63 protein-coding genes, 1 tRNA gene and 1 pseudogene (1 of these 65 running past the window's edge) are annotated in these 57671 nt (G+C 41.8%); 41 read left to right on the top strand and 24 right to left on the bottom strand.

What is annotated here, in order from left to right; genetic code table 11:
* Together glnD and nadB are read right to left on the bottom strand one after the other, a co-directional pair.
* Window positions 1–7, bottom strand: the 5' end (the start) of a protein-coding gene (gene glnD, locus DM09_RS09540) for a [protein-PII] uridylyltransferase (protein ID WP_051938371.1). 2612 nt of this gene lie to the left of the window's left edge; the window shows 7 of its 2619 coding nt (coding positions 1–7); its start codon is at window positions 5–7; its stop codon lies off the left edge, out of view.
* Window positions 4–1620, bottom strand: coding sequence for an L-aspartate oxidase (gene nadB / locus DM09_RS09535; RefSeq protein WP_051938370.1), 1617 nt, complete (start codon window positions 1618–1620; stop codon window positions 4–6). The genes glnD and nadB overlap by 4 nt, the downstream gene beginning before the upstream one ends.
* Before the next feature lie 224 nt (window positions 1621–1844).
* On the opposite strand from nadB, the gene DM09_RS09530 reads away from it, so the two are divergent.
* Window positions 1845–2435 (top strand): DUF2238 domain-containing protein, encoded by a 591-nt coding sequence (locus tag DM09_RS09530; protein ID WP_038250431.1) that lies wholly within the window; start codon window positions 1845–1847, stop codon window positions 2433–2435.
* Window positions 2436–2463: 28 nt separating this feature from the next.
* On the opposite strand, the gene DM09_RS09525 is transcribed toward DM09_RS09530, so the two are convergent.
* From DM09_RS09525 to DM09_RS09515, 3 genes are read right to left on the bottom strand one after another with little or no spacing between them, the layout of a single operon-like run.
* Complete coding sequence (locus tag DM09_RS09525; protein ID WP_038250627.1) at window positions 2464–3036, bottom strand: YdeI/OmpD-associated family protein; 573 nt, start codon at window positions 3034–3036, stop codon at window positions 2464–2466.
* 13 nt (window positions 3037–3049) lie between these two features.
* The gene (locus DM09_RS09520) at window positions 3050–4036 is read right to left on the bottom strand and encodes an HIT domain-containing protein (RefSeq protein WP_038250428.1); all 987 of its coding nucleotides are present in this window, start codon (window positions 4034–4036) and stop codon (window positions 3050–3052) included.
* Window positions 4037–4040: 4 nt separating this feature from the next.
* Window positions 4041–5012 (bottom strand): ABC transporter permease, encoded by a 972-nt coding sequence (locus tag DM09_RS09515; RefSeq protein ID WP_038250426.1) that lies wholly within the window; start codon window positions 5010–5012, stop codon window positions 4041–4043.
* Between the two features lie 511 nt (window positions 5013–5523).
* Here DM09_RS09515 and serB point away from each other — a divergent pair.
* From serB to ligA, 7 genes are all read left to right on the top strand, one after another.
* Window positions 5524–6456, top strand: a complete 933-nt coding sequence (serB, locus tag DM09_RS09510) for a phosphoserine phosphatase SerB (RefSeq protein WP_081881187.1) — start codon at window positions 5524–5526, stop codon at window positions 6454–6456.
* Window positions 6453–6974, top strand: a complete 522-nt coding sequence (gene def, locus DM09_RS09505; RefSeq protein ID WP_038250424.1) for a peptide deformylase — start codon at window positions 6453–6455, stop codon at window positions 6972–6974. Before serB ends, def begins: the two co-directional genes overlap by 4 nt.
* On the top strand, window positions 6971–7906 hold the full coding sequence (gene fmt, locus DM09_RS09500; protein ID WP_318024164.1) for a methionyl-tRNA formyltransferase: 936 nt from the start codon (window positions 6971–6973) through the stop codon (window positions 7904–7906). Before def ends, fmt begins: the two co-directional genes overlap by 4 nt.
* Window positions 7903–8346, top strand: a complete 444-nt coding sequence (locus DM09_RS09495) for a SoxR reducing system RseC family protein (RefSeq protein ID WP_051938368.1) — start codon at window positions 7903–7905, stop codon at window positions 8344–8346. The genes fmt and DM09_RS09495 overlap by 4 nt, the downstream gene beginning before the upstream one ends.
* An 80-nt stretch (window positions 8347–8426) precedes the next feature.
* Window positions 8427–9827 (top strand): DegQ family serine endoprotease, encoded by a 1401-nt coding sequence (locus DM09_RS09490; RefSeq protein ID WP_269764233.1) that lies wholly within the window; start codon window positions 8427–8429, stop codon window positions 9825–9827.
* Between the two features lie 242 nt (window positions 9828–10069).
* On the top strand, window positions 10070–10591 hold the full coding sequence (locus DM09_RS09485; protein ID WP_038250422.1) for a peroxiredoxin family protein: 522 nt from the start codon (window positions 10070–10072) through the stop codon (window positions 10589–10591).
* A 2-nt stretch (window positions 10592–10593) separates the two neighbouring features.
* Window positions 10594–12594 (top strand): NAD-dependent DNA ligase LigA, encoded by a 2001-nt coding sequence (ligA, locus tag DM09_RS09480; RefSeq protein ID WP_038250614.1) that lies wholly within the window; start codon window positions 10594–10596, stop codon window positions 12592–12594.
* A 68-nt stretch (window positions 12595–12662) separates the two neighbouring features.
* Here the strand turns inward: ligA and rpsT are convergent, their stop codons facing one another.
* Entirely contained in the window at window positions 12663–12929 is a 267-nt protein-coding gene (rpsT, locus tag DM09_RS09475; RefSeq protein ID WP_038250420.1) for a 30S ribosomal protein S20, read from the bottom strand.
* Between the two features lie 170 nt (window positions 12930–13099).
* Between rpsT and rpe the strand changes: the two genes are divergently transcribed.
* From rpe to DM09_RS09435, 8 genes are all read left to right on the top strand, one after another.
* Entirely contained in the window at window positions 13100–13765 is a 666-nt protein-coding gene (gene rpe / locus DM09_RS09470) for a ribulose-phosphate 3-epimerase (protein ID WP_038250418.1), read from the top strand.
* 235 nt (window positions 13766–14000) lie between these two features.
* Window positions 14001–14750: a cytochrome c3 family protein gene (locus DM09_RS09465; RefSeq protein ID WP_232507807.1), complete on the top strand. Its 750-nt coding sequence runs from the start codon at window positions 14001–14003 to the stop codon at window positions 14748–14750.
* A 27-nt stretch (window positions 14751–14777) separates the two neighbouring features.
* Window positions 14778–17048 carry a molybdopterin-dependent oxidoreductase gene (locus tag DM09_RS09460; RefSeq protein WP_038250416.1) on the top strand — a complete coding sequence of 757 codons (2271 nt, stop codon included), beginning with the start codon at window positions 14778–14780 and terminating at the stop codon, window positions 17046–17048.
* Window positions 17049–17051: 3 nt separating this feature from the next.
* The gene (locus DM09_RS09455; protein WP_038250413.1) at window positions 17052–17906 is read left to right on the top strand and encodes a 4Fe-4S dicluster domain-containing protein; all 855 of its coding nucleotides are present in this window, start codon (window positions 17052–17054) and stop codon (window positions 17904–17906) included.
* A 59-nt stretch (window positions 17907–17965) separates the two neighbouring features.
* Window positions 17966–19360: an NrfD/PsrC family molybdoenzyme membrane anchor subunit gene (nrfD, locus tag DM09_RS09450; RefSeq protein ID WP_232507806.1), complete on the top strand. Its 1395-nt coding sequence runs from the start codon at window positions 17966–17968 to the stop codon at window positions 19358–19360.
* Window positions 19357–19896 (top strand): DUF3341 domain-containing protein, encoded by a 540-nt coding sequence (locus DM09_RS09445; RefSeq protein ID WP_038250410.1) that lies wholly within the window; start codon window positions 19357–19359, stop codon window positions 19894–19896. Before nrfD ends, DM09_RS09445 begins: the two co-directional genes overlap by 4 nt.
* Complete coding sequence (locus DM09_RS09440) at window positions 19893–20453, top strand: c-type cytochrome (RefSeq protein ID WP_038250406.1); 561 nt, start codon at window positions 19893–19895, stop codon at window positions 20451–20453. The genes DM09_RS09445 and DM09_RS09440 overlap by 4 nt, the downstream gene beginning before the upstream one ends.
* A 3-nt stretch (window positions 20454–20456) precedes the next feature.
* Window positions 20457–21515, top strand: coding sequence for a polysulfide reductase, NrfD (locus DM09_RS09435; RefSeq protein ID WP_232507805.1), 1059 nt, complete (start codon window positions 20457–20459; stop codon window positions 21513–21515).
* Window positions 21516–21812: 297 nt separating this feature from the next.
* On the opposite strand, the gene DM09_RS09430 is transcribed toward DM09_RS09435, so the two are convergent.
* Window positions 21813–22190: a hypothetical protein gene (locus tag DM09_RS09430; protein WP_038250404.1), complete on the bottom strand. Its 378-nt coding sequence runs from the start codon at window positions 22188–22190 to the stop codon at window positions 21813–21815.
* 12 nt (window positions 22191–22202) lie between these two features.
* The gene (locus DM09_RS09425; RefSeq protein WP_051938367.1) at window positions 22203–23051 is read right to left on the bottom strand and encodes an ATP-binding protein; all 849 of its coding nucleotides are present in this window, start codon (window positions 23049–23051) and stop codon (window positions 22203–22205) included.
* Window positions 23052–23148: 97 nt separating this feature from the next.
* Between DM09_RS09425 and DM09_RS09420 the strand changes: the two genes are divergently transcribed.
* On the top strand, window positions 23149–23865 hold the full coding sequence (locus DM09_RS09420; protein WP_038250402.1) for a class I SAM-dependent methyltransferase: 717 nt from the start codon (window positions 23149–23151) through the stop codon (window positions 23863–23865).
* Between the two features lie 6 nt (window positions 23866–23871).
* A complete protein-coding gene (waaF, locus tag DM09_RS09415; protein ID WP_038250398.1) occupies window positions 23872–24858 on the top strand; it encodes a lipopolysaccharide heptosyltransferase II in 987 nt (328 codons plus the stop codon).
* On the opposite strand, the gene DM09_RS09410 is transcribed toward waaF, so the two are convergent.
* The 10 genes from DM09_RS09410 to rnd form a co-directional block, all read right to left on the bottom strand.
* Window positions 24855–25361 carry a hypothetical protein gene (locus DM09_RS09410; RefSeq protein WP_038250397.1) on the bottom strand — a complete coding sequence of 169 codons (507 nt, stop codon included), beginning with the start codon at window positions 25359–25361 and terminating at the stop codon, window positions 24855–24857. The two genes, waaF and DM09_RS09410, sit on opposite strands and share 4 nt — an antisense overlap.
* A complete protein-coding gene (locus DM09_RS11620; protein ID WP_157753690.1) occupies window positions 25351–25518 on the bottom strand; it encodes a hypothetical protein in 168 nt (55 codons plus the stop codon). The genes DM09_RS09410 and DM09_RS11620 overlap by 11 nt, the downstream gene beginning before the upstream one ends.
* A 61-nt stretch (window positions 25519–25579) precedes the next feature.
* Window positions 25580–27415, bottom strand: a complete 1836-nt coding sequence (gene uvrC, locus DM09_RS09405) for an excinuclease ABC subunit UvrC (RefSeq protein WP_038250395.1) — start codon at window positions 27413–27415, stop codon at window positions 25580–25582.
* Between the two features lie 111 nt (window positions 27416–27526).
* Window positions 27527–28348 carry a bifunctional DNA-formamidopyrimidine glycosylase/DNA-(apurinic or apyrimidinic site) lyase gene (mutM, locus tag DM09_RS09400; RefSeq protein ID WP_038250393.1) on the bottom strand — a complete coding sequence of 274 codons (822 nt, stop codon included), beginning with the start codon at window positions 28346–28348 and terminating at the stop codon, window positions 27527–27529.
* Window positions 28349–28350: 2 nt separating this feature from the next.
* On the bottom strand, window positions 28351–28662 hold the full coding sequence (locus tag DM09_RS09395) for a CcdB family protein (RefSeq protein ID WP_038250390.1): 312 nt from the start codon (window positions 28660–28662) through the stop codon (window positions 28351–28353).
* Entirely contained in the window at window positions 28662–28907 is a 246-nt protein-coding gene (locus DM09_RS09390) for a type II toxin-antitoxin system CcdA family antitoxin (RefSeq protein WP_038250389.1), read from the bottom strand. The genes DM09_RS09395 and DM09_RS09390 overlap by 1 nt, the downstream gene beginning before the upstream one ends.
* 56 nt (window positions 28908–28963) lie before the next feature.
* A complete protein-coding gene (locus DM09_RS09385) occupies window positions 28964–29764 on the bottom strand; it encodes an exodeoxyribonuclease III (protein WP_038250386.1) in 801 nt (266 codons plus the stop codon).
* A gap of 169 nt (window positions 29765–29933) precedes the next feature.
* Entirely contained in the window at window positions 29934–30194 is a 261-nt protein-coding gene (locus DM09_RS11205) for a hypothetical protein (protein ID WP_051938366.1), read from the bottom strand.
* A 302-nt stretch (window positions 30195–30496) separates the two neighbouring features.
* On the bottom strand, window positions 30497–31135 hold the full coding sequence (locus tag DM09_RS09375) for a hypothetical protein (protein ID WP_038250383.1): 639 nt from the start codon (window positions 31133–31135) through the stop codon (window positions 30497–30499).
* A 134-nt stretch (window positions 31136–31269) separates the two neighbouring features.
* Complete coding sequence (gene rnd, locus DM09_RS09370; RefSeq protein ID WP_038250378.1) at window positions 31270–32475, bottom strand: ribonuclease D; 1206 nt, start codon at window positions 32473–32475, stop codon at window positions 31270–31272.
* A gap of 276 nt (window positions 32476–32751) precedes the next feature.
* Here rnd and aspS point away from each other — a divergent pair, with 276 nt between their 5' ends.
* The 11 genes from aspS to rfaE2 all read left to right on the top strand — a co-directional run bounded on the left by aspS (window position 32752) and on the right by rfaE2 (window position 42839).
* Window positions 32752–34545: an aspartate--tRNA ligase gene (aspS, locus tag DM09_RS09360; RefSeq protein WP_038250374.1), complete on the top strand. Its 1794-nt coding sequence runs from the start codon at window positions 32752–32754 to the stop codon at window positions 34543–34545.
* A gap of 62 nt (window positions 34546–34607) precedes the next feature.
* Entirely contained in the window at window positions 34608–34877 is a 270-nt protein-coding gene (locus tag DM09_RS09355; RefSeq protein WP_051938381.1) for a DUF4398 domain-containing protein, read from the top strand.
* 39 nt (window positions 34878–34916) lie between these two features.
* Window positions 34917–35783, top strand: a complete 867-nt coding sequence (locus DM09_RS11615; protein ID WP_051938365.1) for a zinc ribbon-containing protein — start codon at window positions 34917–34919, stop codon at window positions 35781–35783.
* Between the two features lie 45 nt (window positions 35784–35828).
* Entirely contained in the window at window positions 35829–36971 is a 1143-nt protein-coding gene (dapE, locus tag DM09_RS09345; protein WP_051938364.1) for a succinyl-diaminopimelate desuccinylase, read from the top strand.
* A gap of 6 nt (window positions 36972–36977) precedes the next feature.
* On the top strand, window positions 36978–37373 hold the full coding sequence (gene queF, locus DM09_RS09340; RefSeq protein WP_038250371.1) for a preQ(1) synthase: 396 nt from the start codon (window positions 36978–36980) through the stop codon (window positions 37371–37373).
* A 7-nt stretch (window positions 37374–37380) separates the two neighbouring features.
* Window positions 37381–38085, top strand: a complete 705-nt coding sequence (gene dapF / locus DM09_RS09335) for a diaminopimelate epimerase (RefSeq protein WP_038250368.1) — start codon at window positions 37381–37383, stop codon at window positions 38083–38085.
* 32 nt (window positions 38086–38117) lie between these two features.
* The gene (locus tag DM09_RS09330; RefSeq protein ID WP_038250367.1) at window positions 38118–40793 is read left to right on the top strand and encodes a PAS domain-containing hybrid sensor histidine kinase/response regulator; all 2676 of its coding nucleotides are present in this window, start codon (window positions 38118–38120) and stop codon (window positions 40791–40793) included.
* 155 nt (window positions 40794–40948) lie between these two features.
* Complete coding sequence (locus tag DM09_RS09325; RefSeq protein ID WP_232507804.1) at window positions 40949–41623, top strand: radical SAM protein; 675 nt, start codon at window positions 40949–40951, stop codon at window positions 41621–41623.
* Window positions 41624–41650: 27 nt separating this feature from the next.
* A complete protein-coding gene (locus tag DM09_RS09320) occupies window positions 41651–42244 on the top strand; it encodes a D-sedoheptulose-7-phosphate isomerase (RefSeq protein ID WP_051938363.1) in 594 nt (197 codons plus the stop codon).
* Window positions 42241–42369, top strand: a complete 129-nt coding sequence (locus DM09_RS11805) for a hypothetical protein (RefSeq protein WP_269764232.1) — start codon at window positions 42241–42243, stop codon at window positions 42367–42369. The genes DM09_RS09320 and DM09_RS11805 overlap by 4 nt, the downstream gene beginning before the upstream one ends.
* On the top strand, window positions 42366–42839 hold the full coding sequence (gene rfaE2 / locus DM09_RS09315) for a D-glycero-beta-D-manno-heptose 1-phosphate adenylyltransferase (protein ID WP_038250360.1): 474 nt from the start codon (window positions 42366–42368) through the stop codon (window positions 42837–42839). Before DM09_RS11805 ends, rfaE2 begins: the two co-directional genes overlap by 4 nt.
* 13 nt (window positions 42840–42852) lie before the next feature.
* On the opposite strand, the gene lipB is transcribed toward rfaE2, so the two are convergent.
* On the bottom strand, window positions 42853–43494 hold the full coding sequence (gene lipB, locus DM09_RS09310) for a lipoyl(octanoyl) transferase LipB (protein ID WP_051938361.1): 642 nt from the start codon (window positions 43492–43494) through the stop codon (window positions 42853–42855).
* 79 nt (window positions 43495–43573) lie between these two features.
* Between lipB and hisA the strand changes: the two genes are divergently transcribed.
* Window positions 43574–44317, top strand: a complete 744-nt coding sequence (gene hisA / locus DM09_RS09305) for a 1-(5-phosphoribosyl)-5-[(5-phosphoribosylamino)methylideneamino]imidazole-4-carboxamide isomerase (RefSeq protein ID WP_038250357.1) — start codon at window positions 43574–43576, stop codon at window positions 44315–44317.
* Entirely contained in the window at window positions 44318–45088 is a 771-nt protein-coding gene (gene hisF / locus DM09_RS09300; RefSeq protein WP_038250354.1) for an imidazole glycerol phosphate synthase subunit HisF, read from the top strand.
* Window positions 45089–45139: 51 nt separating this feature from the next.
* Here hisF and DM09_RS09295 read toward each other — a convergent pair whose 3' ends face one another.
* Window positions 45140–45745: a glutathione S-transferase gene (locus tag DM09_RS09295; protein ID WP_038250352.1), complete on the bottom strand. Its 606-nt coding sequence runs from the start codon at window positions 45743–45745 to the stop codon at window positions 45140–45142.
* A 130-nt stretch (window positions 45746–45875) separates the two neighbouring features.
* Here DM09_RS09295 and DM09_RS09290 point away from each other — a divergent pair, with 130 nt between their 5' ends.
* The 8 genes from DM09_RS09290 (at window position 45876) to DM09_RS09255 (ending at window position 50598) form a co-directional block, all read left to right on the top strand.
* Window positions 45876–46400 (top strand): outer membrane beta-barrel protein, encoded by a 525-nt coding sequence (locus DM09_RS09290; RefSeq protein WP_038250349.1) that lies wholly within the window; start codon window positions 45876–45878, stop codon window positions 46398–46400.
* Window positions 46401–46674: 274 nt separating this feature from the next.
* A complete protein-coding gene (gene cmoA / locus DM09_RS09285; RefSeq protein WP_038250346.1) occupies window positions 46675–47406 on the top strand; it encodes a carboxy-S-adenosyl-L-methionine synthase CmoA in 732 nt (243 codons plus the stop codon).
* A gap of 19 nt (window positions 47407–47425) precedes the next feature.
* On the top strand, window positions 47426–48178 hold the full coding sequence (cysE, locus tag DM09_RS09280; RefSeq protein WP_038250344.1) for a serine O-acetyltransferase: 753 nt from the start codon (window positions 47426–47428) through the stop codon (window positions 48176–48178).
* Between the two features lie 89 nt (window positions 48179–48267).
* Entirely contained in the window at window positions 48268–48510 is a 243-nt protein-coding gene (rpsP, locus tag DM09_RS09275; RefSeq protein WP_038250342.1) for a 30S ribosomal protein S16, read from the top strand.
* 1 nt (window position 48511) lies between these two features.
* Window positions 48512–49042 carry a ribosome maturation factor RimM gene (rimM, locus tag DM09_RS09270; RefSeq protein ID WP_038250340.1) on the top strand — a complete coding sequence of 177 codons (531 nt, stop codon included), beginning with the start codon at window positions 48512–48514 and terminating at the stop codon, window positions 49040–49042.
* Window positions 49021–49692, top strand: coding sequence for a tRNA (guanosine(37)-N1)-methyltransferase TrmD (trmD, locus tag DM09_RS09265; protein ID WP_038250338.1), 672 nt, complete (start codon window positions 49021–49023; stop codon window positions 49690–49692). Before rimM ends, trmD begins: the two co-directional genes overlap by 22 nt.
* Before the next feature lie 15 nt (window positions 49693–49707).
* The gene (locus DM09_RS09260; RefSeq protein WP_038250336.1) at window positions 49708–50427 is read left to right on the top strand and encodes a pyridoxine 5'-phosphate synthase; all 720 of its coding nucleotides are present in this window, start codon (window positions 49708–49710) and stop codon (window positions 50425–50427) included.
* Window positions 50428–50521: 94 nt separating this feature from the next.
* Window positions 50522–50598 (top strand) — tRNA-Glu (locus tag DM09_RS09255).
* Window positions 50599–51054: 456 nt separating this feature from the next.
* On the opposite strand, the pseudogene DM09_RS11885 reads toward DM09_RS09255, so the two are convergent.
* Together DM09_RS11885 and DM09_RS09250 are read right to left on the bottom strand one after the other, a co-directional pair.
* A pseudogene (locus DM09_RS11885) lies at window positions 51055–52065 on the bottom strand (recombinase family protein); the annotation flags it as partial.
* 94 nt (window positions 52066–52159) lie between these two features.
* Complete coding sequence (locus tag DM09_RS09250; RefSeq protein WP_038250334.1) at window positions 52160–52408, bottom strand: hypothetical protein; 249 nt, start codon at window positions 52406–52408, stop codon at window positions 52160–52162.
* A 231-nt stretch (window positions 52409–52639) separates the two neighbouring features.
* Here DM09_RS09250 and DM09_RS11880 point away from each other — a divergent pair, with 231 nt between their 5' ends.
* On the top strand, window positions 52640–52840 hold the full coding sequence (locus DM09_RS11880; protein WP_038250331.1) for a helix-turn-helix domain-containing protein: 201 nt from the start codon (window positions 52640–52642) through the stop codon (window positions 52838–52840).
* A gap of 2 nt (window positions 52841–52842) precedes the next feature.
* Here DM09_RS11880 and DM09_RS09240 read toward each other — a convergent pair whose 3' ends face one another.
* Window positions 52843–55209 carry a site-specific integrase gene (locus DM09_RS09240; RefSeq protein WP_038250329.1) on the bottom strand — a complete coding sequence of 789 codons (2367 nt, stop codon included), beginning with the start codon at window positions 55207–55209 and terminating at the stop codon, window positions 52843–52845.
* Complete coding sequence (locus tag DM09_RS09235; protein WP_038250326.1) at window positions 55202–57274, bottom strand: hypothetical protein; 2073 nt, start codon at window positions 57272–57274, stop codon at window positions 55202–55204. Before DM09_RS09235 ends, DM09_RS09240 begins: the two co-directional genes overlap by 8 nt.
* A 190-nt stretch (window positions 57275–57464) precedes the next feature.
* Here DM09_RS09235 and DM09_RS09230 point away from each other — a divergent pair.
* On the top strand, window positions 57465–57671 hold a 207-nt coding region (locus tag DM09_RS09230; RefSeq protein ID WP_038250324.1), incomplete at its 3' end, for a transposase.

The raw sequence follows: 57671 nt of genomic DNA, 5'->3' as shown, positions 1-57671 counted from the left end.
AACTCATATATTGTCACCTTGCGGAAGCAAAATTGTATCTTTGGCCTCTTTGGCTTGGTTGGGGTAGTCGGTTGTGTAGTGCAGACCGCGCGATTCATGCCGTTGTTGGGCGCTGCGAATCATTAAATCGGCAAGCAAAGCAAGGTTTCTTAACTCAAGCAGGCTGCGACTTAATGGATGTTGCCAGTAATATTCTGCAATTTCTTCATGGATGAGGAATAAACGTCTTCTTGCGCGACGCAAACGTTCTGATGTGCGCACGATGCCAACATAATTGGACATAATAGCACGAATTTCATCCCAGTTTTGTTTGATTTGCACGCGTTCTTGCTCGGGTACAACGCCGCTGCTGTCCCAAGCTGGAATTACCACGGATTTGTGTGTACTGGGTTCTTGCACAATACGGGCTGCGCATTGGTCAGCCATCACCAAACATTCCAACAATGAGTTGCTGGCAAGGCGATTTGCCCCATGTAACCCCGTACATGCAGCTTCCCCAATCACAGATAGACCAGTAACTGCGGTAGCACCGCTGACATCGGTTTGCACGCCGCCACACATATAATGTGCCGCGGGAACAATAGGAATAGGCTGTTTGCTCATATCTAACCCCATGGCTAACAACCGACGTTGGATATTGGGGAATTGGCTGTTGATTTTGTCTGCGCCCAAGTGGGTGACATCCAAATACATGCAGTCTTCACCTGTTTTCTTGATTTCGCGGTCAATGGCGCGTGCCACAATATCGCGCGGGGCAAGTTCACCGCGTTCATCATCATCGAAAGCAAATCTGCGCCCATTTTTATCAATCAAATGTGCGCCTTCACCGCGTAATGCTTCAGTGAGCAGCATGGTCGAGCCGCTGGGATTATAGAGGCAAGTTGGATGAAATTGCATAAATTCCAAGTTCATCACAGGGCAACCTGCGCGCCATGCCATCGCAATGCCATCGCCCGTTGCAGCATGGGGGTTGGAGGTGTACATATACACTTTGCCTGCACCGCCCGTTGCCAAAACCACATGTTTGGCTGCAATGCTAAACACTTCGCCCAGCTCAGGCAGAATATATGCACCCAAACACTGGTTTTTCTGATTAAAAATACCCAGTTTATAGGTGGTAATCAAATCAACGACCATATGCCGCTGAAGGCAGGTAATGTTAGGGTTTTTCTGTACATACGATAGTAAGGTTTCACCAATGGCTTTGCCTGTGGAGTCTTGCACATGGGCAATGCGGCGGTGGGAATGCCCACCTTCGCGGGTGAGATGAAGCTCACCATTTTCAGTGTCAAAAGGTGTGCCCAATTGTAAGAGTTCTTCCACCATATCATGCCCATGGTTTACCACTTCACTAACCACGTCAGCATGACAAAGCCCTGCACCTGCCTTGATGGTATCTTCAATATGGCTTTCAATGCTGTCGTCTTTGGTGATAAAACCCGCAATGCCACCTTGGGCTTGGAAGGTATTGGAATCAGGGAAGTCTGATTTGTTTACTAGGATGACTTTGCCATGGTTCGCTAAGCGGTGCGCTGCCATCAACCCTGCAGCACCGCTGCCGATAATTAGGTAGTCGCAATGTTGGGCTGAGTTTGTTGGTGTGTTAGAATCCGAAGGCATGGGCAGAGCATAAACGTAGAAGACTGTGATTTCACCTGTTCTTTATTTGTTATTCCCGCGTCACTCCAGGGTGGTCTCTCTTATACCTATGGTATATATTTACCTTCAGACGGGAATCCACCATGTTTTTATTGTGATATGGTTAGTGTATGTTTACATTCACTGGTAACCTAAATTGAAGTATGGATTCCCACCTACGTGGGAATGACGATAGGGGAGATATAATGAGAAACTTGTGGTTATTTATATTTTTTGCCGTGCTGATTTGGTCGGTTATCAATCCTAAAGACTATTTCACATGGGTATTGGAAGTAATACCTGCATTGATTGCTTTTGTAGTGATGATGTTTACCTATAAATCATTCCCGCTTACACCCATGCTTTATATTTTAATCCTTACCCACAGCATCATTCTCATGGTGGGTGGGCACTACACTTATGCCGAAGTGCCATTGTTTGATTGGCTTGCCGAGATGATGGACTGGCAGCGCAATAACTACGATAAAGTAGGGCACTTCGCTCAAGGTTTTGTGCCTGTGATGGTGGCAAGAGAGATTGTGATTCGTAAAAATATTATCCCACGTCCTGCATGGCGAAACTTTTTTATTGTTTGTTTTTGTCTGGCATTCAGTGCATTTTATGAGTTGATTGAGTGGTGGGTCGCGTTGGTATCAGGTGAAGGCGCAGAAGCCTTTTTAGGCACCCAAGGTTACATCTGGGACACCCAATCAGATATGGCTTTTGCATTGCTTGGCGCAATCATGGGTTTGATACTATTAAGCCGCTGGCATGATAAGCAATTGAAAGAAATCTAGCTTTTTACCTGTACGCATTTGGTTGCGGCTAAGGCTTCTCGTTGCAGCTTAACTTATCCATGAAATTGTTAAACCTACGCTGTCTGGTTTCTGGTTTCTTTGCCGATTCTAAGCCGTAAGCAATGGTATAACGGTTGGACTTGGTGAGTGTTTCATAGAACTGTTTTGCACTAGGCTCGTTCTCTAGTGCTGCAAGGAAGTCTGCGGGTACTTTCATCGCACTGACATCATAGGCGCTCTCCCAACGCCCATCTTCTTTTGCGGTACGCACATGCACAAGCCCTTGCTCTTTCATTCGCCCTTCAATAATCAGGCGTTCAACATGTTTTGTATTTCGTTTTGACCAATTGCTTCGTGCTTTTCGCGGCGTAATCCGTTGAAGATAGGCTTGGTCGTCGAGTGACTTCTTAATACCGTCAATCCAACCCCAGCATAGACACTCAACCACGACTTCATTCCAGTTTACGCTAACAATACCAGAGCCTTTTTTGAATATTTTAATCCAAAGTTCGTTTTCAGTATCGTGGTTGCTTTCTAGCCATTTGCTTAGCTCATTTACTGACTTAAAGGTTCTTGTTTTAGTTGTATCAGGTTTGGGCATAAAATTAGGTTTCCTAGTATGAACCTTTACCAAGAATAACATGTCTAACTCCACCTCTTGGTTCTTTTACATCACCATTCCTTCTTGGGATTAAGTGAACATGACAGTGAAACACTGTTTGCCCTGCACTTTCACCTGAATTTATACCAATGTTAAATCCTGTAACAGATGTATCTTGCTTTTCTATAGATTCTTTTTCAGCGAATAGTAATTGGTTAATAGCATTGATTTCTGCTTGCCCTAGCTCAAAGTATGAAGCGACATGCCGTTTAGGTATAATTAAAGTGTGGTGTTTTGTAACAGGGAAACCATCACGTATTGAATACGCTAATTCATTGCTTGAGATAACCCTACTTGGCTCAATGTTACAAAAGAGGCAGCTTTTATCTCTGTGGTTATATGATTCCTTTAGTCCTCTAAAATCTGTATCATCTCTGTCACGCTTCATAGCGTTGCAGCTATAGCATAATGATTGAAAGTTACTTATATCGTCAGAACCACCGTGATTCCTTGGGAGTATATGGTCAACCTCTAATGCTTTTTTATCAGCAGAGATGCCACAAAGTTCACAGCGAAACTTGGCTCTTTTTAAAACTTCATATCTAATTGTACCACTAATATAGCCAAGAGATTTACGACGGTGTTTATATATTGATTCACCACGTTTTTCGATAAACTCTTGCAGGCGATCTTTACATAATTTAATTAGTTGCTGGCGCTCATCATTAGAGTAACTATCTATGTCCAATAATGTGTATTCTCTAGTAGACTTATCTCGCGTTACAATATTGTGATTCCGTAATACCTTGCCAACCATACTGTTTGTAATGGTTGTGTAATATTCAACTTGGCTTTTATCGTATGATAACAGCTCTTTTGCAATTATGCTTTCGTGACATGTTCCATTGTTTTCTAGGAGCGTCATTAATAGAACAGGCTGATAAATATGCGACATCCTCATCTTCTTTTCGATGAATAGTGCTAACTCTGCGTGTTTCATTTTTTTATTGCCTAATCCGTGGGTCAGCCCAAGCGTAAGCTAAATCCGCGATAAGGTTGCCGACAAGGGTTAGGACTGCGCCGATGACGGTGATGCCCATAACAAGGGGGTAATCCCTTGAAAGTACGGCTTCAAAGAATAATAAACCCATGCCGGGGATAGAGAATAGTTGCTCTACGATGACTGAGCCGCCGATAAGACCTGGTATGGATAAACCTAAAAGCGTAATCATGGGAAGTAGTGCGTTTTTTAGGGCTAAGCGGTAGTGAATGGCTGTTTCGGAGACACCCATGGCACGGGCGGTGGTAATGTATTCGCTGCGAATTACATCCAGCATGCCTGTGCGCATAAAGCGAGACATACCCGCAAGCCCGCCAATGGCAGAGACAAACACGGGAAGAATTAAATGTTTGAGTAGGTCGAGTTGTTGCTCTAGCCAGCCCATTTGTTGCCAGTCGTAGTCATGGATACCTGAGATGGGTAGCAGCTGCATGTTCACACCCAATGCCATCATCAGCAATAAACCCAACCAAAAGGAGGGGATGGCAAAGGCTAGGAAGACAAACACGGTTAAACTGCGGTCTAACCACGAATCTTTGCGCACCGCAGACACCACGCCTATAGGAATGGCAATGATGAGAATAAATGCCATGGCGAGTATATTTATCCAAAGGGTGACAGGAAGGCGCTCGGCAATCTTATCCAATACGGGGCGACCATCGGCAGAAAATGAGTTGCCAAAATCAAGGGTGGCAAGCCTGCCTAACCAATCAAAATATTGCACATACAAGGGTTTATCCAAGCCATAGAATGAACGAAGACGCTCAATGTCTTGGGCGGACACTTTAGGGTCGAAAGCTTGACCAACCACGGATGGTTCACCTGGGGCAAGGTGCATCATGCCAAAGGATATGATGGTAATCCCCAAGAGTAGGGGAATCATGGCGATAAGGCGCTTGAGTGCGTAAGCTTTCATGGCTGCAAGCGTAAGGGGCGATGTCAGCTTATGCAATGTACGCATTTAAGTTGGTTTAAAATAGGCAGGGTTTAGGTGTATTTTGCTGTGAATGAGATGGGTTGAACATTTGATCAAAGTGGGCTTAAAATACCAACCCAAACCTTTACAGTATAAGGGGAAAGAAGTGAAAATAATGCTTGACACAGTAAACTTATGCACTTTTTTAGACTGTGTCACAGTTTTGTCATGATGGGCTTGGGTTTTAGCTTTAAAGATGCGGTGTAAACGTGTAAGGGATTGTTAAATAAGGGAATAGTTCGGATGCCTAAAAAATATGCAAAAGGCTAAGTACATTGTATATTTAAGCGGATGCTAGTTACACACAGCGTTATCCACAAAGTTATCCACAGGATACGTGGACAACTTTTATTGTTGTGTATTGTTGGGTCTATAGCTTCAATGGTTCATGCGTTGATTGGGGGTAAAAGCAAAAGATGCAATCTTGGTGAATTTTTATAAGCTACGGCTTATGTTGAAATCCTATGTGTCTGAATGTTGTGAACACGCTGCAAATTTGCAGCTTTATCTTTCACAAACATTAAATAATGAGAGTTATGCCAAAGTGGCAGCAGCATTGGCTGATGCTGGGCTTGAAGTGATTGCTGCTGATGAAGTGGTGGGCGGTTGGAAGCTTGCGATATATGGTCAAGGTTCAAGTGGTAAGTTTTTAAGCAAACAGTTTCGTCAATTATCTGAAGAGATTGGTATTGATATTGCTTTTGTAGAAGCTAACCCCATACCAAGCTTGGAAGCACCTGGTATTTTATTTATGGATATGGATAGCACATTGATTCAGTGCGAATGTATTGATGAAATCGCAGATTTCTTGGGTATTAAAAAAGATATTGCCGCAATTACGCAACAAGCCATGGAAGGCAAGTTGGATTTTTCAGAATCATTGATTGCGCGGGTTAAGTTGTTGGCAGGTTTGGATGAATCGGTGTTGAAACGTGTATATGACGAGCGTATTCGTTTAACCAAGGGTGCTGAAAATTTGATTGAAAGCGTACACCTAGCAGGTTGGAAAGTGGGTTTGGTATCGGGTGGGTTCACATATTTCACAGGTTTATTGCAAGCGCGTTTAAATTTGGATTTTGTTGCAGCCAATACTTTGGAAATTGTGAATGGTAAACTTACAGGGCGTGTGCTTGGTTCTATTGTGGATGCCCAAATGAAAAAAGAACTTTTAAAGCAACAAAGTGAAGTTTGGGATATTGATTTGCAAGCATCAGTGGCTTTGGGTGATGGGGCGAATGATTTACCTATGTTAGAGACTGCAGGTGTAGGTATTGCGTTTCATGCCAAACCCAAAGTACGTGAACTTGCGCCGTATGCCTTAAGCGATGGTGGTTTAGACCAAGCTTTACATTTACTTACCCCTGTAGAGAGTGAAAAGATATGACGATTAGGCGAATACTGATTTATCCTGAAGATTGTTTGAAACAGGTGGCAAAACCTGTGAAAGTTTTTGATGACCCTGCTTTGCACCAGCTAGTACAGGATATGTTGGATACCATGTATGATGCACCGGGTGTGGGTCTTGCTGCGCCACAAGTTGGTGTATCGTTGCGTGTAGCTGTTACCGATGTAGGCTGGCGCAGTGAAGAAACCGAAGGTATGCGACAGCATAAAGTATGGATAAATCCTGAGTTTCTTTGGAAAAGTGAAGAAACAGATATCAATGAAGAAGGCTGTTTATCCTTACCCGATATTTACGGTGATGTGGAGCGGCCTAATGCTGTGCGCCTGCGTTGGTATGACTTGTACGGTAAGAAACACGAAGGAGATTTTACCGGTTTTCAAGCTGTGGCACTGCAACATGAGTTTGACCACTTGGATGGCAAAGTATTTATTGATTATTTCACACCGCTCAAGCGCCGTATGATTATTAAGAAATTGAAGAAAAAGTATCTGTCATGATTAAAGTCATATTTGCAGGTACACCTGCTTTTTCTGTGGGTTGTTTGCATGCCTTGTTGCAAGCTGATGATGTGGACGTGGTGGGGGTGGTGTCTCAACCTGACCGCAAATCAGGGCGTGGCATGAAGCTTACCCCTTCACCTGTTAAAAAAGCGGCCCTTGCCTCAGGCATTGATGTGATTACGCCTGAAAAACTGCGTGATAATGATGAGGCATTGGCGTGGCTTAAAGCCAAAGAATGTGATGTGTTGGTGGTGGTTGCGTTTGGTATGATTTTACCTTTGTCTTGGCTTGAAACACCTAAAGTTGCGCCAATTAATGTGCATGCTTCTTTGTTGCCCCGCTGGCGTGGGGCTGCACCTATCGAAAGAGCTTTATTGTCCGGTGATAAAGAGACGGGTGTTTGTATTATGCAGATGGAAGAAGGCTTGGATACGGGTGGAATATACCTTGAGAAACGTATTCCCATCACGGCTGAAAGCACTGGATATGCATTATGGGCTGCGTTGGAAGCTTTGGGTGCAGAGGCCTTGCTAGAAAGTTTACCTAAAATTGTTTCAGGCGAACTTCAGCCCGTGCCGCAAGATGAAAATGGTGTGACCTATGCAAAAAAAATCACCAATGAGGAACGTATTGTTGATTGGACTCTGGATGCGAGTTATATTGGAAGACTGGTTCGGTGTTTTGCGCCAAAACCAGGCGTGCGAACCATGTATCAAGGTAAGGCATTAAAGTTGATTGCAGGTGAAGTATTGGCAACAACGAGCCAACAAGATGCAGGTGTTGTGGTGGCGACCAAACATGGTTTGGATGTGGCTTGTGGTGATGGTATTTATCGGGTGACACAAATCCAACCCGAGGGTAAAAAAGCCATGCTTGCAGCAGATTACCTGCGTGGTGCGCAAATCAATATAGGAGATAAACTCGGTTGAAAAAAACAGGGATAGTGGTTGCTATTGAGCATGATGAAGTCGTGGTGCGTGCACAGCGAGAATCATCTTGTGGTTCGTGTGCTGGAAAATCCGCTTGTGGTACGCTTGGCTCTTGGGATATCAAAAAGAAAGATAAAAATGATTATGAAATTAGGTTGCCCAATACTTTGCATGCCAAACAAGGGGATATTGTTACGATAGAAGTACCCGATCAGTTGATTTTAACTGCAAGTATGATGTTTTATGGTTACCCCGTGTTGGCATTCCTTGTGGTAGGCGCTATTGCTTTTCAAGTGGCGCAAAGCTTGGGTTTATCGGGAGATTTATTTTCTGCTGTGGGTGGTTTGGCGGCCTCAGGACTGACATGGTTTTGGTTGATGCGTCGCCCCAATATGTTGCAAATGCCCAAGATGGTTGAAATAGGCCGGTTTGATGCTTAAAGAGTTGAAATAAGTATTCATAAATTGTTCATGTTTGATGCGCAATGTTTGGCGAAGAATGAAAACAAGGAGATAGAACTTTGAAAAGTATATTGAAAAAAGTATGTGTTGTTTCCACTTTACTGATACTGCCTCAGTTGTCTATTCAATGGGCATGGGCAATGCCAGACAGCTTCGCCGATTTGGCAGCAGAACAAAAACCCTCGGTGGTAAATATTAGTACCACACAATATGCTAAAGCACCACAGTTGCAAATGCCATTTGGTAATATGCCGGGTTCTCCATTTGATGATTTTTTTCGTGGTTTCTTGGATCAAATGCCCAAACAAGAGCGTCATGCTTTAGGTACAGGTTTTATCCTTTCTGAAAAGGGTTATATTGTTACCAATAACCATGTGGTTAAAGATGCGGATGAAATTGTTGTGACTTTAAGTGATGGTCAAGAACAACAAGCCAAGTTGATTGGCACCGACCCAAAATTAGACTTAGCTTTATTAAAAATTGATAGCAAAGGTTTGCGCGCCGTTACACTTGGTAACTCTGATAAGTTGCGTGTGGGTGACTGGGTGGTTGCGATTGGTAACCCTTTTGGTTTAGAGCAAACCGTGACAGCAGGTATTGTATCGGCAAAAGGTCGTGTGATTGGCTCAGGGCCTTATGATGACTTTATTCAAACCGATGCTGCAATTAACCCTGGCAACTCAGGTGGTCCATTATTTAATGTTGATGGTGAACTTGTAGGCATTAATACGGCTATATATTCACAAAGTGGTGGGAATAACGGTATTGGTTTTGCCATCCCAATTAATTTAGCCAAGTCGGTCTTTAAAGATTTGCGTGAGAATGGTCATGTGCAGCGGGCAAGATTGGGTGTGCGTATTCAAGACGTGGATAAAGCAACCATGCAAGCTTTGGGTTTGAAAAACCGTCAAGGTGCGCTTGTCCCTCAAGTAGAAGCAGGTTCTGCGGCTGATAAAGCAGGCATTCAAGCTGGAGATGTGATTGTGGCGGTAGACGGTCAGCTTATTCATAAGGCACATGATTTACCGATTAAAATTGCGCGTCATCAACCAGGTGATAAAGTCTTGGTTGAAGTCATTCGTAATGGTAAACGTAAAGTGATTCCTGTGATTGTGGAAGAAATGCCTGATGATATGACAGCCCAAAAAGAACATCAGAAAACATCGCTTGCGAAACATGGCTTGTTGGTGGAGCCCTTAACCAAAACTTTGGCTGAACAACTACGCACGCGTAGTGACAAAGGGGTAGTTGTAAAACAAGTTTTACAACGCTCGCCTGCAGCCCGAGCTGGTATACAACGCAACGATGTGATTCTACGTATTGATGGGCATGTCATTGATAGTGTTCGCACTTTTGAGAAGTATGCTAAAAATCTAAGCAAAGGACATGCTTTGCGCGTGCTTCTTGATAGACGCGGTGATCAAGTGTTTGTGATTGTTGTGTCACCTAAGTCGAAATAATTCATGTTACCTTTATTAACAAACAATGACCCGTAAAGGTTGTTCACTTTGTAATGATGTGTATATCGATGGTGATATGGCACAGGGTAAAGGTTTATGTCGTTTTGAAACGATAGATATGGATTAATATGAAACATTTCGAGGAAAGTACGGGCGTGATGTGTCTGTACTTTTCATTGATGGTATTGCGTATGCGTACCCACAGTGGATTATAACATGAAGAAAGGTAAAAGAGGGAAATTATGAATAAAAGACTTATAGCTGCATTGGCATTGATGGTGGTGGTTGCCGTTGCAATATCAGCATTGATGCCTGAAGCGGTAAAACCTGTACGGGCTGGTGACTTAGCCAAACCAATCAGTTTGCCAGACTTGCAAGATAAGCTGCAAGGTTTACCAAAGGGTAAGGTTGTATTATTGAATTTCTGGGCGACTTGGTGCCCACCTTGTCGTAAAGAAGTGCCTTCAATGGTGAAGTTATATAACCAATTAAAAGATAAAGGTTTTGAAATTGTTGCGGTATCTGTGGATAGAAATCGGGATGATGTGGTGCGGTTTGTGAAAGAGCAACATATGAACTTTACCGTGTTGCATGATGTTAATTCTTCAACAGCACAAGGCTATGGCGTGTTTCGCTATCCAGAAACTTTTATCATCGATCGCAATGGTAAGGTTAGACAGCATTTGAATGGTGCTGTGGAATGGATGGAACCAGAGTTTATGGATTATATTGAAAAATTATTGGCGGAACCTATTGCTAAGTGAGTGTGGGTGATATTCAACAGCGTATCCATGAGCTTAGGGGTATTTTAAAAGGGCATAATTATAGATATTATGTGTTAGATGCCCCGCAAATATCTGATGCTGAATATGATCAATTACTCAGGGAACTGGTCGATTTAGAACAGAAGCTAGGCGAGCCCATACCTGATGATTCGCCAACTCAAACAGTAGGTTATAAACCTGATACAGCGTTTAGTAGCCGTAAACATGCAGTTCCCATGTTATCACTTGCCAATGCCTTTTCGGATACTGAAATCAGTGACTTTGTGCGTAGACATAAAGAACTTTTAGGTGACAATACCAACTTAACATATATTGCTGAACCTAAAGTGGATGGTTTGGCGATTAATATCTATTATGAGTTTGGACAAATGGTCTATGCAGCCACCCGTGGCGATGGTATTTCAGGTGAAGACGTAACCGATAACATACGTTCGGTTTCAGGTATTCCATGGAGGCTTACAGGACAAGTTCCTGCACAGCTTGAAGTCCGTGGTGAAGTGTATATGTCCAAGGCTTCATTTTTAGCGTTGAACCAAAAGCAGGAGGCAGCAGGTGAGAAACTGTTTGCTAACCCGCGCAATGCCGCTGCAGGTTCTTTGCGACAGCTGGATGCATCGATTACAGCGGAGCGTAAGTTATCATTTTTTGCTTATGCTATAGGTTTGGGTGGTGATGCATTTGCTTCCAGCCAAAGTGAGCTGTTAGCCAAGTTGTCAGCGCAAGGATTTGCAATCCAAGAAACAGCCTTGCTTGCCGATGAGCAGGCGATGTTTGAACATTATCAATTGTGGATGAAGAAACGCCCTAGTTTGGATTATGAAATTGATGGTATGGTGTTTAAAGTGAATGACTTTAAACAGCAGAAGTTGTTGGGTTCGGTAGCGCGTTCACCCCGTTGGGCGATTGCTTATAAGTTTCCTGCTGAGGAAGTGGAAACGGTGGTGGAAGCGATTACTTGGCAGGTTGGGCGGACGGGTGTGATTACCCCAGTGGCAAACATGAAACCTGTGTTGGTGTCTGGTGTGATGGTGTCTCGGGCAACATTGCACAATATTCAAGAGTTGGGGCGCAAAGATGTGCGCGTGGGTGATAGGGTGGTGATTCGCCGTGCTGGTGATGTGATACCTGAAGTGGTGAAAAGTTTATCTATAGGTGACCCTAGTCGATCACAACCCACGCTTGTGCCAAAACAATGCCCTGTATGTTATGCTGCAGTAGAACAAGAAGATGGTGAAGCCGCTATTCGTTGCATGGGCGGTCTGTCGTGTTCTGCTCAGCTTAAAGAGCGTATTAAACACTTTGTTTCGCGGGACGGGTTTGATATTGAGGGGTTTGGTAGCAAACTCTCCGAAGCGTTAGTGGATAAAGGTTTAATCAAAACCATTGCTGATGTATTCAACCTTGACTATGAAGTGTTATCTACGTGGGAAGGTATGGGGGAGAAGAAAATAACCAATCTTGAGCAAAGTATAGAAAGCAGGAAACATATTGTTTTATCTCGTTTTATCTATGCTTTGGGTATTCGCCATGTGGGACAAGCTACAGCAATGTCTTTAGCGCAACATTTTAGAACAATAGACGCAATGCAGACTGCAAGTGAAGAAGCGTTGTTAGAAATTAATGATGTAGGTAAAGAGGTTGCAGCATCGTTGATGCACTTTTTTGCTGAAGAACACAATCAGCAAGTATTACAGAAAATGTTTGAATATGGTGTTCAGGTGCAGGCTGAGCAAGCTGTTGAAATAGATAGTAATCATCCCTTGGCTGGCAAAACAGTGGTGATTACAGGTTCGTTTTCAAATATTAAACGCAATCAAGCCAAAATATTATTGCAGCAATTGGGTGCGAAAGTGGCAAGCGCAGTGTCTAAGAATACCGATGTTTTAATTGCAGGTGAGAAAGCAGGGTCAAAATTAAAAAAAGCTGAAGAGCTAGGCGTGCGGGTTGTGGATGAAACACAACTGTTGGCGTGGTTGGCTTAACAGCTAAAAGTTAGGCAATAAAAAAGGCCTCCGAAGAAGCCTTTAATATAATTGTATGATTGGTTTGTTTAAGCTTTAATTGCTTTGATGCTAGCGTTTAAGCGAGATACACTACGCGATGCTGTTTTAGCATGCATAATACCTTTGCGACCAGCGCGTGCTAACAATGATGTTGCTTTAACCATAGCTTCATTAGCTAGTTTTTGATCGCCAGCTTCAACTGCTTGGTGTACGCGTTTGATTGCTGTACGCATAGTAGATTTTTGTGCGCGGTTTTGGTCGCGTTTTCTGATGTCTTGACGGGCGCGTTTTAAAGCTGAAACATGATTAGCCAATTTGAAATTCTCCTGATTGCCAATAGCAACACTTAATTTAATATAGTATAAGTCTAAATTTCCGCGAAATATACGTTGCAATGTTTAAGTGTCAATAGTGGGGTGTGATGTTTCATGTAATTTTAATAATTGCTGGACGAGCTTGTTTGTTGCCGTTATAAATTCGCCCTATGAAAAAAGTAATTATAGCACCCTCAATTTTATCGGCAGATTTTGCCAACTTAGAAAAAGAAATTAAAGCCATCGATGATGGCGGTTGTGACTGGGTTCACGTTGATGTTATGGATGGTACATTTGTACCTCCAATCACGATTGGTGATAATATCGTGAAAGCCATTCGCCCACATACTAAAAAAGTGATGGATGTTCACCTGATGGTTGAACACCCTGAAACACAAGTTGAAGCGTTTGCTAAAGCTGGTGCGGATATGATTACCGTACACCAAGAAGCATGCGTACACTTGGAGCGTACATTACAGTTGATTCGCTCTTTAGGTTGCAAAGCAGGTGTTGCGCTTTGTCCATCAACACCAGTTTCAACATTGAAAAATGTATTGCACTGCACAGATTTGATTTTATTGATGAGTGTAAACCCTGGTTATGGCGGTCAATCTTATATCCACGCGGTGACAGATAAAATTAAAGAAGCACGTGCCATGTTGGATGCTGCTGATTCTGATGCGTTTTTGCATGTTGATGGTGGCGTAAGCCCTAAAACCATTGAAGAGGTTTCAGGTGCTGGTGCGGATTGTTTTGTAGCAGGTTCTGCAGTGTATAATACACCAGATTATGCTGCTGCAATTGCTGAGCTTAGAAGTTTGGCCTCTCAGGTTTAATTTAACATATATTAATATTTTGTCATGTAAAAAAGGCTTGTTTTGTAAGCCTTTTTTATTTTTTTACGGTAATATATGAATGCGGAATAAAATTAAGGTTATTTTTTTCTTGCCTAATCTGTTTGGTTTTGTAACTTGCGCACACGCGATTTTTTGGTGACTATGTTACACGGTAGTATTGGTTGGCTGGTCAAGTTTATTTTTGGTGTTTTTTGAATAGGGGAGAATTCATTATATGTTTCACTTGAAGAAAAAAAGTATAGGTTGTTTTGCTATTGCGCTGCTGGCGTTGCCTTTGATGATGTTGTTTGCTGCGGAAGCGTATGCCGATGATGTGAGTAATGCGCCGCAACCATTTGAGTTCCCGCATGCAAGACATGCTGGGAAATTTAAAATTAACTGTATGTATTGTCATAGTGGTGCTCGCCGCAGTAAGGTGGCAGGTATTCCTCCTGTGGCCAAGTGTATTGGTTGTCACTCTAATCTTCCTTCGGTGCGTGAAACCCCTCGTATTAAGAAATTATTTTCATATTGGGAAAAGAAAGAGCCGATTCCTTGGTTGAAGGTTCATGATTTGCCTGATTTCGTTGAGTTTAATCACAAGCGTCATGTGCAGCGTTTCATCTTTAAGGATGGTCGTTCTACACAACAAACATGTGGTATGTGCCATGGTGATGTAAAAACATTCTCTGTGGGTCGTAAGATTAAGCCGCTAACTATGGGTTGGTGTTTAAGTTGTCATGAGCAATTCCAAGGTGAGTCTGATGTTGGTCTTCCTTTGCCTGCGAAACGCTGGATGATTCCAGCTGCAGCAACAGATAAACCTATTTTGGATGTTAAACATCCACAGCCAGCAGTGCTTGACCCTGAGCACCCTGTAACGATGAAGGCATCGGATATTAAGATTATGACTGAAAAATTGCCAAAATCTTTGAAAGAGAAGTTTGCCCGTGCGCCGCATGATTGCTGGCAATGTCACAAGTAAGCTGTCTGGTATCTAAGGAGATTTGAAATGAGTCAAAAGAATTCAAACGATGAGTTAAGTCGCCGGACGTTTTTAAAGGCAATGGGGCTTACCAGTGCTGGTAGTGCCTTGCTTTTAACAGGGTGTGGTGATACTGATATTGTTAATCAGGTTTCAATTGAGGTTCGCAAAGAACTTGTTTTGCCGTCTGTTGATCCTGAAGATTTTGTGCGCCCAGGGCGCGAAGTGCATTATGCATCAACATGTCGTCAGTGTCCTGCAAACTGTAACATTCATGCAAAAACCCGAGAAGGTCGTGTTATTAAGATTGAAGGTAATCCAACTTCATCGACCAACTTAGGTAAACTGTGTGCGATGGGTCAGGCTGGTCTGCAAAGCCATTACAATCCAGACCGCATTAGAAAGCCAATGGTTCGCAAAGGCGGTAAGTTGGTCGAAACAACATGGGCTGAAGCTGAAACCTTGTTGAAGAAACATTTGGGCAAGAAAAATGCTAAGCTTGCATGGTTAAGTGGTGCAACAAGTGGTCACCAAGCTGTGATTACCAAGGCTTATATGGATGCAGCTGGCTCTAAGAATAGTTTTGTCTTTGATACTTTGCCGCCAGCAGTTGGTCTTGCGGCCAATGAAAAAGTATTGGGTCATGCTATGCCCAAGTATGATTTTGATAAAGCGAAATTGATTGTTTCGTTTGGTGCTGATTTCTTGGGTACTTGGATATCACCTGTTCAATTTGGTACACAATATGGTCAATTCAGAAATGCACCACGTGGTACATTGGTTCAAATTGAATCGAAAATGACCTTAACAGGTTCAAATGCTGACCGTTGGATTGCAATCAAACCTGGTACAGAAGGTTACTTGGCTTTGGCGTTGGCTACTTTGATTGCTGAGGATTCAAGCTTTAAAGGTAGATTGCCAGTTAAGTTGGATGTTGATGTAAAAGAAGCTTCTGCTGTTACTGGTGTATCAATTGAACGTATGCATAAATTGCGTGACATGTTGATTTCACAGAGTCCTAGTTTGGTGTTGTCTGGTAACAGTGCAGAAGGTTTTGCACATGGTACAGAAACAGCAAATGCGATTCACTTATTAAATATGATGCTTGGTAATATTGGTGAAACGATTCTGCCACGTGCTAAGCCAACATTCCCAGAATTGCAGCCGCAACTTGGTGGTTGGGCTGATTTGAAGGCGTTTATTGCAGGTTTAGCAGATGGTAGTTTTGATACGGCTGTGGTTTATGGTTCTAACCCGTTGTACCAAGCACCAAGCTTTATGAAAGCTGAAGAGGCTTTTGCAAAAGCGAAGATGCGTATTGCATTCTCTATATATCCAGATGAAACAACCATGGCTTGTGATTTAGTGCTTCCAGTACATACATATTTGGAAGAATGGAATACATCTATGCCTGCATATGCAGCTGAAGATGGTCATTTAAACATTCATCAACCAGTTATGAACCCTGTGTTTGGCGAAGGTTCTACCTACGCCTATGGTGATATCATGCTCGGTCTTGTGAGTGAGTTGGATGAAACCTTTAAAAACTGGGATAACTATGGTGCTTACATTCGGGATTCTCTTGCAACCATGAAACCTGCTTTAGTTAATCCTCCAAAGTCAACCACAACAGGTCAAACCGATGAGGAAGGTTTCCAACAAGGAATCCTCGTGAAGGGTTTTGTAACAATTAAAGAAGCTGCTGTTTCACCAATAAAGCTTAAAGCTCCCGCGGTTAGCTTGCCAGAGTTAGCAGCAGGTGACGAAAAATATGCTTATCATCTTATTCCATCAGCGCGTATGGGTTTGTATGATGGTCGCCATGCGAATAGCCCTTGGTTGCAAGAGCTTCCAGATCAATTGACTGCTGTAGTGTGGGATTCTTGGGTTGAAATTCACCCGAATACAGCTAAAAAACTAGGGTTGATCACAGGTGACAAAGTGAAAGTGTCGTCTGCAGCAGGTTCCTTGGAAGTTGATGTTGTTGTTTTCCCAGGTATTCAAGAAGATTCAATTGCTATTCCATTGGGTAATGGTCATACAGAATATGGTCGTTATGCCAAAGGTGTGGGTGTGAATCCATTTAAGATTTTAACACCGCAATTTGACAAAGTAACTGGTGAGTTAGCAACACATGCCACCAAAGTTTCTATTACTAAAATTGCAAACCGTGGTGAAGTTGTAACACGAGCACACGGCGATTTGGTATTAGCCAGCCAAGCATTGTCACAAAAAGGTCGTGAAATTGTGAAATCAGTATCGGCTGAAGACTTCGATCATAATGAAGGGGAGGGATAAGTCATGAGTTTATCACGTATGTTGGAAAACTGGTCACGCCTTAACCAAAGAGATTATTATAAAGATGAACCCATTATGTGGGGAATGTCTATTGACCTTAATAAATGTACAGGGTGTGCTTCTTGTGTTACGGCATGTAATGCGGAAAATAATATTCCTGCAGTCGGTAAGGAAAAGTGTGGTAGTGGTCATACCATGTCTTGGATGCGCATTGAACGTTATTGGGACTTGCCTGAAGGCGAAGCTGACTTGGCAGTTGAAGATAGCGAATACCCTGAACGTGGTGCACACTTTGCACCTATGATGTGTCAGCAATGTAATCATGCACCTTGTGAACCTGTTTGTCCTGTCGCGGCAACATATCACACTCCTGATGGTTTAAATGCGCAAGTATATAACCGCTGTATTGGTTCTCGTTATTGCGGTACCAACTGTCCATTTAAAGTGCGTTATTTTAACTTCTTTGATTATCAAGAAGATATTCCTCATCCAATGGAAATGCTTTTAAACCCTGATATTACTGTACGTAGTAAAGGTGTAATGGAGAAGTGTACATTCTGTGTCCAGCGTTTGCGTAATGCAAAAGGTGATCAAGCGGATAAAGGCATTCGCGGACATGTTGAAGATGGTGCGGTTCAAACTGCATGTCAGCAATCATGCCCAACAGACGCAATCGTGTTTGGTAACTTAAAAGATGAAACAAGTAAGGTAAGTCATGCTTGGGAATCACACGGTGTCGAATTAAACCGACATGAGCAATTCAATGCTGAGGGTGAGCGTGGATATCGTGTGTTTGAAGAGCTTAATGTTGAGCCTAGTGTAATGTATTTGGATCGTGTTCGCGATACAAACGCATAATTAACCTGTTGTTATGATGCATGCAGCATCGCAAAAGTTTTTAAGAGGGGAAGCACCAAATGAGTGATTTTAAAATGAAGGATATAGAATGGGCTAAGATCAATGAAGATGTCTTAGCCAGTCTGGAATCGCCAAGAAAGGCATTTTGGATTGTTTTAGCTGTTTGTTTTGCGTTGGTTTTATGTGGCGTGGCGGCTGAAATATACCAATATAATATGGGTCTTGGTGTGGCGTTAATGAATAACCCACATTATTGGCAAACATATATTTCAAACTTCGTGTTTTGGATTGGTATGAGTCACTCAGGTACGTTATTATCGGCAATTCTATTGCTAACACATGCCGATTGGCGTAAACCTATTTACCGTTTTGCTGAAGCTATGACCTTCTTCTCCATTGCCACAGCAGCTATTTTCCCAGTGATTCATATTGGTCGTGTTTGGGATATGTATTGGGTTCTCCCTTATCCTAACCAACATGCTATTTGGCCAAACTTCCGTTCACCATTGCTTTGGGATGCATTCGCGATTACAACCTATGCAACTTCATCAGCATTGTTCTTGTACATTGGTATGATTCCTGATTTGGCAATCTGTCGTGATAAAGCGAAGGGCTGGCGTAAGAAGCTTTATACAGCTATGTCATTGGGTTGGATGGGCAGAGCAACAGAATGGATCGCATTTCAAAAAACTTATGTATTGATGGCTTGTTTCCTTGTTCCATTGGCTGTGTCCGTGCATTCTATTGTGGCATCTGACTTCGCGATGTCGATTATGCCGGGCTGGCATGTAACTTCATTCCCACCATATTTTGTGGCTGGTGCATTGTACTCAGGTTGTGCTGCGATTATCACTTTGTTCGTATTGCTTAGGTATTTATTCAAATTCGAAGCTTATATGACACCTGAAATCATGGACAAAACAGCACGTCTAACGTTTGCAATCGCTATGGCTTGGAACTTCTTAAACCTTTCAGAGTATGCTTCAATTTGGTATTCACATGATATGTTTGAACATGAAATGTTAATTGATAAGTTTACAGGGCCTTATGCTGGTGTGGTTTGGACCATGTTATTCTGTGCAACGGTTGTACCATTTGCTATGGCTTGGAAAAAGGTTCGAGTAAATATGTGGGCAATGTTTGTTATTTCATTACTTATTCAATTGGGCATGTGGCTGGAACGTTTCCAAATCGTAAGCCCTCCATTGGCATCCAATCATGAGCCTTGGACACAAGTCGTGGTTTGGCCTGGTTTAGTACAAATGACAATCACAGCAGCGAGTTTCGGTTGGTTTACCATGTTATTCCTTATCTTCTGTAAAGTGTTCCCATCTGTATCTATGTATGAGGTGAAAGAGATGGTTTATCACCGTAACAAACACGGTAAACAAAAACTTCAAGACCTAGATAAAATTAAAGATGATATGATTAAAACAGAGGAGGGTTTGTCATGAGAAGGATAAGAAAAAAACACTACCTCTTTGCGACCTATGATGATTTTGATAAAGCGAAAGAAGTTGTTGGTGAATTAAACACGTTAGACGATAAAGAAGATATTATTGATAATATTGAATTATATTCGCCGATTGAGCACCCTGAAGTAAATGAAATGTTAGGTGAATTTCATCAACCAATTCAACGTTTCTCATTTTTTGGTGGTATCACAGGAACAGTGTTAGGTTTTATTTTTGCGGCAGGTGTTGGGCAATCGATGTTTACCGTACAACCACAAGGTGGTAAGTCCGTGATTACGATTCCACCTGATATTGTGATTGCATATGAAATGACTATTTTGCTTGGTGTGTTAAGTACGATCGCTGGTTTCTTGATTTATGCTGGTCTTCCAAGACGTGTTAAGTCTTATTACGACCATTCGGTGGGTGTAGACCAAATTGGTATTGAAGTTGAAACAGACCCTAAGAATAATGAAAAAATTCGTGCAACCTTAGAAGGCTGTGGCGCTATTGAAGTGAGGGAGCTAACGTCATGAAAAAGATTTTAGTAATACTGTGTGCATTGTCGGTGCCATCAGCGGCTCTGGCATGGCCTTGGTCTAGAGACATGATGAATCAACCTTCAATTAAACCCCAAGAAGGCGTGTTGTTGAACCCGCCTGAGCATACTGTGCCTGTTGAAGGTCTGTGGACAAAAATGGCGGATAGGGATGCAACTGAAGAGTTGAAGAACCCAATTAAGGCAACCAAAGCATCGATTTTAAAGGGTCAAGCCTTGTTTAATATTTTCTGTGCAACTTGTCATGGTACTACGGGTACAGGTAAGGGGCCAGTGGGCAAAGTATTTGAAGCTGAACCTGCTGATTTAACATCCGATTACGTTAAAAAGGAACTCACTGATGGTTGGATTTGGGGTACGATTACTTTTGGCAGTTATATTATGCCAAAGTATGGATATGATATGAATCCTAAAGAGCGATGGGATCTTGTTAACTACATTCGAGAAGTAATTCAAAAGCCAATGACGGCAACTACAAAAGAAGAGCGTAAGTCTCAGGTGATGTCTGAGACTGGCAAAGCAGGGGGGCACTAAGCCATGGAAATGACATTACCAAACTGGGCAGTGTTGATGGACAACTTCTTGTTCACGCTCTACATCCCACTAACTGCAGTATTTTGGTCTTCAGTGATTCACTTGTCAGGTGGTAAATGGCGTTATGAAGTTCGCTTTTTGATGGCTTCTTCACGTGCTTTATTCCCACTGGGTTTTGTGTTGTTGCTTATTATCCTTGCGAGTGGAGAAAATAGTTTTCCATGGATGGGTGGTGAAACCTTTGGTATGCCTTTGAATGCTTGGCATAACATTACGTTTTTCAATATGCGTGAAATTATTTTGTATTTGGCTGTTTGGGCGTATTGTGCTCACTTCATTAAACTACAACGCAAAGATTTCCCGCATTCTGACCCTAAAGATAGAGAACGCTTTAAACACTGGGCATTGTTGGCACCGTTTGTATATATGATTTATGGTTCAGTTGTATCTTGGGACTTTGAAATGACGCAAATGCCACGTTGGTTCAGTGCTGTTTATGGCTTGTACCACACAGAAAGTATGATGCGTGCATTCTTGGCATTCTTTATCATATCATTGTTCGTATTGCGTTGGAGAGATAACCTAAAACGTCGGATCAATGATTATGTGTTTAACTATATTGGACAAATCATGTTGGCATTAACCATTATCTGGACTTACCTTGCATTTATGCAATATCTAGTGATGTGGTATGGTGACTTGCCTGAAGATATCGCACGTTGGGACAAAATGTTACAAGGTCCAAATGCATATTTGTATTGGGTGTTCTTTTTTATGAATTCATTCTTCCCATTCTTAATGCTCATATTTAAATCAGTACGGAATTCACCAGCGCTATTGTTGTTCCCATCGGTAAGTATTCTTGTTGGTACATTTATTGAGCGTTATATGTGGATTATCAGTCCTCAGGCTGACAATATTGATCATACACCATTCTTATCCTCGTGGATTGATGTCGCGATTACTGTAGTAATCCTTGGTATTGGCACATGGTTATGGGATAACCAAATGAAAAAAGATGGTTTGTATTATGAGGGTGAAGAAGAAGACGCTAAATCATAATCGCATAATATTCTGATTGAAGGCTAGTAACGTCATGTTGCTAGCCTTTTTTATGTGATAAAACAGTGGGTGTGATTTATGTTCATAGCTATTATTAGACTAAGCTGTTATGGGTGAGTTGCAGATCTTACAGTGCTTATGCTCATTTGTTAGCTTAGTTATAAGCTTCATAAAAGCCAATAACGTATGTATTGTTTACGTTGGACAGAGATTGCCTGATTTGTAGAGGCATCTGTCATTTAACTTCTTTTCTTTATGAAAGAATGCAGTGTACTCAATGGGTGTATTTAAGATTTCTTATTGGTTAAGTTCAATGGCTTGCTTGCAATTCGGGCAGTCTATCCATTGCGGTAGATCAGCATTGTTGTCTAGATTTAACTTGATTTGTTTTTCACATGCAGGGCAATTCCCCTCTGCATACAAGCCATCTTCGGCTTTGTGAAGTAGTTTCATTGATTTCATGATACCCATGATGAAAAATAAAGGCACAAGTAAGAAATGCGCAATCGGGATAAGAATACAAAGGGCTGCAATCCCCCAAAAATTTAATAATGTTTTAATCGCACGAACTTTTTGTTCTTTTTCATTGTAGGTGTTAATCCACATTTTTGCAGGGTTCATCACTTTTGATTTTTGCCCTTTAAAATGAATATCCTTAATGATTTCTTGTGGCATAAAGTCTCCTGTTTATGGTTTGCCGCTAACCATAACCAAAGGTCTAGGTTTTTTTTGTATTAAAGATGGCAAACTGACACTGGGTAAAGCTTCTATGGCTTGTTCAGGGCATATTGAAATACATTGGTTACATCCTGTGCAACAGTCAGCTTGGAAATCTAAGATAAAGCGGTTGCCAAACTTACGTAAAGATAAGGTTTTGCTGGCACAAATATCCACACATTTGCCACATGCACTACAAGCTTCACTAACTTGGATATTTCCAAGACCTAATCCCTCCATCACGGGCACAGGGATATGATTTACATGTAGCTTAGGAAGCGCATGCAAAAAGAGCTTGTGTAGTGCGGGCAATAAACGTGAATCGGCATTAATAATGTCTTGAATATAATGGTCTATTGGTTTTTTTTGTGTCATTTGTTGAATATTATCCGCTGCATGTTTGGCAAGCGTGGGTATCAATGTGCGGAAGAAGGTTCTTCGAGAAGGTTCATTTTTGTTTTCTGTTGCGGTTTCAACATTTGTTTGTGCTTTTTTGCCCAAATGAACATCTAACCTTATTGCCATAGCTTGGCTTAACGTTTTGTAGTCATCAATAATGGATGAAATGTGTTGGGTAGAACAGTCTTTACAAGTTTCAACATAGACTTCTTTTATACCTTCTGCGGCTATACATGCCAAAAGCATGGGCTGAAGCATAGCTAAACATGCAAAACTTGTTTGCTCGAAGTTTTTATCAAGTTTAGCGCACGAAATTTGTAAACTGGTGTCACCTTTAGCAGCGTGTTCATGTGCCAATGTTAACAGGTGAAGCGTTTCATCTATGTTTCGGTCTGATGATGTATGCAAAGGTTGATTCATAATCCGAAAGCTTGCATGGAGAGCATAGTTTTGTCATGAAGTTTTATTGAAGAAATCAGGTGATTATTGCCACATGGTTGATTAGGGTTCTGTTTGTATGGAAAACTCTAGTTTGATTGATTCAAAACCAATACGTAAGCACCGTGCTGTGTATACTGCTGTGAGTAAACAGCTTTGGATGCTTTATCAAAAGCGGGTATTCCATATTTGGAACAATGAAAAAGCATTGAAAATCCGACAGGTATTTACGCGGCGATACTATTTACCCTTGATTAAGCCATGGGCTGATAAACTAGAAGAACCGATGCAAATTTTAGAAATTGGGTCAGGACCAGTTTGTGCAGCGCAATATTTGGGAAAAGGTAAGCAAACATATATTGATCCTCTCATTAATGATTACAGAAAACTCTTTCCTGGTGTGATGCCTGAGAAAGCAACGTATTTTCCAGTGATGGCTGAGAATTTCGAGGGTTTTCAACAGACTTTTGATTTGATTTTATGCTTGGATACTTTGAGTGATGTACATAACCCAGAGTTGGTGCTTCATAAAGTAAATGCGGTGATGAAACGAGAAGGTTATTTCATTGTTAGCATGGATACTTGGCCATCATGGCTAGCTAGATTACACTATTTATTGGCTCGGTTCTTTCCCGCGCTACCCCAGTTTAATCGTTTATACAGTTATACATACCATGGTTTTCACAACACACTATTACGTCATTTTGATGTTGTTGATGAATCCTTTGTGCGTCCTAATTTCTCATGGTTATCGCTAAAAAAAGAAATGCTTTTTGTTTGCAAACATAAATCATGATGTCCCATGCCTGAAAGAAAAAAAATTGTGTTGATGCCACCCAATTGGTTGGGTGATGTTATTTTGGCGCAGCCTGCATTGCGTGCCATTACAACGCAGTATTCAGATGCGGAAATACTTGTTTTTGGTCGGGGTTGGTTAACAGAATTATTACCTTTTCTCCATTTAGAACATACACAAGTACGTTATACTGAAACTTTGCCGCAAAATACAGATATGCTATTTTTATTTCCCAATAGTTTTCGTTCTGCTTGGCAGGCTTGGCGCTCAGGTGCGACACAACGCATAGGTTTTCGCAAAGATGGCCGTAGCTTGTTGCTGACACACGGCTATAAACCGCGTATTGATTTAATCACACAGCATCATTTATTTTATTATTTAGACTTGTTACAGCAATTTGGTCTTGAAACGCCTTTTGAAAGTGTTGAATTAGTAGCGCCAGATGATGCTCAAACCAAGGCCGAATCTTTATTGTTAAGCAGCAAAGGTTTGGATATCAATAAAGTGGTTTGTGTAGCGCCAGGTGCTCAGTTTGGTGGGGCAAAAAGATACCCTGCGGAGTCTTATGCGGTTGTTATGAAACAGTTATCAGAGCAAGGCTGGCATATCGTAGTACTGGGTACAGATGCTGAGCGTGATATTGCTTCGCAGTGTCTGCAGCATGTGTCAGGTTTACATTGGAATGCTGCAGGGGAAACCTCGTTGACTGAGGCTTTACAATTGGTATCGGTTGCTAGGCTTATGTTATGCAATGATTCTGGTTTGATGCATGTGGCAGCAGGTTTGAATGTACCCACGGTCACCATGTTTGGTGCAACCAACCCAGCGCGTACTTCTCCATCGGGTAAACGTGTGAATGTGTTGTACAAACCTGCCAAATGTAGCCCTTGTTTGCAGCGGGAATGTGATGTGCTTGGCCACCCATGTATGGGTAATATATTACCTGAAATGGTGACCCGCGCTTGTTTAGATTTTTTAGGAAAAAGTGGTTAAGGGTTAAAAAACTTTAAACCGTTCAAGTATAGAAACCAGTAAGCTGTTGCACATAGTATTGCTATAACAAGAATACTGATAGCTACAGTATGCGTTTGTTTTGCAGGGCTGTTTTCTTCTTGTACGGGTGTTTCAATACTTTCTTCAGGTTCTTTTTTGCTTTCTTGATAACGCTGGTGAATATCAGAAATCACTTTATTGGCAAAGGTATCGGCTTTTTCCCAGTCTTTTGTACTTCGAGAAGCTTTGGTAAACCAATAAACGGCATATAAGGTTTCCATATCAATGACTTTTTCTTCTAAGGATGCAAGCTGCGGAAACTCAATGCGTAAACGCTGTTTAATATAGGTGCTTAGGCTTGGGCTATCTGCATTGGTTTTTTTATGACCTTCCAAATGGCGTTGTACATCCAAATGTTTAAAAATATCATTATCTTTCACGCCATTTTTGCGCATAATAAAATAGTCGCTGACAATATGGATGACCAATGTTTCAGGTAGCAACCAATTCTCCCTCAGAAAATCCCAGTACAGAGTGTTCTGTAATTCCCCTAGAGCTTGCAGCAAGGTCACTTCGCAGACGAAGCATGGCAAGCATACGCACAAGTTCAGCTTGGTCTGCTGCTGTTGCGATATTCATTTTTATATGGTCGGTGCTCATGATTGATGCCTCATGATGTAAAAGTTTAAGGTGTGACTGTGGTAAAAGTCAATGTAGAGACTTATTTGTGCAGTGTTTGGAATACGCGGTCAGCCAATATATCGGACATGCCTGATACTTCTTTTAATTGCTCTCGTGATGCTTTTTTTACACCTGAGATACCACCAAAATGTTGAAGTAGGGCTGTGCGTTTTTTTGTGCCTATACCTTCAATACCATCCAAACTTGAGCTGAACACAGCTTTTTTGCGGCGTTTTTGTAAATATTTACTGGCAAAACGATGTGCTTCATCGCGGATTCGAGCAATCAGAAGCAAGGAAGCATCATGTTGCCCTGGTTTTAAACCCTGTTTGAGTTGAGAAGGCGCATCAGCCCAGCCTGCCCATAAAGTCTCCTCACCTGTTTTACGTTTATCGCCTTTTGCTACAGCGAGTAGTTTGATATCTAGGTTAAAGTTTTGGTAAGCTTCAAAGGCGGCTTTTAGTTGTCCTTTACCACCATCAATAAGTAGAATATCAGGTTTGGGCATGTCCTTGCTTTGAATTGCGGTAAAAAATCGGGTTAATACTTGGGTCATACCTGCATAATCATCGCCATGCAGCACTGGGTTGCTCTTGCTTGCATCATCTAACTTATATTTGCGATACAAATCCTTGCGCGCACCGTTGCTATCAGCGTAAACAATTGCGGATAACATTTGTTTGCCGCCCAAATGTGCATTGTCAACGGCAGCAATCAATTCAGGCGTTTTTTCAAGCCCTAACATGGTTTGTAATGCTTTAAATGCAGCTTCTTGATTGTGACCGCTGCGGGCAGCTAAGGTCTCAGTAGCACTGTTGACCACTTGCTTTAGCCACTCAAAGCGGGTCCCTCGTTTGGGGAAGTAGAGCTGAATTTTTAATTTGGGGTAAAGCAGCTTAAAGATGTGTTGTAATGGGGTGCGTTGGGTTTCATCACATGCCAATAGAATATGTTTGGGTGGGAGCTCTTGTCTGTATCGCTCAATGATAAGGGATTGTAATATTTCAATATCATCGGCTTCCAATGCTTGATTGACTTTGATGGTATGCACACCCAAATCGCGCCCGCCACGGCGCACCCCAACCGCTGCCATTACCCCCTGACTTTGCCTGATAATGGCAAGTACATCGGCATGTTCGGGTAAATCACTTTGTTCGGCATTGGCGAAAATGGTGCGTAATGCGGCGATTCTATCGCGTAACATGGCGGCTTGTTCAAAGTGTTTCTTTGCTGCGGCTTCAAGCATTTGCTGTTGCCAGTCTTGTAATAAAACTTGGTCTTGCCCTTTAAGGAAGCTACGTGCATCACTGGCTTGTTTGGTATATTCATCTTGGCTGACCATGTCCACACAAGGCGCAGAGCAGCGTCCAATTTGATATTGCATACATGGGCGTGAGCGATTGAGGAAAGTGCTATCTTCACAATCTCGAAGCTGAAAAGCCTTTTGCATCAAATGAATAGTGGTGTGTACAGCGCCTGCGTGCGGGAATGGGCCAAAATATTCACCTGCAATGCTTCTGTCACCACGATACATTTGTAAGCGTGGAAATATTTCATCACGCAATAAAATATACGGATAAGTTTTGGAATCTTTGAGTAATACATTGTATCGAGGTTTGATTTGTTTAATTAAATTGTGTTCAAGCACCAAGGCATCGGCTTCGGATGCTGTGGTGTTAAACTCAATATCTCGCACCAGCACCACCATAGCTTGGGTGCGCAAAGCATCTGGTTTGCGTTGAAAATAAGAGGATACTCGCTTACGCAAGTTGCGCGCTTTACCCACATACAACACCTTGCGCTTTTCATCCAACATTTGATAAATACCGGGTTCAGTCGGTAGTTCATTTAATGGGCGGGGCGGTTTTATCCACATGTTATTTTTGAACCGCAGAGGACGCAGAGGTGTGCAGAGAGGAACTAAGGTGGTTTTTGTTATCTTTAGAAAAACTTTGCGTAACTTCGCGTACTTCGCGGTTGAAAAGAATCATTTTATAATCTGACACTTTGGACAAAAGAAAGATGCCCTACCACCAAGCACTATTTTTTGAATGGGTTTGTCGCATGTAAGACAAGGTTCACCAACTCTGCCATACACCTTAAAGCTATGCGCAAAATAACCCGGCTTTCCATCGGCTTTCACAAAATCAGAAATGGTACTTCCGCCCGCGATAATCGCTTCATTTAACACATCTTGGATATGTTTTGCCAAAGTGTTCAGTTTTCTTGTGTTGATGCTGTTCGCAGTTTGTTGAGGGTTGATTTTTGCCCGAAATAAACTTTCTGATACATAAATATTACCCACACCAACCACCACATGATTATCCATGATGCCTTGCTTGATGCTTGTTTTGCGTGAGCTAAGTTTGCCTTTTAAGTATTGCCCGTCAAAGTCTGTGGTTAAAGGTTCTATGCCTAAGTCTTTGAACCATTTGTGTGTTTCCAAGTCAGATGTTTGGCATAATCCTGCATAACCAAAGCGGCGGGTGTCGCGGTATCTTAAGGTGCAACCATCACTGAAGCCTAGGCAGACATGCTCATGTTTGGCTGCGGGTTCTGCTCCACTCAAAACATGAAACTGCCCCGTCATACCCAAGTGCCATATTAGGGTTTGTCCGTTGTCAAAATGGAAAAGCAAATATTTAGCACGGCGTTCGATGTTTTTTAAAGTTGCGCCATGACAAGCCGCAAAGTTGGGTAGGGGATAACGCAGGTTTTTACCGCTATTCATATCAGACAGCAAAACTTTGCCTCCAATTTGCGGCTTTAAACCCTTTACAACCGTTTCAACTTCGGGAAGTTCAGGCATGGTTAAACACCTGTGATGAGTAGGTCAGCAGCCCGAATAATATCTTCACGAAAATTGGATAGTGAGGCAACGGGAGCCCCCAATGCAGAAGAGGCTATGCTGGACATGAACTGTGTCATGAGCACAAATTCACCTTGCTCTAAATGAAAGATAGGGCATAGCGTATCAGGCACTTTTGTTTCGAGAAGAGAAATTGGGGTTAAGGGTATCACAACCCGTGTATGCAATGATGTTAATAGCTCACTTTGTATATCCACAAATAGTGGGTAAGGCGTGCTGTTATCTTTGCTTGGATATACATCAAACTGTGCCATTAAAATACGCGGTACTTATCTGAAAATAAGCCATGTTTTTTGATAAATCTATTCTGTTCTTCAATAGCTTCCTTGTTTTCTTTAAGCCATGCAGCTTCTTTGTGTTTGCGCACTTCTTCAGCCAATGACTTTTCCACAGTGGATGAAATATTGATGTTTAAAGCTTTGGCTTGTGCCAGTAAATCACTATTTAAGCTTAAATTAGCTGCTTTTTTGGGCGCTTTCATATCATAAACTTTCATCATACACCTCACGATACGCATAAAGTATGCGCATAGACCTTGCGTGTCAATTTGCTGTGCTAATCTTTAAGCGTTGCCAATACTGGCGCATGGTCGGAAAACCATGCATCAGTATAGACTTCAATCTTCTCAAATTTGCTGGCGATTTGAGGTGTGGCGATATGATAATCAATGCGCCAGCCCACATTGTTGGCTCTGGCTTGTCCGCGATTTGACCACCATGAATACTGCTCTTTTTCAGGGTAAAGTGTTCTGAATGTGTCCACAAATCCGCTTTTTTCAATCAGCGCATCCATCCAAGCGCGTTCCTCGGGTAAAAAGCCTGAGTTTTTGCGATTGCCACGCCAGTTTTTCAAGTCGATTTCCTTATGGCAAATATTCACATCCGCACACAGTATCAGTTCACGCCCTTCATCTTTAAGGCGGTTAAACAAGGGCAGAAAACGCTCCAAAAAACTCATTTTAATGGCTTGGCGCTCATCCGAGCTTGAACCCGAAGGAAAATATACGCTCATTATGCTAAGTTTACCAAAATCAGCCATGACAAACCTACCTTCAGCATCCATGTCGCTCCAATCCACATCAGAGTCAATCGAGCCAAGCCCCACATGCACCGCATCAGGTTCAACCTTGGAATACAGCGCCACACCTGAGTATCCCGCTTTTTCAGCGATATGATAATAGCGAAAGTATCCATCAGGCTTGGCTTCTTCGGGGATTTGTTCTTCTTTGGCTTTCAGCTCTTGAATGCAAAGCACATCAATATCTTGCGGGGCAAACCAATCCCAAAAGCCTTTGCGTGTTGCAGCACGAATACCGTTCATATTGATGGTCATTATTTTCTTAGGTATTGAAGACATTGAAATAGTCCTTTTTTATTTTGTGTAAAGGGAGGTGCATACTTAGTACCAGTACTCTTTACCTTTTGCTATTATATCATCAGTTATAATTTTCTTTTCTAACGTCAGTATTTTTGTTCGAACTTTTGACTGAAGGCTCATAACTAGCTTTTTAAAGCTATCTTCTTCATCAGGATATGACATAAGTTTTTAGCTCTTTAACTAGAATTGGAAGCATTCCTCTTCTTTCTTTGGGGTCTAAAACAGCAGCAATTTTAACTTCTTCAAATTTATCTGCTCCACTATGGGCTGTAAAATTATGGCGATAACCGATTAGAGTTTCATGCTCTTCTTGAAACTTTTCATCTACCCAGATTTTTTCAAGCTTTACCCTTCTCCCTTCACATGAAGTAAAGCATTTTCCATAGAAGGATACCAAAGCAACAAACAAGGCTTTTATAACGCTATATAGTTCTTTGTCTGTAGCAATAGTAAATTGTTTACCTTTTGTGGGTGCTTGGTCTTTAGGTATAAGGTCATTTATTTTTGAAAGCCACTCAAGGATGTTTCTTAAATCTTTCTCAATTAATACGTAGCCAGCAAGCTGTTGACTTAGTCTGCTTGTTAAAACAATCCTTTTCGCAGGTTTTTGCTTGAAGAAATACCTGTTTTTTCTTTCTCCTGTTGTAGGGTTTAAGATTTCCCGATAAGTCCACCCTGGATAACCTTTTAATTTCTTTTTTTCATGATGGCTTAATCTAAGGTCTCATGCTGCCAGGCTTGGATTTTCTCAATACAATCTTCAAGTGAATGAATATCTTTGGTTTCAGGGATAAATACTGATAAACGACGGGTTTCTAAGTGGGTTAACCAGCCTGCAACGAATTGAAGGTAAAGCTCGTCCATCTTTTCGGTGTTTTGGGCAGCTTGCTTGCCCATAAAGGCTTCAGATGAAGCGATTTCACCACGCACTGCGATGTCTGGGTTGGCAATAATGGGTGTTTCTTCGCTGTTTAGCATACGGAAGTTGCCTGCAAGGTCGATATACAATAACCAAGGTGTGCCAACTTCGGCTTGGGCGATGGCGTTTATCATTTGGTTTTTATCAGGGATAGGGGCTGGGGAGAAGCGGTGTACGGTCACATAGGAGACAATACCGCTGACAAAAAAATCAAGCAGCCTGACTTTTCCTTTGACTTTTAAACCTGTTTTCTTGTCTTCAACTAAGCGTACATTAATCCAGTTGCTGACTTCTTTTTTATCTGTCAGCTTGGCATCATGTTCTTTTAAGCTTTCACCAAAGGTGCATCTGCGCCAAGTGCCATCATTTTGCAATCGCCATGCTTTTTTACCAACTTGAGGCATTGCGCCTACTGAAAAGAATATTTTCATTTTATGACCTCTATTGCGTTATTTCCGTAAAGCTAGCAGCAAAGCAAGGCTGCACGGGAGATTAATCCAGTTTGTTGTGAATGGATACCCAATTGCGTTGGGTATGACATGATTGGGAAGGCATGGATTGCCCATTATGATGTTGCATCACCTTTATAATCATCAATCACGGGTAAACCTGTGTTGGGGTTTAGGCGCAAGCAAATTTCACCGCGTAATAGTTGCAACAAAGCATTGCCCACAAGCTCTGCACGCCAACCTTGTAAACAGGGTAGCTCAGGTGGTTCACCATGGGGGTTGTTGCCCCAAGAGGCTAGGGTGGAAAGCTCAGATTTGTTGGCAAGAATGGTTGAAGAAATGCTGGCCTCATCGGCTTTGAGGCGAAGTAAGGTGTCGAGCAATTCTAGGCGCAAATCTGTGCCTGAAGTGTTGCTTTTGCGTGATGAAAGCTTGGGTCTGTCTTCTTCGGGGCAATCCATGCCTTGTTGCCAAAGCTTGAGCCATGTTTCACCAAACCGGCGAATCACACCTTCATTGAGCCCGCGCATACGTTTCATCACATCAATGTTTAAAGTGTCGCGTTTGGCTATTTCAATTAAAGGTTCATCAGCAATCAAGCGGCGGCGCGGCATGTCGCGTTTTTGCGCTTGTTCTTCGCGCCAAATGGCAAGCTCGCGCAAGACTGCCAGATGTTTGGGTTTAAGTTTGTTGACACCTTTTACCCGCCAAAAAACTTCATTTTTATCAATGTGATAAGTATCAGGATTGGTCAGTATAGCCTGTTCTTCATCCAGCCATGTGCTGCGTTTCTTGGCTTGTAATTCTTCTTTGAGAGCTTGGTAAATGGGCATCAAATAAATAACATCATCAGCGGCATATTTCATTTGCTGTTTGGTTAGCGGGCGGCGCAACCAATCGCTGAATGATTCACCTTTGGCTAAAGCTTTTCGGGTGATGCGTTGCACCAAGTTGCCAAAACCAACCTGCTGACCATAACCCAGTAATGCAGCGGCAACTTGGGTATCAAACATGGGCAACGGTAATGCACCTGCATGTTCCAAAATAATTTCGAGGTCTTGGCGACCAGCGTGAAAAACTTTGAGAATGTTGGGATCAGTAATGATGTCCCAAAGGGGTTTTAAGTCTTTGATGGCAACAGGGTCGATAATATAAACGCCATCGTTGCAACCAACTTGCAGCAGGGCAAACTGGGGATAATAGGTCTTTTCACGGTGAAATTCGGTGTCCACACATAAGACTTTGGCTTGTTTTAACACCTCACAAGCAGGAATCAGCGCTTGGGGTGTATCAATGAATTGGTAAGTTGAAGAATCAGTCATGGGCACAGCCTAGTCAGAGAATAGTTAAAAGTCAGCTTGCAGTCAGGCAAGGCATTGTTAGGTTGCGGTGCAATTAGGCAAGCGCTAATCAATTCATGAATAGCAACTATGCGCCCAAAATGTACAATCCCATCGTTGGAATATTTAGCAATAGCCATGCTATTACTCGTATCTTCCGCCTTGGCATTGCCCATTTTGCATCGCATATTGACCAATTCAGAATGAATTAGCACTGCCTTAGATTTTGAAGCGCGTTTGATTATTGGAGTATTGGTTATGACTGTTCGCACATATTGTGGCGATTTTCGCAAGTCTCATTTGGGACAACAAGTTAAACTTTCAGGTTGGGTTGAAACCAACCGCGACCACGGTGGTGTGATTTTCTTAGACGTGCGTGACCGCTCAGGTTTGGTGCAAGTGGTTGCCCATCCTGATACGCCTGAGATGCATAAGCTTGGGCATTCTATGCGTCAACAAGATGTGATTGAAGTGTATGGTGAAGTGATTGCACGAGATGATGATGCCATCAACCCAAAACTACCAACAGGTGAAATTGAGATTAAAATTTCAGAGTTAATTGTACTCAATCGCGCCGAAACACCACCGTTTGCCATTGATGATGATTGCAATGCAGGCGAGCAACATCGCTTGGAATACCGTTACCTAGATTTGCGTCGCCCAAAAATGCAACGCAATCTTATTTTGCGTCATAAAGTGACCCATGCCGCACGCAATTATTTGGATTCGCAAGATTTCTTGGATGTTGAAACACCGATTTTGAATAAATCTACACCTGAAGGTGCGCGTGATTATCTTGTGCCATCGCGTGTGTATCCAGGCTCATTCTATGCTTTGCCGCAAAGCCCACAGTTGTTTAAACAACTGTTGATGGTGGCGGGTATGGATAGATATTATCAAGTAGCGCGTTGTTTCCGTGACGAAGATTTAAGGGCAGACCGTCAGCCAGAGTTTACGCAAATTGATTTGGAAATGTCTTTTGTGAATCAAGATGATGTGATGGAAAAAGCGGAAGGTTTGATTGTTGCCATGTTTGAAGCGGGTATGGGTGAGAAGCTGCAAGCGCCATTCCCACGCATGACGTATGCCGATGCCATGGATAAATACGGCCTAGACCGCCCAGATGTTAGGTTTGGTTTAGAACATATTGATGTAACGGATTTGATGAAATCGGTTGATTTTAAAGTGTTCTCAGGCCCTGCCAACAATGGTGGTTTGGTGAAAGTGATTCGTGTGCCGGGTGGCAATGATAAGTTAAGCCGCAAGAAAATTGATAACTACACCAAGTTTGTGTCTATTTATGGTGCGCGCGGTTTGGCATACATTAAAGTAAACGATAAAGATGATATTTCGAATGGTTTACAGTCACCAATCGTGAAAAATCTATCTGAAGATGTGCTCAAAGCATTGTTGGCGCGCACTGAAGCTGAAAATGGTGATTTGTTGTTCTTTGGCGCAGATACTAAAGATGTGGTGAACAATGCCTTGGGTTATTTGCGTGTGGAATTGGGTAAAGACCTTGGTTTGTTTGATGAAAAAACCAATAACTTCGTTTGGGTGGTCGATTTCCCCATGTTTGAATGGGACAGTGAAAACAAACGTTTGCAAGCTTTGCATCATCCATTTACAGCGCCTTATGATGAAGACTTGGACAAATTGGAAAGCGCACCGCTTGAAATGCGTTCACAAGCGTATGACTTGGTTTGGAATGGCACAGAAATCGGCGGTGGTTCGATTCGTATTCATAAATCGGATGTGCAAGCGCGTGTACTTAAAGCATTGGGTATTTCCGATGAAGAAGCCAACGATAAGTTTGGTTTCTTGCTTAAAGCTTTGGAATATGGCGCACCTCCGCATGGTGGTTTGGCATTTGGTTTAGACCGTGTGTTGTCATTGATGGTGGGTGCAGAATCGATTCGTGATGTGATTGCCTTCCCGAAAACCCAAAAAGCAGCCGACCCTATGGCGGAATCACCATCTGAAGTGGGTGATATGCAGTGGAAGGAATTGGGTTTACGCAAACGCCGCACCCAAATTGATACGGAATCGTAGAGGATAACGTATTGACAGCGCAGCATAAACATAGAACTCTAGGGCTTATGATACGTGCGTTGATGATTTCTTGTTTAGTGTTGGTGATGGCATCTTGTGCCAGTAAACCACCCGTGCAAGCCATGGCAGAAGCACGGGCGGCTGTGCAGTCGGTTCGTGTGTTGTATGTGGGTGAAGAAGCGCAACAACAAAAGTCTTACCAGCACTACCAAAGTGCAGAGCAGTCTTTGCTTGAGGCAACACAAGCTTTGGATGAAAAACGTTATGAACTTGCCAAAAGAAAGGCAAGGGAAGCCAAACGACAAGCACGGTTAGCCGCAAAACTTAAGTGAAGCTTGCTTTGATGCTGTGTTGTAAAGGGGCAAAACAAAATGGATGAACATACACAGGCTGGGGAAGATACTGACGTGAATGCACACGATGTTTTGCAAAATACGGATTACCCCGAAGTTTATTTTTTTCAACATGAAGACAGTCACGCTGGTGAAGCTGTGCGAGAAATGTTTGATGCTGTGGTGCGTTATACGTATGCCGATAAACGTCATATCGATTGGTTGATTTGTACACCCGACACCACTGTGGACTCAGATATATTAGGTTTTGACGTTGAGCAGGCACAGGGGCATACAGGTTCTGTGATGTGTTCAGGCATGGTTTTATTTCAACATTTGGGCTGGGATGATGCTGCACAAACATTAAATGAAGCCATGTTTTCGTTGTTAAAAGAACAGCCACCTGAAGATATTGTAGTGTGTGGGATGGATGGTCAGGTATCTTCAATCGAATATTATGCGGCTGTGATCAATGGTTTGGCGAATGAAAATAAGGCTGAGTCTCATGATGAATTTACCGACACCTTACATGATGTTTTTGATGCTAGTGCCGAAAAAACATCTGAATTTGCGCATGTTGCCATGGAAAAAGCGCGTGAGCAGGGTGAAAAGATTAAAACCTTTGTTGGCAATGACTTTTCAAGGGTTGCTAAAGAAAAACTCAACCCTTCACGTTTGGGTGCAGGCGCGTTGGCATCCATGTCGAAATTGATGCATGTGACTGGCGTTGCATTGTCCAAGTTTGCCGATAAAGCGGATAATGCGTTGACGTGTAAATCAGGTGAAATTACCAGTGCTGGGCGTTTGGAATGCAAAGCTTGTGGTTATGAAATGCATTTTAAAAAAACAGGGCGTATTCCACCATGTCCGAAATGTCATAAAACAGAATTTAAGAAAGGTTATTAATATCCAGTGCATGTTCAGGCAAGTGCATGATAAGGCTATAAACGAATGAGTGTAGAACAAGATAAAATATCGTGTGCTTTGAATTTGGCAATCAAATTGATGAAGCGGGAATCACCCACACCTGAAGATTCAGGTTGCCAAGACTATATTGGAAAAAGCTTGGCACCATTGGGTTTTGTGCGCACAGAAGTAAACAGCAACGGCATTACCAATTCGATTTATACGCGGCAAGGTGAGCTTTCGGGTGTATTGGCTTTTGCAGGGCATACCGATGTTGTGCCCACAGGGCCTGTAGAGGCATGGGATTATCCACCATTTGATGCTGTGGTTAAAGATGGCGTATTGCATGGTCGTGGTGCGCAGGATATGAAGGGTGGTATTGCTTGTTGGATGGCGGCTGTGATGCAGCTGTGTGCCACATTTGAACCATTGCCAACCCTGCAACTATTGATTACATCCGATGAAGAGGGCGATTCTATTGATGGTACTGTTCGTATCGTCGAACACTTGCAAAAGCATGGTAAATTACCCGATGCGGTGATTGTGGGCGAGCCATCGAGCAACAAACAAGTGGGTGATACGATTCGCCGCGGTCGCCGTGGTGTGGTGCAAGTTGCGATGACATTTAATGGCAAACAAGGGCATTCGGCATACCCTGATGATGCAGACAATGCGATTCATAAAGCGGTTACGCCGTTAGCAAAGATTGCAGCCATTGATTGGGGTGAAGCTGTGGATGGTTTTCCCGCAACCACATGCCAAATTACCAATTTGAATGCGGGCACTGGGGCAAGCAATGTGATTCCAGGTAGTGCAGAAGCATTTTTGGATATTCGCTACAATCCAAGTAATCGTTTTGATGAAATTAAAGCATGTATCATGCAAGCTTGTGAGGGCGCGGATGTGTCATTTGATTTTAGGCATGAAGCCAATGCGTTTTCTACACCTGATGGTAAGTTTTTGGACATGGTATGTGCTGCGATTGAATCGACTACGGGTATCATCACCAACCGTGATACGGGTGGTGGTACTTCGGATGGTCGTTTCTTAGCCGCAGCAGGCGTACCTGTTGCAGAGCTTGGTCTGACCAATAGCAGCATCCATCAAGTGAATGAACAAGTGGCTATTCATGAACTGGACACATTGACTGAGATTTACACAAAAATTATCACAACCTTTGAGGCATAACCTAAGATGACAACAACAAGCACATTGACCCAATTGGGCGATAAACCCACCGCTGAAGCAAGCAAAACACTGGAAGTTTTTGAAAACCCTAACCCTGAACGTGATTATCATATCAAAATTGATTCGGCTGAATTCACCTGTCTTTGTCCGAAAACAGGGCAACCTGATTTTGCTGAAATCAAATTGGATTATGTGCCCGATGAATTGTGCGTGGAGTTGAAATCACTCAAGCTTTATTATTGGAGTTTTAGAGATGAAGGGCATTTTCACGAAAAAGTAACCAATATGATTGCTTCGGACTTGATTGCCGCTATGGATCCACGCTGGTTGAAGGTGACGGCTATTTTTAATGTGCGTGGTGGTGTGTATACCACGGTTGAAGTAGAGCATAGCAAAGCTTGATGTTTGTATGACATTACCCTTTGTGAAAATGCAGGCACAAGGTAACGATTTTGTTATCTTGAATGGTATGATTGATACCTTGCCTGCATTGACACAAGCTTTTGTGACTAAGGTATGTGATAGACACATGGGTATTGGTTGCGACCAATTATTGGTTTTGCAACCCCACCATACTGCAGATGCCTTGATGCTGATTTATAATGCAGATGGTTCAATAGCTGCCAACTGTGGTAATGGTTTGCGTTGTGTGGGTGATTTACTGATGCGTCAGACAGGTGAACCACAAGTTTCCATCGCTTTGGCTGACCGCATTGTTAGTGCAGAATATACCACTGATGGTGTGCAGGTGGTGATGGGTGAATTCGTGGTTGAACAGGTTACAAAAGACTATACGGATGTGTTGGTTGGTAACCCTCATCGTGTTTATTTTAGTCATGTGCAAGCTTGCCCTGAGCGTAATGTGGAAATCATCAGTGATTATGATGAAAGTCATGTAAACATTCGTATTATTGAACGTGGAGCAGGTGAAACACTGGCATGTGGTTCAGGTGCTTGTGCTACGGCAGCAGCTGTTTGGCAGAGGCTGGATCATGTTTCACCTTTAGAGATTCAAATGCCGGGTGGCAATGTTAAAGTACACCAGTTGGGCACAGAGTTGTTGTTAACAGGCTTTGTAACTTATGTGTTTGATGGTCAGTATGATTGTATTTAAGTTGTCAGTAGCGTGCATGGTGGGGTGGGTGTATGACCGATAAGCAGTTAGCTAAATCTAGAGAGTATCAAGCACTTGTCATTCAAGACTTTAAAAAACGTGTTTACCCACTTGCAATGGCTTGCGCGATTATTTTTGCAGTATTTTTTGCAGTCAATATTTTCGGCACAGGTAAGCCTATATTTATCATATCTGATGCTATTGCAGTGGTATTGTTTTCTGTGCTTGCGGTTCTTGTCAAACGAAGTGTTGTGCCACCTTACGTAGCTTCTGTTTTTATTCTTACGATTATACTGTTCTTTTACATTATGATTATTATTCATGATGGCTCATTACACGGTATGCTGTTTTTTTATTGCACAATTCCATTTTTTGCGTTTTATATGTCAGGGACTCGTATTGGTATGACTTATGGGTTGGTCATGTTGGCTACATTGTTGCTGCTGTGGGCTGCAAGTCAGTTGTCACTTCTTGAAATCAGTTATGATGCTATTGAGATGATGGTTGTGGCGATATTAATGTCATTTACAGTGATTTCGGCTTGGTTTTTTGAGCGCACAAGAGAAAAGGCGTTTTCCAGCTCTTATCAGTCGGGTGTGCGCCATGAAACATTGATGGAAGCTTTGGATGAAGTGTATTATCGCGTAGGTATGGATGGTATTATCCAAGAAATTGGTGAAGCAATTTATGCTTTGACAGGTTTTTCTCCTAAAGATGTAGAAAACCGACTGATAGATACTTTTTGGGCAGACCCTTCAACACGTGATGCTTATATCAAAGCGTTAAAAGAGCATGGGAATGTGAAGAACTATCCGATTGAAATATTGGGTAAATATGGACAGCGCGTGGCTATATCTATGAGTTCACGTATGTTTTTTGATGATACGGGAAAACCCATATACATTGAAGGTCTGATTCGTGATATGACACAAGAGCGTGAAATTCAAAAAGAAAGAACTGAAAACCTGCAACATTTAGGAAACTTAAGCGTTATTGAATCTACATTATCTGAGTATGATTTTGAAGTGGGTTTACAGCGTGTTGTGGAAGAAATCAAAATGATATTTACAGCAGGGCGTGTGTTTTTGAGCCCCTTATGTTTTAACCCTAATGATGAACAAGATAACAGCTATAAAACCATGTTTATTACAGGTGCTCCAGAACAGGACCTTACGTTTAATTTAAAAGCTTTGATGTGTGAAAGTGAAATGATTACATATGCATCATCGGTACCAGAGCAGCAGTTAAAAACACCATTTATGATAGATGTACAGGCTGTTTTTTCGCTAGGCTTGATTCGTAAATATCATTTGTTACCAGGGATGGTCATGTTGCTTAGAGTGAAGTCGGATGTGTTGTGGGTATTGGCAATTCAACAACAAGAAGATATGGATTATACAGAGCAGCAGAAACGATTGTTTGTAGATATTTCACATCGTGTTCGTGGTGCATTAAGTCAGCTTATTCTGCAAAAAGACTTGCAGGCAACAGTAGAGCGCGTTGAAATAGCCTCCCATGCAAAAAGTGAGTTTTTAGCGACCATGAGTCATGAGTTGCGCACACCGCTACATGGTGTGATTGGATTGTTAGACCTGCTTGCAGAAGAGATGCCTCACTTATCACCAGAGCAGCAGCGAAACCTGATGTTGGCGCAAACATCTTCCCAAGTTTTAAGTTCTTTGATTGATGATGTGCTTGATTTGGCGAAAATTGAATCAGGTAAAGTAGAAATACAGAAGCAGTCGTTTTATTTGCGTGATGCTTTACACGATGCTTTGGTGCCGTTTGTGATGAAAGCGCGGGAAAAAGGTTTGAGTTTAACTTTGGAAATGAAAGATGTTGCAGCTGTGGTAGAGGGTGATGTGGTACGTCTACGTCAGGTGCTGTTAAACTTGGTTGGTAATGCGATAAAATTTACTATGCAGGGGTATGTGCGCATTGTTGTTACACAAGATGAAGGTATATTACAAATTAATATTGAAGACTCGGGTATTGGGATTGATAAGTTAAAGCAAGATATTGTGTTTCAACCATTCACGCAGGTTCATGATGTGCATATCTTGGGTGATAACCTGCAAGAGAAAGGCACGGGTTTGGGTACAACGATTTCGCAGCACTTTGTTGAAATGATGGGGGGGACGCTTACTTTGCAAAGTGAGCCCAATATTGGCAGCACCATGAGTATTCGTTTGCCCTTGCAACAAATTGGTGAGCAAAGGATTACAGAGAACTTAGATATGGGTGACTCTTCTAAGCAGGGTGAGGCTATTCTGGCAGGAAGCAGTGCCTATCCTGTTGAACCAGAAACATGGTCGGTGTTGCTTGCAGAAGATGATCCTGTGGGAAGAAGGATTGCATTAAAACGTTTGCAAGGTTCGGGGTTTGATGTTGAAGAAGTGAGTGATGGATTAACCGCTTGGGATAAAATTCAGATGCAAAAGTACGATTTATTACTAACTGATGTTCGTATGCCAGGCTTAGATGGTATGGCATTAACGAAGAAAGTTCGTGCATATGAGGCAGCTCAAGGCAAAAAAGCGATGTTGATTATTGGTTTGTCTGCGTATGCTTTGGAAGAAGTGAAAAATGATGCTTTGGATTGTGGTATGGATGCATTTGTTTCAAAACCTGTGGATATGACTATCCTGATGGCAAAGTTAGAAGAACACTGTGAAAATGATTTTCTTAAGAAAGGTTTGCGCAACTAAAGGTGCTTAGTATATACAATCATGATAGGGATATTGTTCAACTGACGTATGTATATCCTGTTGTTTCTCGCCGTGCTGGAGGCGTATCTTTAGGTATTAACTTAAATCCCAATAATAAGTGTAATTGGCATTGTGTTTACTGCCAGGTCCCTAACTTGCAACGTGGTGTTGCAGATGAGGTTGATTTAACGGTATTAGAAAAGGAATTGGATTCATTTCTGGTGGAAATACTGTATGGCACATATATGCAAGAGCATGTGCCTGAGCAATGCAGACAGCTTCAAGACTTGGCTATTTCGGGTAATGGTGAGCCAACGACGTGCCTAAATTTTTCTGATGTGGTCGCATTGATTGTGCGTTTGATGCAAAAACATAAACTGGATATACCATTGCGGCTTATAAGTAATGGTTCGTGTGTGCATAAAACACATATACAGAAGGGTTTAATGTTGATGGCTAAGCAGCAGGGCGAAGTTTGGTTTAAGGTTGATGTGTTGGGTGAAGCGATGACCAAGGCAATCAATGGTGTATGCTTGTCTGCGGCGTGGCAAACCAAACAATTGCAACAAGCAGCACAGGTTTGTCCAACATGGATTCAAACTTGTGTGATGCAACTGCAATTAGATGATGATATGTATATGACAAATTATGTGAGCTGGCTCAATGAAGTTTTAGCGCAAGGTGCAAATATTAAGGGTGTATTATTGTATGGTTTGGCTAGACCGTCTATGCAAGATGGTGGGGATAAATTAGTCTCTGCTGATAAGAATGAATTGGCTGTGTTTGCGCAAAAAATTGAATCGCTTGGTTTAGCGGTTAAAGTGTCTTGAAAATTGAAAAAAGGTAGTGTGATTTAAGTGAAAGATTTAATCCATGAAGCGTTGGTGGCAGGTGTTGAGTTGCGTAAGAAATATATCGGTCTTCTGGATGATGACTTATTAAAAGCAGCTGAGATCATGGTGCACTGCTTACGTAAGGGTGGTAAAATATTGGTTTGTGGTAATGGTGGTTCAGCCTCTGACGCACAACATTTTGTGGCTGAATTGGTCAACCGCTTTGAGATGAATAGACCAGCATTGGCAGCGATTGCTATGGTAAATGATGCATCGGTGATTACCAGTATTTCCAATGATTTTGCTTTTGATGCTATTTATGCAAGGCAAACGGAAGCTTTGGGCAGAGAAGGGGATGTATTGTTGGGTATTTCAACCAGTGGTGATTCGACCAATGTGTTGAATGCTGTAGCGCAAGCAAACAGTATGGGCATGCATGTGATTGCTCTGACAGGGCGAGATGGTGGCAAGTTAGGTCAACATTCAGGTACAACCGTACACTTAAATATTAATCACCCCTCGACTGCAAGAGTGCAAGAAATGCATATCACTTGTTTGCATATTTTATGTACTTTAATTGATGAAACTATGTTTGGAAAAAATAAGAGAAGCTTATGAACGATGATAAGGAAATAGATTACACAAAAATATATCACTGGAATAAGCAAGAAAAGAAAAAACCTTGGTTGTTTTACATATTGATTGCCACGATTTGTTTTGCGATTGCTTGGGTGATGAGTTGAATCAAAACTTACTCAGTTGGGAAGAAGCCAAGGCGCTTCGTGCTGAGTGGGCAGAGCAGGGGCAGAAGGTTGTGTTTACCAATGGTTGTTTTGACTTGCTGCATCCTGGGCATATCCAATATTTAAATGATGCCAAAGCTTTGGGTGATAAACTGATTATGGGTTTGAATGCCGATGCTTCAATTTCACGCTTAAAAGGCAACTCTCGCCCCATCAATCCGCTTAAAGACAGAGCTAGCATGTTGATGGGTTTAAAGTCTATTGATGCGGTTGTTGCCTTTGAAGAAGATACCCCACAAAACCTAATTGCCTTATTGCTACCCGATGTGTTGGTAAAAGGTGGCGATTATACTGCGGATGATATTGTGGGGGCGAAAGAAGTGCGTGATGCGGGAGGGGAAGTGATTGTTGTGCCTTTCTTAGATGGTTATTCATCATCCAAACTAATTGAGCGAATCAAAGCTTTATAATTCACCACGAAGCTCACGAAGTTTTCTTTTGTGCAAGTAAATCTATAAAAATATCAAACCATTGATGACTAATGGTTTCTAAATTTAAACCTTTGATACCATGGGTTTGCATAGATGTTGCTTTGCGTGATGTGCCGCAGGGATTAATTTTACGAAACCAAGCCAAATCAGGGTGTACATTCAAGGCAATGCCATGCGATGCGATGCCTTTGCTGATGCGAATGCCTAAGGCGGCGATTTTCTCATTGTTTAACCACACACCTGGTAAGCCGCAGTCCCGTGTGGTTTCCAAGTCATAAGTTTGTAGCAGTTGAATCACGGACTCTTCAAGCAGATAAACATAATCACGCACATTTAAATGATATTGTTTTAAATCAATCATGGGATACATCATCAATTGCCCCAAACCGTGGTAAGTTGTTTCGCCGCCACGTTCTGTGGCTACAAATGGTGCACCCAAATCAACCTTGCTGTTGTTGATGCCACGTCTGCCCGTGGTGAACACATGCTCATGTTCACAAAACCACACCGTATCCACCTCAAAGTTTGCAACATATTGCTGCATTTTTTGAAGGAACTGCGAGTATTCGCGTCTGCCCAACCATTGGTAGGTTGGTAGCGTTTGGTTTTCTGATTGACGAATGATAGTTTGCATGACTGAATCCTGCGCACTTTCACAGTTTTACGATTGGAATACAATAGAAATACAATTGAAACAGAATAAGGAAACCATCATGTCTTCAAGTCAAAACACTACATTCGAGCTGATTCCAGCCATTGATTTAAAGGAAGGGCAGTGTGTTCGCCTCAAACAAGGGCGCATGGAAGATGCCACGGTTTACGGTAGCAACGCAGGTGAAATGGCGGCGCACTGGCAAGCTTTGGGTGCCAAGCGGTTGCATGTGGTTGATTTGGATGGTGCGTTTGCAGGTAAGCCTGCCAATCGTGAAGCCATTAAAGCGATTTGTGATGTGATGGATATCCCTGTGCAGTTGGGTGGTGGCCTAAGAGATTTAAGTATGATTGAAGGTATGCTCAATCTTGGTATTGATAGAGTAATCCTTGGCTCGATTGCCATTGCAGAGCCTAAGATTGTGAAAGAAGCATGCGCTGCATTTCCCAATCAAGTGTGTGTGGGTATTGATGCCAAATCGGGCATGGTGGCTGTGCATGGTTGGGATGATGTCACCGATGTGAAAGCTGTGGATTTAGCCAAACAATTTGAAGATGATGGTGTGGCTGCTATTATTTATACCGATATTGCCAGAGATGGTATGTTAACAGGGCCAAACATCGAAGAGACAACCAATCTTGCCAAAGCGATTTCAATTCCTGTGATTGTATCGGGCGGGGTGGCTAAGATGGATGATGTGTTGAATTGCGCCAAACATGTGGACGATGGTATTTGTGGTGCGATTACAGGTCGTGCGATTTATGAAAACACCATTGATTTCAAAAAAGCGATGGAGCTTCTATAAATGTTATCCAAGCGTATTATTCCTTGTCTTGACGTTGCCCACGGTCGCGTGGTTAAAGGCGTGCAATTTGTGGACATCATTGATGCGGGTGACCCTGTGGAGGCTGCCATCAAATATGATGAACAGGGTGCAGATGAATTAACCTTCTTGGATATTCGCGCCAGCCATGAAAGCCGTGATACCCTTTATCATATGGTGACAGAAGTGGCTGAACATGTATTTATGCCGCTTACCGTGGGTGGAGGTGTGAAAGCGCTCAAAGATATTGAAGGCTTGCTGCATGCGGGTGCGGATAAGGTGTCCATCAACACGGCTGCGATTTTTAACCCTGAACTGGTCAAAGAAGCCGCAGAAAGGTTTGGTTCATCCACGATTGTGGTGGCTGTGGATGCCAAAAAAGTCGATGACCATTGGGAATGTTTCACCCACGGTGGGCGTAAACCCACAGGCATCAATGCCGTAGAGTGGGCAAAACGTATGTCCGACTATGGCGCTGGCGAGATTCTGCTTACAAGTATGGATGCTGATGGCACCAAAGCAGGTTATGATATTCCGCTTACGCGCGCAGTATCCGATGCTGTGTCTGCCAATGTGGTCGCATCAGGTGGTGTAGGTACATTAGAACATATGGCTGAAGGTTTAACTGATGGTAAAGCCGATGCTGTACTCGCTGCATCTATTTTTCATTTTGGTGAGTTCACCATTGCTGAAACCAAAGCGTATTTAGCCAATAAAGGTATCCCCGTACGTGTAGAAAGAGTGGAGTTATAATATTTCTCTACGCTATTGGGTAGATTTATAGCTATTGTTGTTATGTTTGTTTTACGGATGCCATAGAAGATGTTTTTGCATCACTTTCTCAAATAAAGGGCTTTCTAGGTGAGTGTTTAACCATATTTGAAGTTTAGGGTAGGGTGCTATGTCAAACCATGTTTTATCTACAAAGGCAAATTGACGAACAAAGGGGAAAATAGCGAAATCTGCAAGTGTTGCGTGCTCGGCAAACAGAAAGGTAAACTCTCTCAACTGTTTTTCTAATTTCTGAAGGAATAACTCGGCTTGTGAACGATAAAAGTCTTGTGGGAATTCTGGGAATCGGTCTGCATATTTGTATTTATCCAACCATGGTTTGAATACATTGTCATTGTTTTTAATCAAACTTAATGCTTCTGCTTGATGTTTTAGCCAGCCCTGTGGGTCATGTTGTTGCAAAGACCACAGCATAATATCCAAGCTTTCATCAATGATTTGATGATACCCCAGTTGTAACACAGGTACAGTCGCTTTGGGTGAAATATCTAACAGGGCTTGGGGTTTATTTTTGAGTGCGATTTCTCGGTGCTCAAGCTGTATGCCTGCATATATCAGCGCGAAACGTGCCCGCATGGCATAAGGGCAACGGCGAAAGGAATAAAGAATAGGTTTCATCTAGGGAATTTCTAACACACATAGTGTATCCAGCAAGTTTAATAATGGAAAGTAAGATGATAATGGTTTGCACCAACTTTTCTTATTGTTTATCATACGAAGTTCAAAATAAAGAAGAGGGGATTTGTTTATGAAAAAATCTGTTTTAGCTACATTTGTGTTACTTATGGGTATGCTTAGTACACCTGCGATGGCAGAGGAAGGTCGAGGGACTATTGGTTTAGCATCTAAGTCGATAAGCATTGCAACAACTTCTGGGTTTACTACCAATACCTTCCAATGGGATGGTATTGCTTTGATTGGTGGTTATGATATCACGGACTCTATTGGGTTACGTGGGTCAATTTATACTTTGGTTGAGACAGTAGATTCAAATAGTGAAATGAAAGGTTTTGATGCTGATGTACGTTTTGGCCCGAATGGGCTGGGTTTTACTTATTATGGTTCACTCGGGTATTTTAGTGATACTTGGAATGGTTCTACGGGCGGTGTTTCTCAAAGTTATAGTGGTGGAACGCTTGGTGTTGGTATTGGTTATAACTGGGACAGTGTGAACTTGGATTGGAATATACTAAATATTCGTTCAAAAACAGACTACCCAGCAACGACAGATTTGGTTGGTTCTGGCTCATTAGGTCTATCTTATCGTTTTTAAGTAGCAGTTAACTAAAGAAAAAACGCAATCTGTTCGACACAAGGCGGTAACTAAAGGTGTTGAAACCAAGTTAATATAAGTCACTATATCTAATGTTTTCAATATGTTACACTAAAAAGCCACCTAACAAAATATTTTGTTGGGTGGCTTTCCTTTTAAGCAGTTGATTTTATTGAATAAAATATAGGTCTATCGCAAAACATCAACACCTTTAGTGAACGGCTAGTATTCGACATAGGTTGCCTTTTTTTATACCAAGACTTTAGAGTAGGGCATGGTTGAAAATGTGAAAGATATTTTATTTACGCAAAAAGACGCTGCGCCGTTTGCTTTTGATGCTGATGTATCACGCGTATTTGAGGATATGATTCAGCGGTCAGTGCCCGGTTATGGCTTAACCCTGCAAATGATTTCTGTGATTGCAGGGCTTTATACCCAAGAAAATAGTAAACTGTATGACTTGGGTTGTTCATTGGGCGCATCTACGCTTGCTTTGGCGCATGGTGTTAAGGTTGGCGGCTCACAAATTATAGGGGTAGATAATTCGCAAGCTATGTTGGACAAATGTGCAGGTCATATTACATCAAGTCCTGTGCCAGTGAAGCTTCAACATGATGATATTCAGAATGTAAGGTTTGAGGACGCCTCAGTGGTTGTTTTAAATTTTACGCTACAATTTATTGCCAAAGAGGAACGTTTAGCTTTGCTGCAACGCATTTATGCAGGTATGCGGCAGGGTGGGGTGTTAATTTTATCGGAAAAGGTGAGCTTTGCGGATGAATTTGTGCAAGATAAACATATTGCATTGCATGAATCATTTAAAAAAGCGCAAGGTTATTCTGAGCTTGAAGTGAGCAGAAAACGTCAATCTTTAGAAAATGTGTTGATACCTGAGTCTATTTCAGCGCATCATGCGCGTTTGCAGGCTGCTGGTTTTAGCAAGTCGCAAACATGGTTTCAGTGTTTTAATTTTGTTTCAATGTTGGCGTATAAGACCGAAAAATAAAAGAAAGTATGGTGAGGATATGATAAAAGGAATCAGGGAAGACATTCAAACAGCATTTGAGCGTGACCCAGCGGCATGTTCTGTTTGGACAGTGCTTACTTGCTACCCAGGGCTTCATGCTATTTGGTTTTATCGCGTAGCCAACACTTTTTGGCGCATGGGTTTGCATTGGATGGCTCGGTTTATTATGCATATTGCACGCTGGTTTACAGGTATTGAAATTCATCCAGGGGCTACCATAGGGCGTAGGTTTTTTATTGACCACGGTATGGGTATTGTGATTGGTGAGACTACAGAAATTGAAGAAGACGTGACCTTGTATCATGGTGTGACCTTGGGTGGTACGACATGGGTTGCGGAAAAACGACACCCTACCTTAGAAAAAGGTGTGGTGATTGGTGCAGGTGCTAAGATTTTAGGGCCTATTACCATTGGTGAGCAATCAAGGGTGGGTTCAAACTCTGTGGTGCTTAAAGATGTGCCTGCACACAGCACTGTGGTCGGTATTCCAGGCTCTGTGGTGGGTAAAACGGATACCATGTTAGAAGATGGTAAAATCAATCTTGATCATCACTTGATGCCCAACCCTGTGGCAGAAGCGATTAAACACGTGTTACAGATGGTAGATGATGTGAATGCGCGGGTGGATAATATTCAAGTAGATGCTGAAAAATGCAGTGTAAAAGAGCCGCAGCAAGAGAAAGATATAGCGGATGATATGAAAAAAGAACACGATAAAATTCAGAAGTTTTTGGATGGGGAAGGCATTTGAGTCAAACAAGGCATATGAATTGTAAATTTGCTAATGACATTATAAATCTTGACGCTAAAGTGCGCCATCCTTATTGGAGGTTTATTTAAATGGCAACAGTTATTCGCTTACAACGTGGTGGACGCAAGAAGCGCCCTTTTTATGCAGTAGTCGTGATGGACTCACGCAATCGTCGTGATGGTGCGTTCATTGAAAAAGTGGGCTACTTCGACCCTTGTAAAGACCCAGAAGTGATTGAATTGGATATGGAAGCTATCAAAAAGTGGACCGATACAGGTGCGCAAGTATCTGATCGTGTTGCATATCTAATCAAACAATCTTCTAAAGCTTAGTTTGTTATACATTGGCGACATTCTTAACCCGCATGGGTTGAAGGGTTCGCTTATTGTGTTTTCGCATACCCGGCCTGCCAATGCAGTTGCCGGGTATTTGCGTTGGTACATAGGCAAAGATGAATCCAGTGTTGAAGTATATACAGTGGCTGACTGTCATCAACACAAAAAACGTATTCTTGCTAAGCTTGAAGGTATAGAAAGTATTGAGCAGGCAGAAGACCTGAAAGGTTTGAAGATTTTTGTGCCTGAAGATGAGGTGGAAGTCGATGAAGATGAATACCTTTGGCAGGATTTAATGGGTTGCACAGTGGTTGACCAGCATGGTAACAAGCTGGGTGAAGTGTCGGCTTTGCATGAATACGGCGCTCAAGATAATCTGGAAATTAAAACCACAGAAGATATGGATGAATCGGGTGAATGGCTGCTGCCATTTATTGAAGATGTGATTGTGGAAGTAGATTTGGATGCACGAAAAATTCAAGTTGAATTGTTAGACGGAATGGACGCATGTTTTTCGCCCAGGTCTTAACCTTATTCCCCGAGTTCTTTGATTCACCTTTAAACTGCTCGATTCCCAAACGCGCCATTGCTGATGGTGCTGTGGCTGTGGACTGTATTCAGATTCGTGATTTTGCAACGGGTAAACATAAAAATGTGGATGATTCACCCTACGGTGGTGGGCCTGGCATGCTGATGAAAGTAGAGCCTGTGGTGGCTGCGATTGCGGAAGCAAGAAAGCGCCAGCCCAATACACATGTGGTGATGCTTACCCCTACGGGTAATAAATTTAATCAAGCCAAAGCCTTAGAGTATATAGATAAAGAAAGCATTACTTTATTATGTGGTCGTTATGAAGGTTTTGATGAGCGCGTTGTTGATTATGTGGATGAAGAATTATCCTTGGGTGACTATGTGTTGTCAGGTGGCGAGCCTGCGGCAATGTGTGTGTTAGATGCGATGATTCGCCTTTTGCCCGGTGTGTTGGGTAGCCCTGAATCGGCGGTGTTGGATTCATTTACAGAAGAGGGCATGGTGGATTGGCCGCATTATACGCGGCCTGAAGTGTTTGATGGTAAAGTGGTGCCGCCCGTATTGTTAAGTGGTGACCATGCCAAGATTGAAGCATGGCGCAAAGAGCAAGCTAGGCTGAGAAGCAAGAAACATAAGGTTAGCAGATAAGTAAGGGGATTGAATATGCATTTGGGTGTAAATATCGACCACATCGCCACATTAAGGCAGGCAAGGCTTACAACATACCCTTGTCCCATTCAAGCAGCAAAAGACTGTTTAGAAGCAGGTGCTGATGGCATCACTGCACATTTGCGAGAAGACCGCCGCCATATTCAAGATAAAGATATGGAAAACCTTGCTGCCATGGCGAAAGCAGGTGAATTGCATTTGAATATGGAAATGGCTGCCACCGATGAAATGGTAGCTATTGCCTGTAAGCTTAAACCGCAAGCTGTATGTTTGGTGCCTGAAAGTAGGGAAGAACTCACCACGGAAGGTGGTTTAGATGTTGTAGGGCATTTAGCGCGTATGACAGATGTTGTAGCGCGTCTTAATGATGCAGGGTGTGCGGTGTCTATGTTTATCGACCCTGATACTAAACAAATTGATGCCAGCAAACACATTCAAGCTGCAGTGATTGAGCTGCACACTGGTCATTATGCCAATTTTGAAGGTGAACAACAGCAGGTTGAACTTAAAAACATTCAAGAAGCTGCTAAATATGCGGATGATTTGGGTTTGATTGTGCATGCTGGTCATGGTTTAACTTTAGACAATACAAAACCTATGGTGAATATCCCTGCAATCATCGGGTTAAACATTGGTCACGCTATTGTTGCAGACGCACTTTTTGTTGGGATTAAGCAAGCAACAGCTAATTTTAAGGCTTTAATGCAGCGATAAAATAATCTCTTTTGGTGAGTCCTTTTTAGCATGAAAATAGATGGTTGACACATGAAACCTTGGCGATAAAGTTCGCCGCGTCTGAAACGACTATGTCCCCATCGTCTAGTCGGCCTAGGACACCGCCCTTTCACGGCGGCAACAGGGGTTCGAATCCCCTTGGGGATGCCAGTTAACCCCAGTTATGGAAACATAACTGGGGTTTATTTTTACCCTATCCCCATTCAGTTCAACATTCTTTATGGTAGATTGAAGTAAAGCCTTTTTCTTTTCTATGTCACCAGTTTGAAACGATTCTTTATAATCTTTAAGAAATTTTATGATTCCATTTTTGGAAACTATAGGTGCGGCACCTAGTTTGGCACTTTGTTCCTGGTTAATAAGACCTTCTAGTTCGACTCGTTCTTCTTCAAGCTCATCAAGTTTCGATAATAAGGGTCTTTGGTGTTTCACCTTTTGAAGTAGGGTGATAATTTCGTTGATTTGTTTTTCAACCTCTTTTATTTCTTTGTTAAGAGCCGTAATCTTGTTTGTTTCAGTAGTTTTTTGTGAACTGCTTTTTTTGATTTGATCCAAAAGTTCCATTATTGTATTCTGGGTTAAAAGCTGTTCAAATAATGTACTAATAATTGCTTTTTCAATCGTTTCTTTTTTAATCCCTCTGTTCCCGCACCTTTTTTGGCAACGGTAGTAGCCTGAATCACCTGACATATTCGCACCACAGCCACATTTAAAAATACCAGCGAGCAAGTAAGTGCTTATCCGCCTTCGTTTTCTAGATGCTCGAGAAACTTCACGTTCTTTTAGAATTTGTTCTGCTTCATCCTCAGTAATCATGGCTTCATGAGTATTACGCTGAATGACCCACTCATCTCTATCTCTGTAGCGTTTTCCGCCTTTGTAGGAGCCATCAATAACTTCATTGTGTCTGTTCCATACAGTATGACCAGCATAAGTAAGTGCGCCTTCTTCTATATAGGTGAGAGAGGTTTTTGCAACTTTAAGCCCTAAGTTTCTAACTAACTGACTTCTTGATATACCCGCAAGCCGCCCCTCAAAATACTGTTTCATTTTATGGAAAGTTTTCGGGTCTGGTTTTAATGTGCTTTTAGTGATGATTTCACCGTCACGGGTGCCAACAACGGTCTTCTCTAACTTATAGCCAATGGGGGCGCTTCCACCTGAACGCCAGCCTTTAAGAACATTTTCGCGCATCCCTCGAAGACCATCCATTTTGGACTTTTGTGAATGAAACTCATCAAATATTTCCATCAATGATTCAAGGACAGTATCCATTAGTGGATCACCCTTTGGTAGCTTCATGAAAATTAAATCAATACCGTTCTTTTTTAATAGATGCTTGTATAGTTGAGCATCATACATTCGTCGAGAAAACCTGCTTGTATCAAAGCAGTAAATGACTGAAAAGCGGCATTCTTTAGATTTTACTTCTGCCATCATATCTTGAAAAGCTGGGCGGTTTGCTGTTTTTGCAGATTCTACCTTATCAACGAATTCATCTATAAGTACGTTACCGTTATTTTTGATGTATCGTTCTAATTCGCGTCGTTGAGACTCAACGCTAACATCATGTTTGTCTTTACTTGATCTTAGGTAGATGACTGCGCGTTTTGCCATGTGATATAATCCTCAGTAATAAGTTGTAGCACTCTGGAATTGATTGCTAGTGGGGAAACGACTTCAGTTACGATGTTTCGCTGCCTACTCATGTTTAACATAAGTCCATAGCGTGCTCTATATGTTCTTTAGCTGCTTCTTGAAGAAGGTTTAAAAAATGTTCTTTTGTGTATAACTCAGGATTAATATTTAAGCTTTGAACCCACGTAGTAATTGCTTCCTCATTTGTCCGCTCAGCACCAGTACCAAATGTCATAATCAGACTCTGGTCGTTTGAAATGTTTAAACTCAACAAAAGGTGTTGTGCAATTTTCTTATAATACCTTACTTCGTTTTTCTTCATGTTTGCTCCTTATTACTGGTGTTTGGTGGGTAACATATGGTTGCTTTAGGCTGTTTTTGTGTTTTCATAAAGCTCCTCTTAAACGACTTAACTACATACAGGGTGAATAATATTCACACAAAGTGAATTGTCAATAAAAAAACTTCACTTAGAATGAATAAAATGTTGTTTGAAGGATAAAAGTGATGGATAGTTTGTTTTTTGTATGAGCGTTTTTTATGGGAGGTATTGATGATTAAGTGTAATTTGTCCAGAATCATGGGAGAAAAAAGGATAAAGATTGCTGAACTCTCAAGGGAGACAGGCTTACATAGGAATACCATTAATCTTTTATATAATGACACTGCAAAACGCATTGACTTGGATGCACTTGAAAGAATATGTAAGCACCTAGACTGCAGAATAGAAGAGTTGTTTGAGATCGTTGATTAAGTTTAGGTACTCTTCACAATTTCTGTAATAGATTTGATTTTTAACTTGGCTTGAGATGTACGTGATTTCATTTTGGGCACAACTGCTGCAATACATTTCCCACTTAATATTCTTTGTCCTTCACTGTTTGAAATGCGTTGCATGGCATGTTTATGAATAGCGCTGTAAGAATGAATATATGTTGAAAACATGACTTCCTGACCTGTATGCCCAATGAGCTTTGAGAATATGATTAAATCAGATGCATTGTGTGTGGGGATTTGATTTTCATTTGTTGTAAATAGCTGGCGTAAACGGCTTTGGCACTCACCTTGGAACAGAGGATGATGCCCTTCAGTTAGGTCTGATGCAAAGTCAAAGTAACGGTTGGCATACCAGCGAAGCAAAAGCCAAGAGGCGAAAGAGTGACGCAAAGAATGATAAACAAATTTTACCCCCATGAACTGTTTCATCAGTTTAATTGTTTCATTTATAACGGAGCGTCCATTATATAGTGAGCGTGTTTTATGCGGGCCAAACAAGGGTATATTTTTTAGGATAATATTTCGGGTTGAAGAATCTTTCTCTTTGAACTCTTCTAATCGTGTTTGGTAACACGTTTTTATTATATTACATGCAGAACTGGGTGCTAGAAGGTGGAAGGGGATGCGCCTGCGTGCGGCTGGTGACTTGCCCCTGAGAATTTCAATATAAATTTCATCGTTTTGTATTAACACGTTACTCAGCGTTAATTTTGAAGCCTCTGAAGCACGTAGCCCGCTATAAAATGCAAGGATTGCCAATGCAGCTATCGTTTTAGCCTCTCGGCTTTTATAGTGCTCTAATTGTGAGACAAATGACTCAAATTGATATAAACCAATCAGTTCGTATCGGGTCGAACTGCCTACCCAGTCGCCTGAAGCAAATTGAAGGTTTACTTGGTCTACATACCCATTGGTTTGGGCAAATTGGTAAACGTTCTTATATGTTGACACAATACTTTTTCTTCTTGCTGAGCCTAGCTTGGTTCTTGAAATTACTTTTTCAAAAGCTTGCTCATGGTCATCTGCTTCCCAGTCTGTTATATCATAACTGTCAGGAAAGGTGAGTAGTCCATTATAAAATACTCGGCTAAAGTATTCGTCGATTGTTTGAGGGCTGACAGACCTATTCGTTTGGATATAATATTGAACCCACTTCAAAGCTAAGTAAAGAGCACTTGTTTGGGTCGGGTCAATTTTTAAAGCTTGTTCAATAGCTACAATAATTTCATCGTTTGCGGTTGAAACCTGAATATCAGTTTGAACCTTTTTTGTAGTGATTTTCTTTAGCCGACACACGAGTTGTCTCAAAACAGTCTTGCTTGCGCCGCACCAGTCATCTTTAATGGGATTCTCTTCAAGATTAGCTGCAAAAGGCTCACTTTTTAGCTTTATTTTTGGTTCGGGGGTATTGTTTTGAGGAAGTGTAGTTTGTGAAATTGACAGGTGATGCGAAAGGGGTTTGCCATATAAGTTTAGGCTTGCTTCGATTGGGTGACTAACGGGTAACGGATAACTATGTAGAGCATTAATGATAAAAGGCTCAACGCCTTGACTAAAAATTTTCATATAAGCAGTTCTCGAAAATGTTTTCCATGTAGGTGGGCAGGGTAGGTTGCAGCCAGTCTGTTTGCTGTGAACATCTAACAGCAAAGCATAATGTGAAGCTAGAACCTTTTGAATACGCTGCTTTCGTTTTTTGAACTTGGGTTCTGACTCACTGAAGAAAACATGGTCATTGGGACTGCTTGCACCTTGATGATGCAAAATGCTTTTAAGAATGAGAGACACTGGTGTTGGCAAATGGATTCTACAATAGCGAACATCCCGATCTTGCGGATGCACTTTGGATTTGATGCTCTCTCCATCTTCGAGTATATCGCTCCACTTGAGTTGGCTAAGAATATTTGAAATCAGTGTTGACTGAAGCCCTATATATGATGCTAAGCAAAATCCAAACGCAAACATAGGTGAATTTTTTTGTTCAAATTGTTCTATGGACCATAAGTTCCAAAATGTATCTTCTAATGATTGGCTACCATCAAGCCAAGCAAATTCATTAGCTGTTGTCGGCAGTATGGAAGGTCGGGGCACAGTAATGGGTACAGGTGGGATTACTGTATCAATACCATATTCATCTTTGAGTTTAGTTAACACAAGCGCGACTTGTTTTAATACCTGCCGATGATTTCGGTTGCGTTTTAGTTGGTGTTTGATGATATATTCTAATTCAATATCAGTTATCTTTCCTTTTGGTTTAATAAAGTCAGCAGTGGCTAGTAAGATGCTTTTTCGTTGGTATCCCCAAAATCTTGGCGATTCTTGTATGATTTTATCGACATCAATCATGACTTTCTCCAGTGAACTCAATAATTTTGATATCTAACTTTGAAAATAGTGTATTAATTTCAGTGGTTAATAATTCTAAACTAAGAGCTGATCCAGTTGACCATGGCGCACAAAAATCTAAGCCGTCTCTATCATGATTCATCAATTCATCCAGAAGAACTTGTGGTACTTTGCCAAGTAAGGCTGCCGCAACGGTATGTTTGAAAGGGTTTACTCTTTCAGGGATGCCGTCAGAAAATTTGGTGAATTTATAGTCGTTTAGCAAATCATAAAACTTCTTGTTGTTAAGTCGAGTTGCTTTGATTAAACGTAAGTTCCTGTCGAAAGACAGTTTGATGGGTAAAGGGTTTTCTTGAGCATCGAATTTGATATGGCATGTGATTCGATAATAGGAAGCCAACTCATTTAGGCGTTGAATTGTTTTGTGACACGCTTCTAACTGCAAGTTAAAAAGGTTTATTGTTGGGATATATTTTCGCTCAATAGCAAAAATTGGGCTGGCTTTTTCAGAGCCCCATGCTTTCTCAAACTTTGTACTGTTTGCATATGAGGTTTTCGCCCCAAAACGCCGAGCACAAAAGGATAATTGTTCGATAATAAACAATTGTAAGTGTTGTAAATTTATGAAGTTAACAAGATGTTCTAGCCTACAAATTTCATTTATATATTGGACATCTTGGCTCAGAAACTGTGTTGCTGAGTAGATTTCAGAGAGTGTTTTTTTAAGTTGCAGAAGAGGTGGGGCATATGTTGAACCAATGTCATTTGTTTCATTTGATTCCGAATATGCTGGTGGAAGTTTGTTGTTGGTAAAACCAAAATTATTGGCAAATCGCTGCAAGCAGAGTTGAAACTTTTGATTTATGACCATCGAGTCCACTGGGTAATAGTGCGATTGAGCACGGAAGTTGGCAGGAATATCACCTGACAAGTATGTCACTTCCATTTCATTAAACATTCCGCAAGAAAAGTGTAAAGCTGACGATGCGCTAATCCGATAAGCTGTGGGAGACTGACCTGGGTAGTGTAAATGAAACTTCTTAGCTAACTTTCTGCTTTTATCTAAGCTGTTTTTGAATGGAAGTTTGTCCTGAGCTAGAACTTGAGACATCACTTGAGTTGGTGTTAGTTCAATCACAACTTTGGATTTTGGCTGGTGCAAGATGTTATAACTAAGTGTATTGTTCGCCTTGTCAAAGTGACACTCTGAAGCAGACTTTAATCTTGGTCTGTTCTCTGCTTTTAAGTGCGTAAGTCGTTCTGGGTTAAGTCCAGTGCTGAAAAGTATCAAGTTGAAAACAAATTCAGTCCTGTGTTTTGACCATAGAAATTTAAGGTACTCAGAAATACTATGAGATGTTAAACGGTTCATATCGATCAAACTGATAATATTTCGTGAAGATTGCTGATTTAAGCGCCCTCTTAACGCCAGTCTATCATCAGATGGGGTTAGCTTAGACCCGCCTTTCGGCGCGACTCGGCAGAGTGTTTTTTGTTGGCTTGATTCGGGTTGAGGGTAAGAAATTTGAATACCTGTACCATCTTCAGAATTAACAGATGAAGGAACCATAAGAACCTCAGGCTTAGAGACTTGTTTTTCAAATCGCTTATTTTTCCGAACTCCAGCCTCACGCTCTCCAGACATTAATTCAACAAACTTAACTAATTTCCGCGTGTATGGGGTGTCTTGATCAAACAATTTAAATAATTCTGTTTGATAATATTCGATAAGGGAGATTTGAAAAAGTGAAGGGTTGGATAGGGATGCCAAATTTAGAAAGTTGTCTTTTTCTAAACGCAAGAGAATATCACGGGTTGAGTATGCATCTGCGTAATATATAGAAGGGTCAATATCGTCTTCCAGCCTAGAATTGAGATTGAAGGTTTCCCTATATATTTCAATTGCTCGCTGCTTTACTGTATTGTTTGACCAACAGTGTTCATTTAATTTCTTGATTGCATAAAATACTGGATAATCAGTACCTAGTTTAATTTTGCTGTTTCGTTTTTTGTTTGCGGCACAAACTGGAACATCGAAGAGTTCTGATCCCTCAAATTCAATCATTTTGGCTAAATGCTCTTGTGTAGCAGGTGGCTGGTAAATATTTAGTAGTTGAGCCCAGCTGTCTGAGTAGGTATCTGCTGAACAGAGGAAGTTTTGGGCTTCATAAATAACGTCAAACGGATGTTTGGAGACTGTAAATCCAACTGTGTAAATATTTCAAACAGCTAGAATGCTGACAGGAGTATTTATAATGAAGAAGAAAGACAAATATGACCCAAAGTTGGTCGCCTTAGCCAGTGAGTTGGCGAAGCATATGAAGACTGAGTCTGACATATCGAGCCTTAGTCAGCTATTAACGAAACTCACGGTTGAAACAGCCCTTGGTGCAGAGATGGAAGAACATCTTGGTTATGGTCATCATGAGCGTAGCGATACAAATAACCATCGTAATGGTTAT

Origin of the sequence: Ghiorsea bivora (assembly GCF_000744415.1) — a bacterium.
GTDB lineage: Bacteria > Pseudomonadota > Zetaproteobacteria > Mariprofundales > Mariprofundaceae > Ghiorsea > Ghiorsea bivora.
This window is presented reverse-complemented; position numbering and strand designations above follow the sequence as displayed.

Coding starts and splice junctions, on each gene's coding strand:
- DM09_RS09460 (WP_038250416.1), top strand. CDS start 14,778: ATGAGTCAAAAGAATTCAAACGATGAGTTAAGTCGCCGGACGTTTTTA.
- DM09_RS09530 (WP_038250431.1), top strand. CDS start 1,845: ATGAGAAACTTGTGGTTATTTATATTTTTTGCCGTGCTGATTTGGTCG.
- DM09_RS11620 (WP_157753690.1), bottom strand. CDS start 25,518: ATGAGCACCGACCATATAAAAATGAATATCGCAACAGCAGCAGACCAA.
- rpe (WP_038250418.1), top strand. CDS start 13,100: ATGAAAAAAGTAATTATAGCACCCTCAATTTTATCGGCAGATTTTGCC.
- DM09_RS09390 (WP_038250389.1), bottom strand. CDS start 28,907: ATGATGAAAGTTTATGATATGAAAGCGCCCAAAAAAGCAGCTAATTTA.
- DM09_RS09455 (WP_038250413.1), top strand. CDS start 17,052: ATGAGTTTATCACGTATGTTGGAAAACTGGTCACGCCTTAACCAAAGA.
- DM09_RS09445 (WP_038250410.1), top strand. CDS start 19,357: ATGAGAAGGATAAGAAAAAAACACTACCTCTTTGCGACCTATGATGAT.
- nadB (WP_051938370.1), bottom strand. CDS start 1,620: ATGCCTTCGGATTCTAACACACCAACAAACTCAGCCCAACATTGCGAC.
- DM09_RS09330 (WP_038250367.1), top strand. CDS start 38,118: ATGACCGATAAGCAGTTAGCTAAATCTAGAGAGTATCAAGCACTTGTC.
- nrfD (WP_232507806.1), top strand. CDS start 17,966: ATGAGTGATTTTAAAATGAAGGATATAGAATGGGCTAAGATCAATGAA.
- DM09_RS09515 (WP_038250426.1), bottom strand. CDS start 5,012: ATGAAAGCTTACGCACTCAAGCGCCTTATCGCCATGATTCCCCTACTC.
- dapE (WP_051938364.1), top strand. CDS start 35,829: ATGAGTGTAGAACAAGATAAAATATCGTGTGCTTTGAATTTGGCAATC.
- DM09_RS09440 (WP_038250406.1), top strand. CDS start 19,893: ATGAAAAAGATTTTAGTAATACTGTGTGCATTGTCGGTGCCATCAGCG.
- rpsP (WP_038250342.1), top strand. CDS start 48,268: ATGGCAACAGTTATTCGCTTACAACGTGGTGGACGCAAGAAGCGCCCT.
- DM09_RS09520 (WP_038250428.1), bottom strand. CDS start 4,036: ATGAAACACGCAGAGTTAGCACTATTCATCGAAAAGAAGATGAGGATG.
- DM09_RS09250 (WP_038250334.1), bottom strand. CDS start 52,408: ATGAAGAAAAACGAAGTAAGGTATTATAAGAAAATTGCACAACACCTT.
- DM09_RS09290 (WP_038250349.1), top strand. CDS start 45,876: ATGAAAAAATCTGTTTTAGCTACATTTGTGTTACTTATGGGTATGCTT.
- queF (WP_038250371.1), top strand. CDS start 36,978: ATGACAACAACAAGCACATTGACCCAATTGGGCGATAAACCCACCGCT.
- DM09_RS09395 (WP_038250390.1), bottom strand. CDS start 28,662: ATGGCACAGTTTGATGTATATCCAAGCAAAGATAACAGCACGCCTTAC.
- waaF (WP_038250398.1), top strand. CDS start 23,872: ATGCCTGAAAGAAAAAAAATTGTGTTGATGCCACCCAATTGGTTGGGT.
- mutM (WP_038250393.1), bottom strand. CDS start 28,348: ATGCCTGAACTTCCCGAAGTTGAAACGGTTGTAAAGGGTTTAAAGCCG.
- DM09_RS11880 (WP_038250331.1), top strand. CDS start 52,640: ATGATTAAGTGTAATTTGTCCAGAATCATGGGAGAAAAAAGGATAAAG.
- DM09_RS09425 (WP_051938367.1), bottom strand. CDS start 23,051: ATGAATCAACCTTTGCATACATCATCAGACCGAAACATAGATGAAACG.
- DM09_RS11805 (WP_269764232.1), top strand. CDS start 42,241: ATGAACGATGATAAGGAAATAGATTACACAAAAATATATCACTGGAAT.
- aspS (WP_038250374.1), top strand. CDS start 32,752: ATGACTGTTCGCACATATTGTGGCGATTTTCGCAAGTCTCATTTGGGA.
- DM09_RS09385 (WP_038250386.1), bottom strand. CDS start 29,764: ATGTCTTCAATACCTAAGAAAATAATGACCATCAATATGAACGGTATT.
- DM09_RS09240 (WP_038250329.1), bottom strand. CDS start 55,209: ATGATTGATGTCGATAAAATCATACAAGAATCGCCAAGATTTTGGGGA.
- hisF (WP_038250354.1), top strand. CDS start 44,318: ATGTTATCCAAGCGTATTATTCCTTGTCTTGACGTTGCCCACGGTCGC.
- DM09_RS09235 (WP_038250326.1), bottom strand. CDS start 57,274: ATGATTGAATTTGAGGGATCAGAACTCTTCGATGTTCCAGTTTGTGCC.
- cysE (WP_038250344.1), top strand. CDS start 47,426: ATGATAAAAGGAATCAGGGAAGACATTCAAACAGCATTTGAGCGTGAC.
- DM09_RS09485 (WP_038250422.1), top strand. CDS start 10,070: ATGAATAAAAGACTTATAGCTGCATTGGCATTGATGGTGGTGGTTGCC.
- DM09_RS09260 (WP_038250336.1), top strand. CDS start 49,708: ATGCATTTGGGTGTAAATATCGACCACATCGCCACATTAAGGCAGGCA.
- dapF (WP_038250368.1), top strand. CDS start 37,381: ATGACATTACCCTTTGTGAAAATGCAGGCACAAGGTAACGATTTTGTT.
- fmt (WP_318024164.1), top strand. CDS start 6,971: ATGATTAAAGTCATATTTGCAGGTACACCTGCTTTTTCTGTGGGTTGT.
- cmoA (WP_038250346.1), top strand. CDS start 46,675: ATGGTTGAAAATGTGAAAGATATTTTATTTACGCAAAAAGACGCTGCG.
- serB (WP_081881187.1), top strand. CDS start 5,524: ATGTTGAAATCCTATGTGTCTGAATGTTGTGAACACGCTGCAAATTTG.
- DM09_RS09525 (WP_038250627.1), bottom strand. CDS start 3,036: ATGCCCAAACCTGATACAACTAAAACAAGAACCTTTAAGTCAGTAAAT.
- DM09_RS09465 (WP_232507807.1), top strand. CDS start 14,001: ATGTTTCACTTGAAGAAAAAAAGTATAGGTTGTTTTGCTATTGCGCTG.
- uvrC (WP_038250395.1), bottom strand. CDS start 27,415: ATGTGGATAAAACCGCCCCGCCCATTAAATGAACTACCGACTGAACCC.
- trmD (WP_038250338.1), top strand. CDS start 49,021: ATGTTTTTCGCCCAGGTCTTAACCTTATTCCCCGAGTTCTTTGATTCA.
- DM09_RS09430 (WP_038250404.1), bottom strand. CDS start 22,190: ATGCCACAAGAAATCATTAAGGATATTCATTTTAAAGGGCAAAAATCA.
- DM09_RS11615 (WP_051938365.1), top strand. CDS start 34,917: ATGGATGAACATACACAGGCTGGGGAAGATACTGACGTGAATGCACAC.
- hisA (WP_038250357.1), top strand. CDS start 43,574: ATGTCTTCAAGTCAAAACACTACATTCGAGCTGATTCCAGCCATTGAT.
- lipB (WP_051938361.1), bottom strand. CDS start 43,494: ATGCAAACTATCATTCGTCAATCAGAAAACCAAACGCTACCAACCTAC.
- def (WP_038250424.1), top strand. CDS start 6,453: ATGACGATTAGGCGAATACTGATTTATCCTGAAGATTGTTTGAAACAG.
- DM09_RS09375 (WP_038250383.1), bottom strand. CDS start 31,135: ATGAAAATATTCTTTTCAGTAGGCGCAATGCCTCAAGTTGGTAAAAAA.
- DM09_RS09295 (WP_038250352.1), bottom strand. CDS start 45,745: ATGAAACCTATTCTTTATTCCTTTCGCCGTTGCCCTTATGCCATGCGG.
- DM09_RS09435 (WP_232507805.1), top strand. CDS start 20,457: ATGGAAATGACATTACCAAACTGGGCAGTGTTGATGGACAACTTCTTG.
- rnd (WP_038250378.1), bottom strand. CDS start 32,475: ATGACTGATTCTTCAACTTACCAATTCATTGATACACCCCAAGCGCTG.
- DM09_RS09355 (WP_051938381.1), top strand. CDS start 34,608: ATGATTTCTTGTTTAGTGTTGGTGATGGCATCTTGTGCCAGTAAACCA.
- DM09_RS09420 (WP_038250402.1), top strand. CDS start 23,149: ATGGAAAACTCTAGTTTGATTGATTCAAAACCAATACGTAAGCACCGT.